We start from the raw sequence: 57,671 nt of genomic DNA on the forward strand, positions 1-57,671 counted from the left end.
GCATGGCAGGTGCTACTATTTGGGGCTGCAGGGCGGCAAGAGCAAATTTTAAAACACCAAACGTTCCTATGGAACGATAACGCTAATTAAACAATTAGCTACCGATGAATCGTCCCTAACGGGACGGCAGGCAAGCATTAGTTTTTAAAAAAAAAATACCGCTGCTGCATGTCATTAAGTTAATTCATCTGCGCAGTTAATATATTTAACCACAGATAAAAAAGGATGCACACAGATATAAAATCCGTGTTTAAAAATCGTTATCATAATGACACTACGCAATGACGCTTCTGGCAATTGTTGGTATTGTGAAAAAAACGTCCCATAGGAACCTATGCCCGGTAGAAAAAAATGTAATGTTTTTTCTATGAACCGTCCCTAACGGGACGGCAGGCAAGTATTAGTTTTAAAAAACACTGTGGCATGTCATTAAGTTAAGTCCTCGGCGCAGGTAACATCATTTAGCCACAGATAAAAAGGATGCACACAGATATAAAATCCGTGTTTATCTATGGTTAAAAATCGTTATCATAATGACACTAGGCAATGACGCTTCTGGCAATTGTTGGTATTGTGAAAAAAACGTCCCATAGTAACCTATGCCCGGTAGAAAAAAATGTAATGTTTTTTTCTATGAAACGTCCCTACGGGACGGCAGGCAAGTATTAGTTTTAAAAAACACTGTGGCATGTCATTAAGTTAAGTCCTCGGCGCAGGTAACATCATTTAACCACAGATAAAAAGGATGCACACAGATATAAAATCCGTGTTTATCTATGGTTAAAAATCGTTATCATAATGACACTACGCAATGACGCTTCTGGCAATTGTTGGTATTGTGAAAAAAACGTCCCATAGGGACCTATGCCCGGTAGAAAAAAATGTAATGTTTTTTTCTATGAACCGTCCCTAACGGGACGGCAGGCAAGTATTAGTTTTAAAAAACACTGTGGCAGGTCATTAAGTTAAGCCTCCGGCGCAGGTAACATCATTTAACCACAGATAAAAAGGATGCACACAGATATAAAATCCGTGTTTATCTATGGTTAAAAATCGTTATCATAATGACACTAGGCAATGACGCGGCGGGCAATTGTTGGTATTGTGAAAAAAAACGTCCCGTAGGGACGAATGCCAGGTAGAAAAAAAATGTAATGTTTTTTCGTTCCATAGGAACGTTTGGTGAATAATCCGTTCAAATTCAGTATTGTTTTGCCCACCTAAACCCGATTGAAATGAAAAGCTTCCGCTTCTTCAGCGGGACTTGTAATGGAAAGCGGGAGGTGGCATGGATTGGAAAGCGGGTTTTGCTTTCCAAACCTGATTTAAACATGTTTTAATCGCTTTAACAGTAATCTCTTAACAGCTCAAAACTTATCCACATATTAGTTTAAATGCCAAAATTTCCGTATTTTTGATACTTATTGTTTTTAATTAAAATATGAGCGAAGAACAGGATTTAAAGTCAAATTATTCGGCAGATAATATACAGGTTTTAGAAGGTTTAGAAGCGGTGCGTAAGCGCCCTTCAATGTATATAGGTGATACTGGTGTTAAAGGTTTACACCATTTGGTTTACGAGGTTGTGGATAACTCTATTGATGAGGCTTTGGCCGGTCATGCAGATACTATCGACGTCCGCATTTTGGAAGGTAACTCCATCAGGGTTGAAGATAATGGTCGTGGTATTCCAACCGGGATCAATACAAAAGAAAATAAATCGGCTTTAGAAATCGTAATGACGGTTTTACACGCCGGTGGTAAATTTGATAAAGATACTTACAAGGTTTCGGGTGGTTTACACGGTGTGGGGGTAAGTTGCGTTAACGCCTTATCTACCGATTTAAAAGCAGAAGTACACCGCGAAGGTAAGATCTGGATGCAGGAGTATAAAATTGGTGTTCCACAGTATGATGTTAAAGAAGTTGGAACTACCGATAAACGTGGTACAATTGTAACATTCACTCCGGATGAAACTATTTTTACCCAAACTACTGAATACAAATACGATACTTTAGCCAGTCGTTTACGCGAGTTATCTTTCTTAAATAAAGGAATTAAATTAACCTTAACCGATGAACGTGAGAAACTGGATGATGGTTCTTATTTTTCGGAAACTTTCCTTTCGGAAGGTGGTTTAAAAGAGTTTGTAGCCTTTTTAGATGATACCCGTACCTCTATTCTGGCAGAGCCGATTTATATTGAAGGTATTAAAAATGGTGTTCCGGTTGAGCTGGCTTTCCAGTATAACGATAGTTATTCTGAAAATGTGCACTCTTATGTAAACAACATCAATACCCACGAGGGTGGTACACACATTGCCGGTTTCCGTAGGGGTTTAACCCGTACTTTAAAAAACTATGCCGATAAGGAAGGTTTATTAAAGAACGTAAAAATGGAAATTACCGGTGATGACTTCAGGGAAGGTTTAACCGCAGTAGTTTCGGTAAAAGTACAGGAACCACAATTTGAAGGACAAACCAAAACCAAATTGGGTAACAGTGAGGTAATGGGATCTGTTGATATTGCAGTAGGAGAGGCTTTAGGTAATTACTTAGAAGAGAATCCTAAAGAAGCTAAAATGATTATCAATAAGGTAATCTTAGCGGCTACAGCGCGTGCAGCGGCCCGTAAAGCCCGCGAAATGGTACAGCGTAAAAGTGTAATGGGTGGTTCAGGTTTGCCTGGTAAACTTGCCGATTGCTCAGACAGTGATCCAGAAAGATGCGAAATTTACCTGGTAGAGGGTGACTCGGCGGGTGGTACTGCTAAACAAGGTCGCGATAGAAACATTCAGGCCATTTTACCATTAAAAGGTAAAATCCTGAACGTAGAGAAAGCGATGGAGCATAAGATCTACGAAAACGACGAGATCAAAAATATGTTTACGGCGATTGGTGTAAGTATTGGTACACCAGAGGATAACAAAGCATTAAACATGACTAAACTGCGTTACCACAAGATTGTAATCATGACGGATGCGGATATCGACGGTTCACACATTACTACGTTGATCTTAACTTTCTTCTACCGTTACATGAGGGCATTAATCGAAGCAGGTTATGTTTATATTGCTTCGCCGCCACTTTATCAGGTTAAAAAAGGTAAAGAATTCGAATATTGCTGGAATGATGTACAACGCGATGCTGCTGTACAACGTTTAAAAGGTGCAGGTAAAGAAGATAGTGTACATATTCAGCGTTATAAAGGTTTGGGTGAGATGAACGCAGAACAATTGTGGGAAACTACCTTAAATCCGGCAACGCGTACTTTATTACAGGCCACTATCGAAAGTGCTGCAGAGTGTGATCATACTTTCTCTATGTTAATGGGCGATGAAGTTGCTCCTCGTAGAGAATTTATCGAGCGTAATGCAAAATATGCGAAGATTGATGCTTAACCCATAAATCCCTTTAAAGGGAATTAAATATATAAACCCTCTTCAAGTTAAAATCTTGGAGAGGGTTTTTTGTTGCCTGGAATTTAATTTTATTGTATAAAAATTATATACATAGATTTCTTATGTATGTAGTTTTGCTATATATTTGTTTCATGGCGATCAATAACGAATTGTTTAAAGGTACTTTACAAACTATTATTTTGAATCTGTTATCTGAAAATGAAAGGATGTACGGGTATGAAATTACGCAAAAGGTGAAATCGATAACTCAAGGCGAATTATTGCTGAAAGAAGGTGCTTTATATCCTGCTTTGCATAAACTTGAGGCTGATGGATTGTTGGATACTGCTACAGAAGTTGTCGGTAACCGTCTTCGTAAATACTATTCTCTATCTAAAAGTGGAGAAAAAGAAGTGGTAAATAAACTACAGGAAGCAAAAGATTTTATTGCTCATTTACAAGTATTATTAAACTTAAAACCTTCTTTCTAGATGAATCTCAATCAGGAACAATTGCGTCAAATTAAAGACCTCATAGCGCAGAGCGGTTTTAAAGAGGTTGATGTGCAGATGGAAATTTTGGATCATGTTGCCTCATCAGTAGAAGATAAAATGGAAGAAAACCCATTGCTTACTATTGATGATGCGATAAGTGCAACGCATCAATCGTTTGGCATAATGGGATTCAGTGCTTTTGCAGATGGAATAGCCAATTCAATTCGCGTAAAATACAGCCGTTTGTTCTGGAGGTTTTTTTTCTCGGCTTTCGGATATAAATATTTGTTACTGCTTTGCTTCTCAATATTTGGTATTTACAAAATGCAGTACCTACTTACAGCAAATATTTTTTATATATTTTTAGTTATTGGTCTGTTCTGTGTATTTGGAATTATGGTATTTTCTAATATTAAACCTGCTGTTTATAAGATGTTTGTCTCTTTTAAAACCGGAACTTCTTTCCTGCCTTTTTTAGGATATATTTTACTTTTAACCAATTTTTCCATGAACGATATACCAGCCGAATACACCATTTTTTCTATTAATGTACAGCAATTAACGGTGTCACTTTCTATCATTTTATTTATGCTCTATTTTAATGCTGCGATTAGAACAGCTAAGGCGAGTATTAAGGATACTAAGTGGTTAATTGAAAAATATAGACTTTTATATAATTAATTGTAAAAGCAAAGGCCATTCATTTTTTGAATGGCCTTTGTCTTATTTATACACTATGAACCATCGATTCTTTTTATCCAAAAAGAAAGCTAATGGTATTTAACTAACCACCTCAAATTAATGAGATTTATCTTAAGAAGGGTTATTACAAAATGTAATACGACCCAACTGGAGCCAGTTCTGTTTGAGGTTTGTCCTCATATATTTTATTATCATCTAACATCTGGCAAAGATCGCGTTCAATAGTTCTGCAGATGGTTGTAGTTGGGGTATCCGTAGGTTTATTCTCAAAGGGATCCTGAAGATGAACGGCCATTTTTTCTACCAATAAAAAGAATGCTGCAATAGCAACCACTAAAGGAACTTCCATGTAACCAAAGTATTCGATCAATCCGAAAGGCAACAATACGATGAATAAATGGATCGACATATTGATATACTTGCTATACGTAACGGGGAAAACGGTGTTTTTAATTCTTTCCGATCCACCCATGTGGTTACATAAACCTGTTATCGTTTTGTCTATTTCTATCTGCTGGTATTTATTGATCCAACCTTCCTGTAATGCCTTTTTTAAATCCATGGCATGTAACTCCAATATGGTTGTGGTTACATTTTTACGTTTCTTAACGAAGGCGACTTCTTCTGCGGAAAGGTATTCTTCCAAACCTTTTCGTGCATTAAAACCGCGCAACGATTGACTTAAAGCATAACACCAGGCAATCTGTCGTTTAATAAACCTGGCTTTAAACTCCTCAATTTCGTCTAATCCATAAGGGTTCTCAGTGAACGACAATATCTGGCGGGAGAGGGTTCTCGAATCGTTAACTATGGCGCCCCAAAGAATCCTCGCCTCCCACCATCTATCGTATGCCTGGTTAGACCGAAATGCCAATAGAAGTGAAATAATTGTTCCTAGTAAAGCTGGTACAGCAACAGGAATGGAAATTCGGGTAACGTGAAAATTCTCGTACAATACCACAATACCTATAGAGTAACCAATAACAAACAGGAGTTCTTTTTTGATCTTTCCGAATATATAGGTGAGCGGAATATTATTTCGTAATAGCATAATATAAAGTTTGAAGGTGATAATTAAGAATTTACTTCTTGCAACTGTGTTTCGTGTATTTTTGTGTCAATTAAGTTTTCGCTGGCATGAACTGTCAATGCGTTTAATTGAATTACTGCGCAACCTGCACGTTCCGTTAATATTTTAGGGTCGATGCTATATTTGTTGATTGGCGTAAAATTGTATTCTTTTAAATAAGCAATGCATTCTACATCAAAAGCTTCGATAAAGTTTTTGAAAGCCGCTACTGTACTTCCATAAAAATATTCGATTCCAATCGTATTGATCTGAGTAGGATACTTTGCTTTGGCTTGATTTATTTGCTGATAAAATTCGTCGCTCACATTTTCATAATCGCGGCTGCGGCGACTCAACATTAACATATCAGTGATCGAATCTGATAGTTTAAAGGCATGTACAAAAATGATGTTCAAACTTTCATTTTTTTGATGTTGAACCAGTGCATCAATAATTTTAATGCTATCTAATTTAAAGTCGGTTGGAACTAATACTGTTTTCATCGCTATATCTTGTTTAAATGAATTGAAATATTATTTATACAAGTTTAGCGCGATGTTATTATAGCGAAATAAGAGCGAGATTAGAACGAGATTAGAACGTACTCTTTTTTGGAGTTAACAGTTTGTTGGTTTATTCGTCAATAGTTCATTTGTGCAATAGAGACGCACGTGATTTTTATGATGATTGCTCTATTGATAAATTGTTCAATTGTGAGGGAGTGTGTACTTAAATACTGCCGTGCGGCTAAAAACTTAATGTTCTTAATTTCTTAAGTTTACAAATGACAAATGAACTAATGAACCATTAAAATGAACTAACTTTTAGTTGGTAATAAAACCTTTATTTCCGAACCAATTCCTACTTGTGATTTAATGCCGATACTGCCTCTGTGCAAACGGATGATATTGAGTGAAAGTGGTAAGCCAACGCCATAACCTTTAAAATCGGAAGTGTTCGATGCCCGGTAGAAAGGTTCAAATATGTGTTGAATATCGGTTTGTGGAATACCGATACCCCGATCGGTTACAGCGATAGAAAGCATATTCGCATTACTTTCTATACTAATGCTCACCAGATTCTCATTAGAATATTTGCAGGCATTACTTACAATATTGCTGATGGCCAGCTTCATCAGGTTCTTATTTACCCTAAGTGAAAGCAGTTCCTCATCGTCTGGAAGTTTGCTGAAATCAATCTCTATTTTACTGTTGGGATGTACCTGGTTTACTGAATCTTTAATTTCCCATAACAGTTCGTCCATTCTTACTTCTTCCCAGGGCTGGTTTTTTCCGTTGAAACCCGATTGCGCCAGACCTAATAAACTGGTTAAGATATGTTCCAGCCTTTCTGCCTCATCTTTAATTTTTGATAATGCTTTTTCCTGTTTAGCCGTATCATCGATAGTTTTCATGGCCAGTTCTACCTCTCCACTAATAATGGTTAAAGGTGTTCTCAGCTCGTGTGAGGCATTACTGATAAAATTATTCTGCGTTTCAAAAGCTGTTTCCAAACGGTTAAGCATATTATTGAAGGTTTGGGCCAATTGCGACATTTCATCATTTCCTTTTTTAACATCTAACCTTAAGTGTAAATTTTCGGCCTTTATTTTTTTTACACTTTTAATGATGTTTCGAAGCGGCATTAACATGTAATTGGAAAATTTCCATCCCACCACAAATGATAATATTACAGAAAGAAAAAAGCCAATAATTAAAATTCTTTGCAGGTCTTTTAACTCGCGGAAGCCAACAGGATCATTTGCAGAAACAATAACCATATATCCTCCGTTCGAATTTTTAAAGAATTTACCAGCATAGAAGTGATTTTCGGTGCGGTAGCGGGCTACATAACCGGCTTTTATCTGATTATAAAAACTTGCGGGTAATTCGCGGTCCAGTTTATTGGTTGGTTTGCCTGCTTCAATGATATACTCTTTTTCAGATGGCAAACGCTCCAGGTACCTATTGCGCATTTTCGCATAAACCTTATTGTTGTCATCTTCATATAGTTTAATCTGAGCGGCAATGTTAACCCTGGCTTCCAGGCGTTTATAAAAATCTTCGAAGGCGAAGTCGTTAGAGAAATACCAAACAAAACCACTTAATAGGGAGATAATAATTGCCGATAGAATGGCAAAGAGTAAAGTGATTTTTTTTGCTATCTCCATTTATTTTTCCCTTAATATATAACCTAAGCCTACAGCAGTATGGATAAGCTTTTGATCGGCGTTTTTATCTATTTTTTTGCGAAGATAATTAACATAAACATCAACCACATTGGTGCCAAGGTTAAAATCGATATCCCAAACGTTTTCTAAAATGTCTATCCTGGATAAAATTTTAGATTTGTTTTTGGCCATGTACTCAATTAGCCGGTACTCGGTTGCTGTAAGTACAATTTCCTGTTGGTTTCGTTTTACCGTTTTTGCGCTTAAATTAATCTGGAGGTCTCCTACAGAAATAATCTGATCTTGTGAAGCCGAGCCATGATATCGCCTCAATAGCATTCTGATCCGTGCAAAAAGTTCAGCAAATTTAAATGGCTTTATTAAATAATCATCTGCACCATTATCCAGTCCGTTTACCACATTTTCGGTAGTACCCAAGGCCGTGAGCATAATAATGGGTGTATTTGGTTTTTGTTCTTTGATGATTTTGCAAAGTTCCAGGCCATTTATTCCAGGTAGCATGATATCAAGAATAATCAGGTCGAACTGATTTTCTAAAGCCATCTGTTTCCCGATTAAACCATCAGGAGAAATACTTACGGTAAATCCCTCATCAGTTAAACCTCTCGAAATTACAGATACAACGCTCGGTTCATCTTCTACTAGTAATAAATTCATTTGTTAGCAAGTAATCTAAAAAATAGCGAATTACAAAATCTTAATAGGTAGTTAGTTGGTTTTTAATGTTTTTTAACGCAAAGCCGACATAATTGTTTGAATGGTATCACTGAAAGAGCAAAAAAGCCTCTCTTCGAGAGGCCATGGATATTGTTTCTCTTTTTTTTAACCACAAAGATCACAGAGAATAGGCACAGAGGGCACAAAGTTTTTATGGTTTATTCGTGAAGCCTAATGGAGAGGTCTATCAAGAGAGATTTTGCTTAGCAGAGCACTCCGTGGTTCTCAACTGCGTTAACATTGATAAACTCCAATAGAATGGTCGTCATCTCGACTGAAGTGTAACGTAATGGAGAGATCTAACAAGACAGATTTTGCTTCGTAGAGACTTCGGGTCTCGACTGCGTTGCGCTCTGCTCGAAATGAAGCCCACCTGGGAGCCACACTGTATTTTCTACACTTTACCCCCTGACTTCGGACGTCCGTCTTTCTGACTACTGAAAATGGAAGTTTAATTAAATCTCTTTCTCTGACTTTTCTTTCAGAGATTTTAACCCATTTTCAAAATCTTTACCGATCATTTGATCCATAAATAAGCCAAACCATTTATTGATTATTCCTTTGCTTTCTCCGCTCATTGTCCAGGTTACTTTATTTCCGTTTCCGGCTTTCTCTATATCGAAGCGGGTATCTGCAATACTCTCCATAGGTTTGATAAATTTTAATTCCATATCAACCATTTTATTAATTTCTACTTTATTAATCAGCATTTGTCCGGTGCCGCTTTTTTCTCCATTCCATTGATAAAGATGACCTGGCTGAGCCGTAGTTCCGGTAATGGTGATCTTAGCTTGTGGATCCATTTTCGACCATGCATTCCACTTATAGAATTCATTATAATCGGCAATGTTTTTATAAATAACACTGTCTGGTGCAAGAATCGTGATCGTCCGATTAACGGAGTAATTTTTTGGTAGAAAAAAACTGCCTCCAATAATGATTATTGCCAAAACGACAATAATGCCAACAAAGATTTTCAGGAATTTCATAATTGATTTAAGTTTGGTTACTTAAATTTATAAAGAAACCAGGCTAAATCAAAACAAAATTTTCTTATACGATTTTGATTTTCGACTGCGGAGAATTGATTTTAAAGTGCATCAAATCAGCAATAGATTGGGCTTTTTGTTTAATCAGCTCTGCATTGGGACCTTCAAACAAATCTTCGACGTTCTGGAAAAAGAGATTTTTCCATGTCTCAAATTGCTCATGCTGTAGTGGCGTTCGTTCGTTCAATGCAAAATGGCTAAGCATGGGATTACCTTTATAAATGGCCTTTCCGAAGAGAATGCTTTCCCAGAAATCGTACATTTTTGGAAGGTGGTGCGACCAATCTACCTTAGCGATGTCAGTGAATATTGGTCCGATCTGTTTGTTAAGCGCAACATTTTGATAAAACGTATCCACTAAAGCGATAATATCTGCTCTATTATCAATGTCTTTTTTCATTATATAGTGATTTTAAACTTAAAAAACCCAGCACAATCAGTAACAGGAATTTTATGGTGTCGATAATGATGTATAAAATATGGTGATAACTTTTGATTGGAGCATTGCCTGCCAAAACCAGTTTTGCCCTTTCATCAAGCAATGGTAAGAGCCAAAAAGTGTCTGCCATTAAAAGGATGGTAACCACGAAAAGTAAAATACTGCGGCTGTTTTTTAAAGGTACGGGCAAGGAGCAACCTAAAATGATGATAGCCAATATGATCTCAACTTTATTAAGGGCCTGGAAAACCAATTGACCGATACCTAAACCAAGTGGGATTGTAATGCCTGGAGCCTGAAATTTTAAAGGCGCTTCCAAAAAACTAATTCCGGCGAGGAGTCCCGCCCAGAAAATAATGCAGAAAATTCCAATTAACTTTTTCATTTGATTGCAAATATCAGTTAAAGTAACACTCCAAAAATGACTAGCGTCACAAAAGTGGGATTTTTACCTGTAAAGCCGCAATTGAAGTTTATTGTAATCTATAACCGCTTTGTACTGCATTAAAATATCGCCACCAATAATGCCCATAATAGGAGGGTGACCGAACTGTTGATAGGTGTCGCTAACTGATTGCAAGTCAAAAGCAACCGTTTCGTAGGCTTTGATTTTTAATGTGCCGATTTTTACCTCGGGTATAGTGGCCTGGATGGTTGTTGTGGTGGTGAAAAGGGTAGCCGCGTTTATCTCGTCTGATACCTGAAGCGTTTCTGATAAGTGTTGTTCAATTAAAGATTTATCGAAAACACTCCGCGATGCACCAGTATCCAGAACAGCAAGGTGTTTTTCTTTAAAAACAATAATTTCCACCAAAAGGTGGAAGCCGTCATCTTGTAAATTGATCAGTTTTAAGGGGATAGAGATGGCTTTCATAGCAAATATTATCTGCCTAAAATAGGCTAATTACCCGAAAACCGTGTCAGAAGTTGGTTATTTGTTTTTGATGAGTTTTTTAACAAACTCCATTTCAATGTCGTAACCGTTTAAATATTCTTCAATTTTAGGCTGAACTTCGTAATCTGGCATTACACCATGACCGAAGGGAATGCCGTTTTGTTTTTCTTCAACAACAAATTTAATGAGCGGAATACGGCCTGTTAATTTGGAGTTGGGCAAAGTATAATGGATAAAATAGCCACTGGTATTACCGTAATAGCCACCGCCTGTTTCTTCACCTATAAAATGTGCTTTAGTGTAGTTTTTCGCCAATGCAGCAAACTCCGAACCACCCGAAAAAGATAAACCACCGATAAGGATGTATACATCGCCCTTAAAATGATTTACCTGTGGAGTATCACTTTTGTATTTTCCAGGTATGTCCAGATAACGTCCATCATTGCTGCGGTAAAATTCGCCCCTCAACTCTTTCTCGAAATCATCCCTAGAACTTTTATTGCGATATTCAGTGTAATCGAGAAACGAATAGGTAAAGGATGGAATTTCTGCATATTTGTATTTAGGATATTCTTTATCGATCAGGTACGACATCAGGTGATCTTCCATGCCTTGTGCACCACCTTCGTTTTTCCTGATATCGATAACAAGATGCTGTATTTTATGAGCTGCAATGTCTTGGAAACCCTTTGCCAGAAATTCCTTAAAACCCTTTCTCCCGTCTTTATAACTACTGGTCGAAAATGTATTCACTACCAGTGTTGCTGTGCTGTTCACTGTATCGATTTTTAATGTGGCAGGCTCTTTATAGCTGTAATTGGGGATAGATTTTGTTTCTTTTGATGCAAATTTTCCATACTGTTTAAAACTCAATGCTGGTACCTGGCTATAGCTAATCTTTTCGCTGGTTTTCGGGTTGATCAGTTCGAGATTAAATGCATTGGGCTGTTGTTCGAAAAAACGCAGGTAATATTTAGAGAAGGCCGTTTCTATCCAGCGGTATTTGCTTGTGGTATTGTAACCATCAGCTGGTTCTATGGTTAGAAATTGTTGCATGATAGTTTCAATGCTATTCCCATTAATTTTGGAAATCAGCATTCCTTTGGTTTTATAATTATCCAGATCATTCAGGATATAAACCCTTTTGTCTAGAATCTTTACTAAAAAAGGGAAGTACCTGCCGTTTTGCCTGATGTAATTATTCGTTTCCTCAGCAGGCTGAATCGCGCTATGTCCTTCTTTGGTATAGGTAACCACGGGAGCAACAAGCTGATAAAAATCCAAAGCGGTCATTTTATCCCTTATCTTGCTCTTTTGTACATTGCAGAGGCTGTCGAATTGGGTATAGGTATTGTACCACAGGCCAACATGTGTTTCAATAAAAGCATTTTTCAGGATATTAAAATCTTGCTCGAGGGCTTTGTAACTTAACTGTTTTAACTTTTTGGGCGGACTTTGCACTAAAACGGAATAATTGCCTTCCTTTGCATTGGTTGTTTCTGCTAGGGGTTTAACCGTGAGCGTAAAATTAGCTGTACTATCGGGCGAGAAAACGATTTTTTCGCTTCCGAACCTGCCATTTGGCGAATCTACATCCTGTATAGTTTTTCCGTTATAATCTTTCAAACGGATGGTAACATCAATCCCTTTTTGTTCAACAGTTATCAAATAATAAAAGTCTTTCTTTAGCAGGAAGCTGAATGAGGTTTCTTCGCCTTGCTTTAACGTTAAATCGGCTGTTACTTTGTCTATTTTAAGCGGAATCAGGTTTTTGCCAACCTGCGCATTTGCGGAAAGACTAAAAAATAAAAAAACAAGGATGGCGATGCTATCTTTTTTCATTTGTGTTTGATTGTGATAGCAAAAATAAAGTTTAAATGCCTGAAGCTGTTGTACGATATTGCAATTGCTGGTTTAAGCCCTTTTATATTCGGAAGGTGTTACACCAGTAAAGCGTTTGAAGTGCCGTGATAGGTGAGCCACATCATAAAAGCCCGTTTGGATGGCGACATCCATCAAATCTGTTTCTTTAGTGATGAGTTTTTTACATTTTTCTATCCGCTGTAGCAGGATGTAATTGTTGGGAGTTAAACCTGTTTCGTGTTTAAATAAGCGCAGGAATTTATATTTATCCAATCCAAAACGTTTTGCAGTATCTGTTAAAGAAAATTTTTCCATCAGGTTTTCGCTGATAAAACTTTGAAACAGCGCTGTTTTTTTATACTCGAAATGCAAGTTTATAGCATAACGCGCAACCAGTTTCTCTAAAACACGAAGCAGTTCCTTTTCGAGGTTAACTTCAGGGTTGTTAAAATGGTTGGATAAGTAATAAAAACTGCTGAAAACCTCCTGATCGTAGATGATCTTATCTTCAAAAAAAACATCCCGGCCTTTGTTTAAGGTTTTGAGTACATCGGGCGAAACGTAGAAAGTGAAGAAAGAATTGCCCAGTTTATTATCGCAGGGAGTTGCATGTACTTCGTGGGGATTGGTGATCGACAGTGTACCAATAGGTGCTTGTAAAAATTTATCGTTAAGTTTTGTATAGAAGGTCTGATTTAAAATCAGTGCAATATTAAAGGTATCGTGTGTGTGGAAAGGGAAATCGATGGTGTGCTTTTTGGCGTTTAACAATTCCAGACCATCTAAAATGGGTATTTTATGGTAGGTGCTGATGTTGTGGGTATCAGCCAGTATGTTATCTGCACCTTTGATATTCAATTTTTAAATAGTTTAAAATGAAAGACTTAAGATGGAATCGTCATCTCGACTGAAACGCAGTGGAATGGAGAGATCTATCTAGACGGATTTCTCTAGTTAGATTTCCCGACTTCGTTGTACTTCGCTCGAAATGACGATTTTATAATGTTAAACCAATTTCATTGCGGCCAGTACACTATTCATATTTCTTACTGCATCGGCACTTTTATTAAATGCGGCCTGCTCGTCTTCTGTTAGTTTAAAATCAATAATTTTTTCCCATCCGCTACGGCCGATAATTACCGGTACACCTAAGCAGATATCTTGTTGTCCATATTCTCCTTCAAGCGAAACGCAACAGGTAAACAGTTTTTTCTCATCACGTAAAATGGCTTCAACCAATGCGGCACCTGCAGCACCTGGTGCATACCATGCAGAAGTTCCGATTAAACCCGTTAAAGTAGCACCGCCGACCATAGTATCTGCAGCAACCTGATCGAGCGTAGCTTTATCCAACAAATTGCTTACCGGTAAACTTTGGTAAGTAGCTAAACGGGTTAGCGGAATCATAGTAGTATCGCCGTGACCGCCAATTACAAAACCCTGTAAATCGTTCGGGTTGCAATTTAAAGCCTGTGATAAATAGAACTTGAAACGTGAGCTATCTAAAGTTCCACCCATACCAATGATGCGGTTTTTCGGTAAACCCAATGATTTTAAAGCCAGATAAGTCATGGTATCCATCGGATTACTGATCACGATAAAGATCGCCTCCGGAGAGAATTTTAAAATATTTTCGGCAACGCCTTTAACAATACCTGCATTAATGCCAATCAGTTCTTCTCTGGTCATCCCTGGTTTACGTGGCAAACCCGAAGTAATAACCACCACATCAGAACCAGCAGTTTTACTGTAATCGCCTGTTACGCCGGTAATTTTGGTATCGAAGCCCAAAAGGGTTGCAGTCTGCATCATGTCGATTGCTTTACCTTCGGCAAAACCTTCTTTAATATCCAATAATACAAGTTCGTTCGCTAATTCTTTGCGGGCAATATTATCTGCACAAGTGGCACCAACTGCGCCTGCACCAACAACCGTTACTTTCATATATTTATATTTTTAATGGTTTGCAATCGTTAAATCTCTATCGAAGGTAGAAATAAATATAAGGTTTAAAAACGCTTTTCAAAACTTTATAATTTAATCGCGGTTTACTTGGTAAATACAAAACAGCGATTTTTTGTTCTAATAAATTATGGAAAACAAACCCATTTCTGATATCGATTACAAAGCCTTTGAAGGTAAATGGTATTCTTTATATTCTATTCCAACTTTATTAGATAAACATTGGAAACAGACTACCGAAACTTATATATTAGCAGATAACGATCATTTTGATGTATATACCACTTACCATAAAGATGGAAAGCCTGAAGAAAAATCGATCACTTCAAAACTATTTTTTGACGACAAAAAAGCTGATGGTGATATGAAAGCCCAGTTTTTATGGCCTTTTAAAATCGGTTACTGGATTATAGAGCTGGCTGATGATTATAGTTATGTAGTGGTTGGGCATCCCGATGAAAAATACCTCTTTATCATGGCCCGTGAACCTAAAATGGAAGCTGATTTACTGGTGCATATTATAGAACGATGCAGGCAGAAAGGATATGAGGTGAGTGAGTTGGTGAGCCAGGAGCACTTTTAAACAGTTTTCAGTTGGTGGTTTCAGTTTCCCATTACTAAAATGTTTGTCATTCTGAGCACAGCGAAGAATCTTATCATGATTTTAATTTCTAAAGATTATCAATTCGGTATGGAAAGCAGTTACCGCAGTATTTAGGTTAATTCAGTCCCGCCCCCGCTTCTGCCGATTGAAAAAATCGGCATCCCGCTACGGTCGGGTTTAGGTGGCAACCATTGTGCTACTATCTGTTGTAAATAACCCTAAGGTAAAGGATACGAGGTGAATGAGTTGGTGAGCCAGAAGTATTTTAAACAGTTTTCAGTTGGCGGTTTTCAGTTGCGCATTATTAAAATATTTGTCATTCTGAGCACAGCGAAGAATCTTATCATGATTTTAAGTTCTTAAGATTTATCAATTCGGTATGGAAAGCAATTGCAGCAGCATTTAGGTTAATTCAGTCCCGCTTCTGCCGATTGAAAAAATCGGCATCTCGCTACGGTCGGGTTTAGGTGGCGCCGACTGTGCTACTATCTGTTGTAAATAAACCCGATTGCAATGGTAGCTGCCGACTTCACGCCGGCACTACAAACGGAGCGGGGCTGGAAACCGCCATGAAAAACCGAACCACTCATTTCCGAAAAATAAGAGGATAAAACAGGTCAAAATGATGATGAGTTCGGTACTAATGCTTTGAAAAGCCCTATCTTTAATTGGATGGTTTTGTAATTTTCTTGATCTCATCAAGCGTATATACTTTATAAACAAAACCAAATCGCCTGGTGTTCTCTTCAACTGTTGTATCGAAACCTGCTTTCTTACGTCTTTGGTTTACGTTTTTAGCGTCTTTGATAGGGATAACATATTGGAAAAACTCCTTTTTACCTGTTTTGGAGTTAACAATCTGCTGAGAATAAACCTGTGTGCCATAAATTTGTTCCTTTCCTTCATTGCTTAGTTTTCTATCTAACATCATTGCTGCATATTTAAAAGGCAGTTCTCCACTTTTTCCCGCTTTTTCAATTAATGGGTAATATTTTGGAATAATATCAGGATTATGCTGTATTACATAAAACACTGCAGTATTTGCTGGCTCGCCAACAAGTGTTTTTCCTGGATAGCCATACTTTGCAACAATGGCTTCAACTTTTTTAAGATGAATGGAATCTATTTCCTTCATTATCATCCATTGACTTTTTTGAAGTGCCTCTTTCGAAGAATTAAATAATGCTGCAATAGTGTCTTTTCTTTTTTCAGAGGTTTCTGTGTCTCCAAATTCTCTAATCCCTTGATCGAGTTGTAAAATAGAATCGAGTTGCTTTTTTAATTCTATATTAATCTGCTTTTGTGCAGATGCCATTGAGATGGTTCCAAAGATGAAGATAGAAAGTAAAATGAATTTCATGGCGTATGTTGGCAATTTTGACTTTTAGTATATTCCTAAAATAATAGTTTTTTGATTGATATCTTTCTTGTTAAGCAAGTTTAACTTAATTTAACAAGCTGCTAGTATATCTTCCTCCCTGGAGAAGTTAGAACTAGATTAATTAACCGCGCACTTAGATGCACTCAGGTGACTTAGGTGGTCAATATTATTTAGAAAAGACGGGTTCGGTGCTTTTAGGTTATGAAAGTCCCGCTATCCGCTTCAAAGCCTTGGCTCGTTCCTCACCTGCGGGTTTTATGCTGCTATCGGGTTTATTAAACGAAAGTCAGTTGTTTTTAACATCCAGACCTCTCAGGGTTTTTAGAACTTAATTAACGGCTCCACTTAGATGCATTCAGGTGACTTAGGTTGGTCAATATTATTTAGAAAAGACGGGTTCGGTGCTTTTAGGTTATGAAAGTCCCGCTATCCGCTTCAAAGCCTTGGCTCGTTCCTCACCTGCGGGTTTTATGCTGCTATCGGGTTTATTAAACAAAAGTCAGTTGTTTTTAACATCGAGGCCTCTCAGGGTTTTCAAAACCTGAGAGGTTTATTGCCTAATCCTCGTTTGCAAACGAAAATTATTTTAAGTTCTGTGTACATACTTTTGCATTGCAATAACGGAATATGTTTTCTTCTTTTCCACCATATTTTGTTGATAAAACGATGACAGCATCAACCCTCAAATTCCCTATTTTTGAAGAACCGTTATTATTCTACAACGGTTAATTCTTTGCCGCACAATATGTACTTAATTTTTGATACTGAAACCACGGGTTTGCCCCGCAATTATAATGCACCCATTACCGATACGGATAACTGGCCGCGTTGTATACAAATTGCCTGGCAATTGCACGATGAGATGGGGAGATTGGTTGAACATCAGGATTATCTGGTTAAACCAGAGGGATTTAACATTCCGTATGATGCTGAACGAATCCACGGTATTTCGACCGAACTGGCCGCAGAGCAGGGTATCAGTTTTGACGAAATGCTGGCCAAGTTTAACGAAGTTTTAAACAAAGCCAAATTTGTTGTAGGCCAGAATGTTGGCTTTGATGTGAACATTATGGGTTGCGAATTTCACCGTTTTGGTGTAGCCAACCGCCTGGCCGAAATGCCTGTTTTAGATACCTGTACAGAAGTTACCGCGCAGCTTTTACAATTGCCTGGAGGTAGGGGTGGTAAATTTAAACTGCCAACTTTAACTGAGCTGCACGCTTATTTGTTTGGTGCTCCTTTTAACGAAGCCCACAATGCTACTGCCGATGTGGAGGCAACCACGCGTTGTTTCCTGGAACTGGTAAAAAGAGAGGTTTTCAAAAAAGAAGAACTGCTTGTTGATGTTGAATATTTCCCGCGTTTCAGGGAAGTAAATCCTGGCACTATTGAAGGTGTTGGTTTAAAACACATCAACCTAAAAGCCGCATCTGATGAAATCCGCAAACGCCAGCAAAAAACGGAAGGCAGCGGAATTTCTAAACAAACGCTGGCAGGAAATAAACAGGAACTTGCGGCAGCCACTTTTGTGCATTTGCATAACCATACCCAGTTTTCGGTATTGCAGAGTACCATCAGTATCCCCGATCTGGTAAAAGCGGCGGCAGCGCAAAAAATGCCTGCGGTAGCCATGACCGATCATGCGAATATGATGGGGGCTTTTCACTTTGTTAACAATGTTTTAAACCATAACAAAGCTGCCGAAGCTAAAAATGCAGCTGCTATTGAAGCGGGCGAGCGCCCAACTGAAGTAGTAATGACGCCTATCGTCGGGGTGGAATTTTTTGTTTGTAATAACCATTTAGACCGTACAGCAAAAGACAACGGTTACCAGATGGTACTGTTGGCGAAGAATAAAAAAGGCTATCATAATTTAGCTAAAATGTCGTCTATTGCCTATACCAAAGGTTTTTATTATGTTCCACGTATCGATAGGCAGGTAATTGAACAGTACAAAGAAGATATTATAGTCCTTTCCGGAAACCTTTCCGGAGAGATTTCGAATAAAATATTAAACCTCGGCGAAAATCAGGCAGAAGAAGCTTTACTTTGGTGGAAAGCTCAATTTGGTGATGATTTTTACGTAGAGGTAATGCGCCACAACCAGGAAGATGAAGATCGTGTAAACGAAACTTTGATTGCCCTGGCCAATAAACATGCGGTTAAACTGGTGGCAACCAATAATACCTATTACATTAATAAAAAGGATGCCAACGCGCACGACATTTTACTTTGTGTAAAAGATGGTGAAAAGCAGGCTACGCCGATTGGTCGAGGTCGCGGTTACCGTTATGGATTGCCAAACCAGGAATACTATTTCAAATCGGGCGATGAAATGAAGGCACTTTTTGCCGACCTGCCCGAGGCAATCATGAATATCCAGGAAATTCTTGATAAAATTGAAATTTACAAACTTGCCCGCGAAGTACTCTTACCGAAATTCGATATTCCTGAAGAATTTCTGGTTGCCGAGGATGAAGCCGATGGTGGAAAACGCGGAGAGAATAAATTTTTACGCCACCTCACTTACGAGGGAGCCAAAAAACGTTATGGTACGTTAACTCCCGAGGTTACCGAACGTTTAGACTTTGAATTACAAACCATTGAGAAAACAGGTTATCCGGGTTATTTCCTGATCGTACAGGATTTTATTGCCGAAGCCCGGCGAAGAGACGTTTCTGTAGGTCCGGGGCGTGGTTCTGCTGCCGGTTCGGTGGTTGCCTACTGCCTGTGGATTACCAATATCGATCCGATTAAGTATGATCTCCTTTTTGAGCGTTTCTTAAATCCCGATCGTGTATCCATGCCCGATATCGATATCGATTTTGATGACGAGGGCCGTGGCCGCGTAATGGAGTACGTAATCAATAAATATGGTTCCAGCCAGGTGGCGCAGATTATTACCTACGGAACCATGGCGGCAAAATCTTCTATCCGGGATACTGCCCGTGTATTGGATCTGCCACTTTTCGAGGCCGATAAAATTGCCAAGCTGATTCCGAACATGAAGCTTGCCAAAATCTTTACCCTCGATGAAAAGAGTTTAAAAGATGCTTTGCGCCCCGATGAATATGAAAGGGTGGTGGAGTTGAAAAACCTCGGCGCGTTAAAAGATTTAAGTGCCGAAACCATACAACAGGCACAGATTTTAGAAGGATCGTTAAGAAATACCGGTATCCATGCCTGCGGGGTAATTATTACACCAAGCGATATTACCAATTTCGTTCCTGTATCAGTTGCCAAAGATTCTGATTTATATGTTACCCAATTTGATAACTCCGTTGTAGAAAGCGCGGGTTTATTGAAGATGGACTTTTTGGGCTTAAAAACCCTTACGTTGATAAAGGATACTGTAAAACTGGTTAAAAAACGTTTTGGTATTGATCTTGATCCGGATAATTTCCCTATTGATGATGTGTTAACCTACGAGCTTTTCCAGCGTGGCGAAACCATCGGTATCTTCCAGTACGAGAGTCCGGGAATGCAGAAGTACATGAAAGAGCTTAAGCCAACAGTTTTCGACGATTTAATTGCCATGAACGCATTATATCGCCCGGGACCGATGGAGTATATTCCAAGTTTCGTTCGCCGTAAAAATGGTGAGGAAGAAATCAAATACGATTTAGATGCCTGCGAAGAATACCTGAAAGAAACTTATGGTATTACCGTTTACCAGGAACAGGTAATGCTTTTATCGCAGAAACTGGCCGGATTTACCAAAGGTGAGGCCGACGTACTGCGTAAGGCGATGGGTAAGAAACAGAAAGACGTTCTGGATAAAATGAAGCCTAAATTTGTGAAGCAAGCGGCCGAAAAAGGTCATGATGCCGCAACTTTAGAAAAAATATGGAAAGATTGGGAAGCTTTTGCATCCTACGCTTTCAACAAATCGCACTCCACCTGTTATGCATGGATTGCCTATCAAACGGCCTACTTAAAAGCACATTATCCTGCTGAATATATGGCTGCGGTACTATCCAATAACATGAGTGATATTAAACAGGTGGCTTTCTTTATGGAAGAATGTCGCCAGATGAGTGTTACCGTATTAGGGCCTGATGTGAATGAATCTGATCTTAAATTTTCGGTTAATGCCAAAGGCGAAGTTCGTTTTGGAATGTCGGCAGTAAAAGGTGTGGGCGAAAAAGCGGTAGAAAGTATTATCGAAGAAAGACTGGCAAATGGGCCTTACAGTACTGTTTACGATTTTGCTAAGCGCTCTAATACCCGCATTGTAAATAAAAAGGCTTACGAGAGTTTTGTATACAGCGGGGCTTTCGATGCATTTGGCGGACACCGGGCGCAGTATTTCTATATTGGCCCTAATGATAAAATGAATGGCATTGAAAAGATTATTAAATATGCCAACGATTTTCAGAACAATGAAAGCACTTCGCAGGCTTCACTTTTCGGTGGATCAAAAGCCGATCTGATTTTAGAGCCAAGTTTGCCTGTTTCTCCGGAGTGGGCTTTAATGGACAGGTTGAAGTATGAAAAAGATGCGATCGGGATTTTCCTTTCCGGTCACCCGTTGGATAACTATAAACTCGAACTCGATAAATTCTGTACCCATGGGGTTAGGCAGCTTAGTATCATTAACAAGGTACGCATGGGCGATAACAATGAAGAGGTTCTGGCCGAATTCGAAAAACTTAAAAACCGTGAGCTTTGCGTAGGTGGCTTAGTGGTAGTGGCATCGCAACGTATTACCAAAACCGGTAAACCATTCGGAACTTTTGTTTTCGAAGATTATGATGATGCCAGCGAAATGGCTTTGTTTGGTGAAGATTTTCTAAAATTTAAATCGTTTTTAACCGAAGGGTATTTCTTGCAGATTAGGGGAAGGGTAGGTGAACGTTTCGGAAAAGCAGGCGATTGGGAGTTTAAAATTACTGCAATCAACCTGATGTCCGAACTGCGGGATAAATTAGCGAAGAGTTTAACGATCCAGGTGCCTATTGAGCGGGTTAACGATCAGTTAATGCGAGAAATTGAGGCGATATTAGCAGACAATAAGGCAAACTCCGAGCAGCAGAACTGCCAACTTAACTTCGCTGTTTTTGATAGCGAAAAGCAGATTATGCTCGATTTACCTTCGAAAAATTTAAAAATAAACCCCAATAACAAGTTCTTAGAACAATTGATGGGAATGAATGTTGTAAATTACAAGCTTAATTAAGCATAGGGCATGGAGTTTAAAGCATAGATATTTTTACTTTTGGCTTTTTACGCTATGCCCTAAGCGCTCCGCACTCTGCTTGTACCTCAAAATAATGTCAAATTGACATTACAGATGTTATGGCATTACAATTGAATACATATATTTGAACATAAAAAAAATAATTATGGCATTAGAAATCACAGATGCAAACTTCGAGGAGCTTGTATTAAAATCAGATAAACCCGTATTAGTAGATTTTTGGGCAGAATGGTGTGGCCCTTGTCGCATGGTTGGTCCGGTAGTAGAAGAAATCGCAAAAGAATATGATGGTAAAGCAGTAGTTGGAAAAGTAAACGTTGATAACAATCCTCAAATCTCAATGCAGTTTGGTATCCGTAACATCCCTGCTTTATTATACTTTAAAGATGGTCAGGTTGTAGACAAACAAGTTGGTGCTGTTCCAAAATCAGTATTGGCTGAGAAATTAAACAAGCAATTGGCTTAGTTAAGCTTAAAGCAAAAAATCAAAGCCCAATGGCTTGTAACATATTTAAAACCCAAGTTCATTTGATGGATTTGGGTTTTTTCGTTTAGAACTAAATTATCATAATCTTAAAACATTTTACTGTTGAGCTCTTCTTTTCTCATCAAAACGGACGTCCTTGTTATTTCCGGAAACCTTTGATCTCCCAAATGAGTAGGTAATGCCAAGACTAAAGGTTTTATAATCATAGTCTGTTTTTACGGTTTGCACAAAATCGACAAAGCGAATTTCATATTTGTTAACCGTGCCAATAAAGAAAGCCGGGCTAATGATCAGATTGTTATTAAATAACTTTATCCTGACCCCAGTTCTTAAACTACGCTGACCGTAGGTGTAAACATTTCTTTCAGTTGAAGGAAGATTTTGGCTGTAATTCAAATAAAAACTTAACAAGTTAGTTGCCTTGAAACTATTATTGATACTGAATGAGGCAGAAGTTCCATTTGAAGTGCTGATTGCTTCTATTTTAGATTTTGGTGATGCATATGAAAAAGATGCGGAAATGCTATTGTCCCACCATTTAAATAATGACCGGTTAAAAGATACGTAGGCCCCAAGATTATCCTGAGTCAAAAAGTTTCCTCTGCTGGTTACCACTGTTGGGCCATTAACAGTAGTGAGGTTCGAAATTATATCGCTGATATGTTGTGTAAATACAGTAAAAGAAAACATGCCTTTATACAGGTAGTTAACTTCAATATTATTACTATATGAAGGTAAGAGCAATGCATTTCCGGTAGAATAAGTATAAATGTTTGTGTAATAGGCAAATGGATTTAAGGAGTTTAAACTCGGTCGGTTTATCCTCCTGGAATAATTTAACGAAAAAGTATGGACCTCATTAGCTTTGTAAACGATATAAGCCGTAGGAAATAAAGCACCATAATTACCTTTGTTTCTCTGGTCTAAAGTAGGTGAATATCCATCCATTATCGTATACTCATAGCGCAACCCTGCTTTAGCTGTCCACTTTTTTGATAGTTCAGATTCCATGCTGAAATAGGCGGCCAGATTATTTTCGGCGTAATTGAATTTGTTACTACGTGTTTTATCCAACAGGAAATCATCCTTTATATAATTATAGTATTCAATATTAGCATTGTTGTTAAAATTGGCGAGCTTAATACCAGTTTCTACTTTGGTCCATTTGTAAGGCAATGTTAAATCTGATTGGAATGACCAGATATTGTATTTTGAAAAGTTATTATTCTGAACACTGGCATAAGTACTTTCAGATTCAGAGACAAAATCATTTTTCATTTCAGGTGTGTTTGTGAAAAAATTAACAGAACTATTCAATTTCTTTCCAGCCGAATCAAGCTTTAAATCATGGTATAGATTGAAGGTTTGTGTAAATAACGGCCTTGAAAATTTTCCTGTAGTATTTAAAACCGAGTCAAGAGTGTTACCTGTAATGAAGCTATAATTATTACTAAAACTTGTATTCGATTTATTGTCTGAAATATTATATATCAGCCCGATGTTGTTGTTTTTATTTAGTTCATAATCAATGCTTAAGCCTGTTTGTAAGCCAGGGGAGTTTCCCAAGCGTTGCTCATTGCTTAGAATCTCGCTGGGACGCCCAGTTATATCGACAGATTCTTTAATAATACCGCGAAAGTTTGATTGGTTAAATGTAAAAGAGCTGTTAACTTTTTTTGACCGAAAGAAAAGTGCCAGGTTGTTGTTGTATGATGCATAGGTACTTTGAGAGTATGTTGAACTTACTGATCCGCGCCAGCCTAAAGACTCGTTTTTCTTTAAAACGATATTAATCAAACCTCCATTCCCTTGGGCCTCATATTTTGCTGGCGGGGTAGTTATGATTTCAATTTTTTCTATATTTTCAGACCTCAGGGTTTTTAGATAGTTTACCAGGTCAGTTCCTCCTAAATTGATGATTTTTTCATTAACCATAACGCCCATACTCCCTTTGCCAACCATAGATATACTATTTTCGGAGACAATTAAAAGAGGTGCAACCTGTAAGGCTTCAAAGAGAGAAGCACCGGTAGCCATGATTGTATTGTTTAGATTAAACATTAATCGGTCAACCTTTCGTTCAAGTAGAGGTTTTTTAGCCTCAACAGTTACTTCTTGCAGTTCTTTATCTTTTTTACCAAGAATGATATCTGTTAATTTAACAGAAGAACCATCAAACTTAATATCTTTTAATAATTGAGTATGATAACTTAAACACGAAATCTTGATTTTAAATATGCCATTACTTAAGTTATTAAGTTCAAAATAACCTCCTTTGTTAGTTACCCCATATTTTACAACAGTCGAATCTGTAATGTTTAAAAGTGTTACAGTTGCATTTTCAATTTCAGTACCCCCGGTTTCTTTCACCTTGCCGGAAATTGTTTGTGCTGTACTATGATACATTATGACGAAAAACATAAGAGAAATTAGTATGCTTCTTTTATAAAATAGCTTCATATAAATAATTTGATTTTACGGATAGGACACTATCAATCCGAAAACGTTGCACTACAAAAAATCAGGTATGAAGCTGTCTCATAAATATAGAATTGTCATCCTGAGTTTGTCGAAGGACCTGTTTTAAATATCATACAAGGCGTTTCGACAGGTTCAACGTGACAAATTCGATCGAATTACAATTTATGATACAGCCTCTTTATATTAATACTTCATTTAGTAATTTTTAAACAGGCTCGAATTATAAAGGAGAATTCATAAATTGAACTCGTTTTAGTAGTTGTAAGAGAAAGGTTCTGGATCTTTAACAGTAATATTACTATCCCAGACTTCTTGTTATAAACATAATTTTGTTTCTTTAATAAAAAACTAACAATCATGTCTATTCACTTATTTAATAATAAAACTTTAGGGATTTTAGTGGCAGGTTTTGCCCTAAACTGTGCAAATATTGCCTGTGTATCGGCACAGAATCCTGTTGAAACCAATGAGCCTTCAGCTGATTACAAGCCAGCTTTTGCCGGGCAGACCAGAATTGCAGGTATAAAAACCAAAACTCCTTTGGATATTTCCATCATCAATGAAAAGTTGGAAAATCCATGGGCAATTTCGGTACTTCCCAATGGTGGCTTCCTGATTACCCAAAAACAGGGTACCATGGTGATTCTTACCCCGGATGGAAAATTGAGTAAAAAAGTTACCGGTTTACCAAAGGTTGATCCATCCGGTCAGGGTGGTTTACTGGATGTAACCTTAGATCCAAACTTTGCAAAAAATAGAATGATTTATTGGGCCTATTCGGAGCCACAGGATAAAGGCGTTTTATTGGCCATTGCCAAAGGTAAACTGGCTGCAAACGAAACCTCGATCGAAAACCAGACCATTATTTACCGCGCTACACCAGCTTATACCGGTAAACTTCAGTACGGATCGAGAATTGTTTTTGATAAAAACGGAAATTTATTTGTAAGTACGGGCGAACGTTCCGGTAACGATATCAGGATACAGGCACAATATTTAAATTCTTCATTAGGTAAAATTTTGCACCTTACCCCAGAGGGGAAAGCGGTTGCAAATGGCCCGTTTGCAGGTAAAGCTGATGCCCGACCTGAAATTTATGCCTATGGACTCCGTAATCCGGATGGTTTAGCAATTAATCCGTCAACTGGAGATTTATGGGAGGCAGAGTTTGGACCAAAAGGTGGTGATGAGGTAAACATCATTAAGCCGGGTAAAAATTATGGCTGGCCAATTATTACCTACGGAACAGAATACAGCGGTAAAAAAGTTGGAGACGGTATTCAGCAGAAAGAAGGAATGGAACAACCTATTTATTACTGGAATCCAAGTATTTCACCTGGTTGTATTGCATTTTACAACAGCAATAGCATAGCTGAGTGGAAAGGCAATTTATTTGTAGGCGGTTTGGGCGGTTCGCACATTATCCGTTTGGTAATTAAAGATGATAAAATTGTTGGCGAAGAGCGCTTGTTAGAAGGTAAAGGCGAGCGTTTCCGCGATATGGTAGAAGGAAAGGACGGAGCGCTTTATTCGGTAACCGATAACGGACATTTATATAGGATAGCGAAGAAATAAAATCATTAATAAACTGTTTGATCCCGAATTCATTTATTGAGCTCGGGATTTTTTGTTTTAAATCATTTATTTTTTTTGGAAATGAGCATTCAGTTTTTCATCGGGGGTTTTCAGTCCCGCTTTCCGTTTGTAGTGCCTGCGTGAAGCCGGCAGCTACCACTTCAATCGGGTTTAGGGGGAGGGGGCAGGAGTAACTTACGAAGTTTCTAATGGCAGGGTGCAGGGAACTTTATAAATCTTTAGGTCAAACCTCGCAGGTTTTTAAAACCTTCGAGGTTTATAAGTAGGCGCAAACACCCGATTTACCAAAAAGTTTTACTGGAGGCAAAACTTTTTCCTGCTGTAAACCATCAACTTACAATAAAGCCTTAGCTATTCCACAAAAAACCTTTGGAAGGGAAAATATTTTTCCTACTTTTGCATCCCGCTTCGGAGGAAGGGGTTTTGGTTAAAGGATGGCACAGGGATACGGAGAGCAGGATTTATTTTAAAATAAATGTTGCGGATGAGAAAAAGATTGCTACCTTTGCAGCCCGGTTCGGAAGAACGGAAAGCCAGTTAAACCTGGCATATTGAAAAGCAAACGAGGAAAGAATAAGGCTTGAAAAAATAAAATTTATTTTATTTGGAAGTCCGGAAAAGTTCCTTACCTTTGCACTCCCAACCGAAAGGAAGGGTAAAAAAATCGGAACGGCGGATGTCGGGAAGATAGGAAAAAAGATTGAAACAGACGTAAGCACGTTTAAGACTAACAAGACTTGAACGGACTGAAGTTTGAAGATATATAAATGACCGGCCGTGAGGTTTACAGGTCAATAAGTTCTTAAAAGAGATGTCAATGTAGCGTAGCGAGGTAATGGAGTACTGGTCAAAGTACATGATTACGTAGCTTTATTTTAAAGGTGGTGTCTAACAGACAACATAACAAAAAGAAGACTATTTTTAACAATAGTTAAAACTGGTCAGCATCTTACAACACATTTTACAATGGAGAGTTTGATCCTGGCTCAGGATGAACGCTAGCGGCAGGCCTAATACATGCAAGTCGAACGAGATTATCCAGCTTGCTGGATTTGAAAGTGGCGCACGGGTGCGTAACGCGTATGCAACCTACCTTAATCTGGGGGATAGCCCGGAGAAATCCGGATTAACACCGCATAAAAACACAGGATAGCATTATCCAATGTTCAAATATTTATAGGATTGGGATGGGCATGCGTGTCATTAGCTAGTTGGCGGGGTAACGGCCCACCAAGGCGACGATGACTAGGGGATCTGAGAGGATGGCCCCCCACACTGGTACTGAGACACGGACCAGACTCCTACGGGAGGCAGCAGTAAGGAATATTGGTCAATGGAGGCAACTCTGAACCAGCCATGCCGCGTGCAGGAAGACTGCCCTATGGGTTGTAAACTGCTTTTATCCGGGAATAAACCTCTTTACGTGTAAAGAGCTGAATGTACCGGAAGAATAAGGATCGGCTAACTCCGTGCCAGCAGCCGCGGTAATACGGAGGATCCAAGCGTTATCCGGATTTATTGGGTTTAAAGGGTGCGTAGGCGGCCTGTTAAGTCAGGGGTGAAAGACGGTAGCTCAACTATCGCAGTGCCCTTGATACTGATGGGCTTGAATGGACTAGAGGTAGGCGGAATGAGACAAGTAGCGGTGAAATGCATAGATATGTCTCAGAACACCGATTGCGAAGGCAGCTTACTATGGTCTTATTGACGCTGAGGCACGAAAGCGTGGGGATCAAACAGGATTAGATACCCTGGTAGTCCACGCCCTAAACGATGAACACTCGCTGTTGGCGATACACAGTCAGCGGCTAAGCGAAAGCGTTAAGTGTTCCACCTGGGGAGTACGGTCGCAAGATTGAAACTCAAAGGAATTGACGGGGGCCCGCACAAGCGGAGGAGCATGTGGTTTAATTCGATGATACGCGAGGAACCTTACCCGGGCTTGAAAGTTAGTGAATGGTTTAGAGATAGGCCAGTCCGCAAGGACACGAAACTAGGTGCTGCATGGCTGTCGTCAGCTCGTGCCGTGAGGTGTTGGGTTAAGTCCCGCAACGAGCGCAACCCCTATGTTTAGTTGCCAGCACGTTATGGTGGGGACTCTAAACAGACTGCCTGTGCAAACAGAGAGGAAGGAGGGGACGACGTCAAGTCATCATGGCCCTTACGTCCGGGGCTACACACGTGCTACAATGGATGGTACAGAGGGCAGCTACATAGCAATATGGTGCGAATCTCACAAAGCCATTCACAGTTCGGATTGGGGTCTGCAACTCGACCCCATGAAGTTGGATTCGCTAGTAATCGCGTATCAGCAATGACGCGGTGAATACGTTCCCGGGCCTTGTACACACCGCCCGTCAAGCCATGGAAGTTGGGGGTACCTAAAGTATGTAACCGCAAGGAGCGTCCTAGGGTAAAACCGATAACTGGGGCTAAGTCGTAACAAGGTAGCCGTACCGGAAGGTGCGGCTGGAATACCTCCTTTCTGGAGTAGACTCACCTACTCGCCACGCAACATGATATTTCTAAATAAGGTATAAGGTTAAAGGAAAAAGACTAAAGCTGGAAGGCGTGTCTTGATACTAGATACCGGATACTTTATACTAAAAAGAGAAAAAAGAAACACCCAGAAGAAAACGGTGGGCTACTATAAGGTAAGCTTAACGGAGACAAGAAGGGTAAGCCAAAAGGGAAGCAGTAGCGGTAAGATACTATATACTGCGACTAAATAAGCCTACCTTAACCAAACAGTCCCGTAGCTCAGCCTGGTTAGAGCACTACACTGATAATGTAGGGGTCTCCAGTTCAAATCTGGACGGGACTACCATTGAAGTTTACAATTGGCGGTTTGGAGTTAACAGTTACCATACTGGAAACTAAGGACTGAAAACTGGAAACCAATACTCTGGGGGATTAGCTCAGCTGGCTAGAGCGCCTGCCTTGCACGCAGGAGGTCAACGGTTCGACTCCGTTATTCTCCACATTTGGGCATTAAAGCTTAAAGACCAAAGCAGGAAAGCTTTCAAAAAACAGAAATACACACCTTATTATCGGGATAGGTAATATACATTGACATAAAGGTTAAGAAAAGAAGAAACGCCACGGGGCACATACGGTGAAAAAAGTATGAAACGGTTCGAGACCGCAGTTTTTACTAGCAAGACGAAGCTAAAGGCTTAGGAGCAGGCAATGAAACCTGTGACTTTATACCCTTTACCTGGTCTTAGTAAAGTTCTTTGACATATTGGAAGAAGTTAAAAAAGAAGAGCAAACAACAATAGGCGACTGTTGTGTTTGTGCTCACCAATCGGAGTAGCAATACGAAGATAGGTATGAGACATCATAACAAGAGCAAAAAAAGCATACCATATGGCGCAAAAGGCATATGAGTAGAAGAAAGTAATAAAGAGTACACGGGGGATGCCTTGGCTCTCAGAGGCGATGAAGGACGTGATAAGCTGCGATAAGCTTCGGGTATTTGCAAATAGGAATTGATCCGAAGATTTCCGAATGGGGCAACCCGGCTAGTTGAAGACTAGTCACATATAATGAGCAAACCTGCCGAACTGAAACATCTAAGTAAGCAGAGGAAGAGAAAATAACAATGATTTCCTAAGTAGTGGCGAGCGAAAGGGAAAGAGCCCAAACCTACTTTGTTACGGCAAAGTGGGGGTTGTAGGACTGCAACGTGGCATTAGCAAACAGAAGTGGAATGGGATGGGAAGCCCAGCGATACACGGTGATAGCCCGGTACACGTATAGAATGCTAGCTTAGCAGTATCCTGAGTACCGCGAGGTCGGAGACGCCTTGTGGGAATCTGCCGGCACCATCCGGTAAGGCTAAATACTCCTGAGAGACCGATAGTGAACCAGTACCGTGAGGGAAAGGTGAAAAGAACCCCGAACAGGGGAGTGAAATAGAACCTGAAACCGTGTACTTACAAGCGGTCGGAGCGTCCAGGTGGCGTGACGGCGTGCCTTTTGCATAATGAGCCTACGAGTTACTCTTCTCTGGCAAGGTTAAGTGCTTCAGGCACGGATCCGAAGCGAAAGCGAGTCTGAATAGGGCGTATAGTCAGAGGAGGTAGACGCGAAACCTTGTGATCTACCCATGGACAGGTTGAAGGTGCGGTAACACGTACTGGAGGACCGAACCGATAAACGTTGAAAAGTTTCCGGATGATCTGTGGGTAGGGGTGAAAGGCTAATCAAACTGGGAAATAGCTCGTACTCCCCGAAATGTTTTTAGGAACAGCGTCGACGTTGAGTTATATAGAGGTAGAGCTACTGATTGGGTGCGGGGGAGTCAAATCCTACCAAATCCAGACAAACTCCGAATGCTATATAATATAGTCGGCAGTGAGGCGCGGGGTGCTAAGGTCACGCGCCGAGAGGGAAAGAACCCAGACCATCAGCTAAGGTCCCCAAGTTACAGTTAAGTTGAACTAACGAGGTCCGATTGCACAGACAGCTAGGATGTTGGCTTGGAAGCAGCCATTCATTTAAAGAGTGCGTAACAGCTCACTAGTCGAGCGATCGGGCATGGATAATAAACGGGCATTAAATTGTACACCGAAGCTATGGGATTGAAATATATCGGTAGGGGAGCATTCTATCGGCAGCGAAGGTACCTGGTAATGGGTGCTGGAGCTTATAGAAAAGCAAATGTAGGCATAAGTAACGATAAGGCGGGCGAGAAACCCGCCCACCGAAAGGATAAGGTTTCCTGATCAACGCTAATCGGATCAGGGTTAGTCGGGACCTAAGGAGAACCCGAAGGGGAAATTCGATGGACAACTGGTTAATATTCCAGTACTTTTTATAACTGCGATGTGGGGACGGAGTAGTGACACTGCCGCGATCTGACGGAATAGATCGTTAAAGGCTGTAGGTATAGGACCGGTAGGCAAATCCGCCGGTCTTGCTGAAAGTCGATAGTACCAAGAGGCTTCGGCTGATTGGATAGCGCAGGTAATCAGACTTCCAAGAAAAACCGCTAAGCTCCAGGTTATAAAAACCCGTACCGCAAACCGACACAGGTATCCGGGAAGAGGATTCTAAGGTGCTCGAGTGAATCATGGCTAAGGAACTCGGCAAAATGGCCCTGTAACTTCGGGAGAAGGGGCGCTGGCAGCAATGTCAGCCGCAGTGAAAAGGCCCAGGCGACTGTTTAACAAAAACACATGGCTTTGCAAAATCGAAAGATGAAGTATAAGGCCTGACACCTGCCCGGTGCTGGAAGGTTAAGAGGGGATGTCATCGTAAGAGAAGCATTGAATCGAAGCCCCAGTAAACGGCGGCCGTAACTATAACGGTCCTAAGGTAGCGAAATTCCTTGTCGGGTAAGTTCCGACCTGCACGAATGGTGTAACGATCTGGGCGCTGTCTCAGCCATGAGCTCGGTGAAATTGTGGTCCCGGTGAAGACGCCGGGTACCCGCAACGGGACGGAAAGACCCCATGCACCTTCACTACAATTTAACATTGACATTGGATACAGGATGTGTAGGATAGGTGGGAGGCTTTGAAGCGGCGTCGCTAGGCGTCGTGGAGCCAACGTTGAAATACCACCCTTTCTGTATTCGGTGTCTAATCCCTTTATGAGGGAGACATTGTTTGATGGGTAGTTTGACTGGGGTGGTCGCCTCCAAAAAGGTAACGGAGGCTTTCAAAGGTAAGCTCAGTACGCTTGGTAACCGTACGCGGAGTGCAATAGCATAAGCTTGCTTGACTGTGAGACAGACAAGTCGATCAGGGTCGAAAGACGGATATAGTGATCCGGTGGTTCTGCATGGAAGGGCCATCGCTCAAAGGATAAAAGGTACGCTGGGGATAACAGGCTGATCTCCCCCAAGAGCTCATATCGACGGGGAGGTTTGGCACCTCGATGTCGGCTCGTCACATCCTGGGGCTGGAGAAGGTCCCAAGGGTTCGGCTGTTCGCCGATTAAAGTGGCACGCGAGCTGGGTTCAGAACGTCGCGAGACAGTTCGGTCCCTATCTGTTGTGGGCGTAGGAATTTTGAGTGGGGCTGACCTTAGTACGAGAGGACCGGGTTGGACTAGCCTCTAGTGAATCTGTTGTTCCGCCAGGGGCATTGCAGAGTAGCTACGCTGGGAATAGATAAGCGCTGAAAGCATCTAAGTGCGAAACTAGCCACGAGATGAGAATTCCATATAGGACCGTAGCAGACTACTACGTTGATAGGCTATAGATGTAAAGCTGGCGACAGCACAGTCGAGTAGTACTAATCATCCGAAGCTTTCAAAGCAAACAGACTGTTGTTTGTTCTTCATAATAACTTCTTTCAATACTGTTTAAGGTTTAAGGCGAAAGGCTTAAGGTTCAGGGTTTGCCCTCCACCTTAATACCCCCTACCTTCTACCTCAATAAAATATTCAGGTGCCTATATCGGTGGTGTCCACCTCTTCCCATTCCGAACAGAGAAGTTAAGCCCACCAGAGCCGATGGTACTGCGGTAACACGTGGGAGAGTAGGTCGGTGCCAGATCTTAAAAAGAAACCCCTCAACGATAAGTTGAAGGGGTTTCTTCGTTTAATGGGTTTTTAGAAGTATATTATTTAAAACTGTTAAAGCGTTAAAAAGGATCAGGCAAAGGTTCTGTTTCTTAATGTCCATAATCCCTTAATGTTAAAGGGAGCATAAAATTTTCTCACCATTAAGGAGTTAAGAAAAATTAAGGGTTGTTCCCGCAGATCACGCTGATCTCCGCAGAGACAATTCCATCATCCATTTTCCATCTTACACGTTTTTCCTTCTTCTTTCCATGGTTAATAGCCCTGATGGGAATGGGCACGGAGCCAATTCTTCATTGGCGGAGTAAAATGAACAGCAGGACGGAACCCAACCTAATGGTTACTGCCATTGCGCTCCAAATAAACTCAAAACAAGCCATTTTATAATCGCGGCAGTTTAGGTTGCTTTTTCACCATTAAGCAGTTAGAAATTTAAGGATCTTAGCAGAAGCTATTCCATCATGCGTTTTACATTATAATTTTAATAATTAAGATCTTTCTTATTTTACGTTTTAACAATTACAAATTATTTAGTTTTTTTCGAACAGTTTTGATTTATTACTGTTATAAAACCGTGTAAATAAATATTACTTGCCTTTAACAGAACATGATTGAGATAATTCACATGTATAGATTAAAGATTTGGTGTGTGATCGTCTAAATCTAAAAAGGAATTGATATTTTGCAGCATTAATAAATTAGATATGGCTTCGGGTTTTTTTGCAATTTTAGATGATATAAGTGCCTTAATGGATGATGTTGCTGTAACAGCAAAGGTAGCGGCCAAGAAGACGGCTGGTATTTTAGGAGATGATTTGGCCGTAAATGCAGAAAAATCGACAGGTTTTCTTTCTTCCAGGGAGTTGCCGGTACTATGGGCAATCACCAAGGGCTCTTTGGTAAATAAACTCATTATTGTTCCAATTGCCTTGCTGCTCAATGTTTTTTTTCCGGTTGCAATTAAAGTAATTCTGATATTGGGTGGCTTATATTTGGCGTATGAAGGGGTAGAAAAAGTTGTTGAATATTTTTTCCATCGGAATAAGCCTTCACATCTTGAAGCTAAAGAAGTGATTCAAGAAGGTGACGCGGCAGAAAAGGCTAAAATTAGGTCAGCTATTACAACCGATTTTATACTGTCGATAGAAATTGTCATTATAGCATTAGGCAGTGTTTTGGAAGAAAAGCTTGCCATTCAGATTATGACCGTTTCGGTGGTGGCATTATTAGCCACAATTGGTGTTTACGGAATCGTTGCACTTATTGTCAGAATGGATGATGCTGGATACCGTTTAGTGAAAGCCTCTGGCGATAAAGGTATTTTTTCTGCAATTGGAAAAATACTGGTTAAATCGCTGCCCGTTATCATTAAGATTTTAAGTATTGTAGGAACTGTTGCACTGATATTGGTATCAGGAGGAATCTTTGCACATAATATTGATTTTCTACATCATATTTTTCCTTCTTTTCCATCGATAATTAGAGAATTCGCTTTTGGATTAATAGTTGGACTGGCTTCGGTTCTTGTTGTAATTGTAGTTAAAAAGCTTTTGGTTATTATCAGACATAAGTAGGGAAAAGTTAATCCATTTTACAGCTATTCGTTAAATATTTGAAAATTAGCTTTACTACGGTTAAACAGGCATATAGCTACTATTTTTTTCAAATCTTGGAAAGTTTTCCCGGCGAAACTATTTATTGGTCTTTTTCAGTAAAGTTGTTTTTGCTACTATAATAAGTATGCTCTCGCTTTTCATTACAAGTCCTCGTTTCGCTGTGGGCTTTTTTATAGAATACTGGTTTATTTACCACGGATAGCAGCACAGTCGGTACCATCTAAACCCGACCGTAGCGAGATGCAGATTTTTTCAATCAGCAGAAGAGGTGGGACTGCACTAGTCTATATGTACAGCAATTGCTTTTCAAAATAATTTGATAAATATTGGATCTATTGCATATTGATAAAACTGTTCAATGTGCCACAAAACCAGAGAATTAGTCTTGAAACGATGGGTTTTGCATTAGGATTGTAAGAGTTCAGTACCGATCCTTCATCGGTACCGGAGCGCAGCGCAGCCCTGCAAAGCCCGCCCCTTGGGGAACGCCCATATCAATTAACAGTTTGCAATTTTCGGTTTGCAGTTGGTTGTTGTTTTGCCTTTGAAACGTTGGAAGTCTTGGCTAATTTTTCATTTTTTTAATAAATCTTTTATTAGCTTTACGATATGCAGGCTGTAAACTACGAGAACGAAACAAGCTATGGTAATTTAGAATTGCTGGCGCAGCAAGTGGTAGAAGGTTTTATTACGGGATTGCATAAAAGTCCGTTTCATGGCTTTTCGGTTGAGTTTGCGGAACACCGCCAGTATAATAATGGCGATAATGTTAAAAGTATCGACTGGAAATTGTACGCTAAAACCGATAAACTTTACAGCAAACGTTTCGAAGAAGAAACCAACCTGCGTTGTCAGTTTGTGATTGATGTTTCCTCGTCTATGTACTTTCCAGAGCCGAAAAATAATAAACTGATTTTCTCGATACAGGCTACGGCATCTTTAATGTACCTGCTAAAGAAACAACGCGATGCTTTCGGACTAAGTTTATTCACTGATGAGATATTGTTAAACTCTCTGGCAAAATCGACTACGGTACATCAGAAATATTTATTTACCCAATTAGAAGAACTGCTGCAGAAACCAAAGGTAAATGCACAGACCAATTTAAGCGAGGCACTGCACCAGGTGGCTGAACTAATCCACAAACGTTCCCTGGTAATTGTCTTCAGTGATCTCTTCAATACCCATACTAGTGCAGATAACACCGATCAGTTTTTTGATGCGCTGCAACACCTTAAGTTTAACAAACACGAGGTTGTGGTTTTTAATGTGGTTGATAAAACAAAAGAGGTGGATTTTAATTTTGGAAACCGCCCATACCAGTTTATTGATATGGAAACAGGAGAAACCATTAAAGTACATACTAATCAGGTAAAAGAGAATTATACAACTGCGGTTTCTTCTTATCGACAGCAGGTTGCGCTAAAATGTGCTCAATATAAAATCGACTTAATTGATGCCGATATGAACCAGGGTTTTTTCCCAATCCTTCAGTCTTATTTAATCAAACGGCAAAAATTAGGTTGAAATTTTCTTACAAACAACGCAGTTTTAGCGATGTTTATTAAGTGATTTAAATTTAAACTCAATAATATGTTAGAAAAAGGCGCTATAGCACCAGATTTCGAATTGAATGCTACTCCCGATCAGAAAATAAAACTTAAAGATTTTAAAGGCAAAAATGTAATCCTGGCTTTTTATCCTGCGGATTGGAGCCCGGTATGCAGCGACCAAATGGCACTTTATAACGAAATGCTAAAATATTTTAACAAGTATGATGCGCAGATTTTTGGCGTTTCTGTAGACAGTGTTTGGTGCCACCTTGCTTTCGAAGAAAATAGAAAACTACATTTTCCACTACTGGCTGATTTTGAACCAAAAGGTGCGGTGTCTAAAGCTTATGGTGTATATGATGATGAAGTTGGCGAAAGTAAACGGGCACTGTTTGTGATTGATAAAGAAGGAAAAATTGCCTGGAGTTATTTATCACCAGTAGCCGTTAACCCTGGTGCCGATGGTATTTTGGATGCATTGGAAGAACTAAGTAAGAAATAAAGCGATGAGTGTATTAAAACCCGAAATAAATAGTCAGGATCATATTCAAGGTGATGATTCGGCAAGTATTGCCATTGTTGAGTTTGGTGATTACCAATGTCCATACTGTGGAGATGCTTATCCCATAATGAAGGAAATTGAAGAAACTTTTGGTCATCAGATCAGATTTGTTTTCCGCCATTTTCCTTTGGCCAATGCGCATGAGTTTGCTTTTCCGGCTGCTATTGCTGCAGAGGCTGCAGCATTACAAGGTAAGTTTTGGGAAATGCACGATGCCCTTTATGAAAACCAGTATCGCCTGGATGGTGAACTGTTCGATGAACTGGCCGAAACGATTGGTTTAGATTTAGAGCAGTTTCAGAAAGATAGTGCTTCAGAAGAGATTAAACGAAAAATAGAAGATGATTTTGACAGTGGTGTCCGCAGTGGTGTAAACGGAACACCTTCATTTTATGTAAACGGGACCAAGTTTGATGGAGGTGCAACCGATTTGTACCAAATGCTTAAGGAAAGTACGGAGTGATTTTAGAGAAGTCAAGTTTTTAAAACTTGACTTCTCTTTTTACAGAAAATCAACCTCTTTATTTTTAGAAAAATAGCTTGGAACGCTTGATTTTGATCTGGTAAAACCAAAATTTAACAGGTATAACATTAAAATTAGTAGGCAGCTTAATTTGTTTTCATAAAGATTAGATAGAGGAATTTACTTAGGCTCGATTAATATTTACTTGTATTAACTAACTTTTGAACTCCTGTTTTTGACCCAATCGTCATGCTGAACTTGTCTTAAAAGTATGAAGAGTGTTTCTAATTGTCTTGTAGCTACTACGTGGTCAGCATCTTTCCTGCTAGATAGACCCTGAAATAAATTACCTGAGGTGAGCTCGTTTAAGGCTCGGTTTACCGCGTAGCTTTCCGCTGCGCTATAGGTCAGGGTGGTGGTTATTATTAAATATCTATAGGAACCTTCAAAATATTTCACTAATTCGAACTGATGTTATTGGCTAATTTAATAAAAAAACCTCATGTATTTTGCAATACATGAGGTATCAGATAAGGGTAACCGGAAAACTAAAAAACTAATTATGAGTTTTTAGAATTTAACAAAAATGAAATCGCTTCGTATTTTGTTATATCAAAGGTGCACTTCATTTATGAAGTTTTAGTGAAGAAACTTTTATAACTTTACTTATGTTACAATTGTGATATAAAGTCTTTGCAAGGTCAGATTGGTTCTTTTCTGCTTTAGTCTAAAACAATATATCAGCTTCCGCTATTTATTAGCTATATAAAATCCATCATTAAAAAATACTTTCATGGGTAAAAATGTTGCAGAACAACTGGTTGAAATGCTGGTTGAGGTTGGTGTAAAAAGAGTTTATGCCGTTACCGGAGACAGTTTAAATTATTTTAACGATGCTGTAAGAAGAAATGGCAAAATAAAGTGGATCCACGTACGCAATGAAGAGGTTGGGGCTTTTGCAGCGGCGGCCGAAGCTGAACTTGACGGGATTGCTTGTTGTGCGGGTAGCTGTGGTCCGGGCCACGTGCATTTGATTAATGGTCTTTACGATGCACACCGATCACATGTTCCGGTAATTGCCATTGCCTCAACCATACCAACAGGGGAATTTGGAATGGACTTTTTTCAGGAAACAAATACCATAAAATTATTTGATGATTGTAGTTACTACAACCAGGTAGCTACCACTGCCGAGCAAGTACCAAGAATGTTTCAAACGGCTATTCAGCATGCCGTTCATAAAAAAGGTGTTGCCGTTTTTGGTTTACCTGGCGATGTGGCACAACTGGATGCGGTGGAAAGCGTAACTGCTATGCAATTGTTCAACAATAAGCCAGTGATCCGTCCTTCCGACCAGGAGTTGAAAGATTTATCAGACCTGCTTAATGGTGAAAAGAAAATTATGCTTTACTGTGGCATAGGTGCTGCCGAAGCACATGATGAAGTGGTAGAATTAGCAGGTAAATTAAAGGCGCCTGTGGGGTTTTCTTTCAGGGGTAAAATGGGCATCCAATATAATAACCCTTACGAAGTTGGCATGACAGGCCTTTTAGGACAGCCATCTGGCTATCATGCCATGCACGAGGCTGATGTAGTGCTTCTACTGGGAACTGATTTTCCTTATGTAAATTTTATGCCTGTAAAGAACAAAATTGTACAAATTGATGAAAAACCCGAGCGTTTGGGCAGGAGGGCTAAACTTACCATGGGTTTATGTGGGAGCATCAGCGATTCGATAAAAGCATTGTTGCCGCTTCTTACCGAAAAGACAGATGAAGTTTTCTTAAAATCTCAATTAGAATTTTACCAGAAAGTTAAGGAAGCACAGCAGGTTTATGTTAAAGATCAGGGTGAGGAAAATAAAATCCAACCTGAATTTGTAGCTGAAACCATAAACCGTTTAGCAGCCAATGATGCCATTTTTACGGTAGATACGGGAATGTGTTGCGTTTGGGGAGCACGTTTTATCGATGGAACTGGCAAACGTAAAATGCTGGGATCTTTTAACCATGGTTCTATGGCCAATGCCATGCCAATGGCTATCGGAGCGGCATCGGCACATCCAGGACAACAAGTAATTGCGCTTTGCGGTGATGGTGGCTTATCAATGCTCCTGGGCGATCTGGCAACCATTAAACAATATAACCTGCCTGTAAAATTAATTGTTTTTAACAACAGGGCACTGGGAATGGTGAAGTTGGAAATGGAAGTTGATGGCTTGCCCGATAATGAAACAGATATGATTAATCCTGATTTTGCATTGGTTGCGCAGGCCATGGGCTTTAAAGGAATAACCGTAGCCAGGCCTGAAGAAGTGGAAACAGCAATCAGTCATGCACTGAATGAAGATGGACCAGTTTTGTTAAATGTGATGACCAATCCAAATGCTTTAGCCATGCCACCAAAAATAGAATGGGCACAGATTAAAGGTATGACAGAATCGATGGCGAAATTAATGCTAGGTGGTAAAATGAGTGAAGTTTTGGATACGATAAAATCGAATTATAAACATTTAGGGGAAGTGTTGTAGTTTAGAAAAGTTTCGTCATTCCCAACCCTATAGCTATCAGGTTGATTGGGAATCTTAATGCATGTTAATGTTTCATAAGCATTAAGATGCCCGCCTGCGCGGGAATGACGAGTTAAATAAAAAAACGTCATCTACTGAAGCGCAGCGTAATGGAGAGATCTATCTAAACAGATCTCTCCATTACGCTGCATTCCGCTCGAGATGACGTAATTACTATAAATTCCCTCTCAATTCCTGCTCACGCTCTAACGATTCAAATAGTGCTTTAAAATTACCGGCACCAAAACTCTGCGCACCTTTACGCTGAATAATCTCAAAGAAAAGGGTAGGGCGGTCTTCAACAGGTTTGGTGAAAATCTGCAATAAATATCCTTCTTCATCGCAATCGACCAAAATGCCCAGGCTTTCCAATAAGGCTATTTCTTCGTCAATTTTGCCTACACGCTGAGGCATCATATCATAATAAGCTTCTGGTGGAGCACTTAAAAATTCAACGCCACGTGATTTAAGTTCTTTAACTGTTTTAACAATATCTTTTGTTGCTACGGCAATATGCTGCACGCCTTCACCCTCATAATATTCCAGATACTCTTCAATTTGCGATTTCTTTTTGCCTTCTGCCGGCTCGTTAATCGGGAATTTCGAAAAGCCGTTTCCATTACTCATCACTTTACTCATCAAAGCCGAATATTCGGTATTGATTTGCTTATCGTCAAAAGATAGAATATTTACGAATCCCATTACATCTTCATACCATTGTACGGCTTCATTCATGCGGTTCCAACCCACATTACCCACACAATGATCAATATATAAAAGACCGGCATCTGCAGGTTGATAATCGCTTTCCCATACCCGGTAACCTGGCATAAAAGTTCCGGTATAGTTTTTACGCTCAACAAACATGTGTACCGTTTCGCCGTAAGTGTAAATACCGCTCATTTTAACTTCGCCATTTTCATCAGTTAAGGTTTTAGGCTCCATGTATGGTTTAGCGCCACGTTTTGTGGTTTCTTCGAAAGCACTATAGGCATCGTCTACCCAAAGCGCCAATACTTTTACGCCGTCGCCATGTTTTTTTACATGCTCTGATATTGGATGATCAGATTTTAATGCTGTGGTTAAGATCAGCCTGATTTTACCCTGTTGCAATACATACGACGAACGATCACGTACGCCAGTTTCCGGTCCGGCATAAGCCAGGCTTTGAAACCCAAATGCCGTTTTGTAGTAGTGAGCCGCTTGTTTAGCGTTGCCTACATAAAATTCGATATAATCTGTTCCGTTAATAGGCAAAAAATCTGGTGCTTTCGATATTTTTTCTGCGAATGTTTGTGTTTCCATTTGTTTGTTGTTATTTAAGTCCGAGGTCGGAGGTCCGAAGTCAGATGTGATATTGTTAAATATGTTGTTGTTAAAATGTTTTAAGGTTGAATGTGGTAAATTTTAAATGATGGAGAATTACTCGCCATCTATTTCATCTGCACTTTATCTTCGGACCTCGGTCTCCAGACTTCCGACTAATTTTATTCTATGTTAATCTGCCAGCTTTTGTGGTAATTTTCGTCTTCAATATCCACCGCGTCCTGTGTCAGCATTAAAGGCTTAAAAGGATCGATCATTACTGCCAGCTCATCTGTTTTTTCTTTTCCAATCGATTTTTCTACAGTACCTGGATGTGGTCCATGTGGAATACCGCCTGGGTGTAAGGTAATCTGACCTTTAACCACACTTTTGCGGCTCATAAAATCACCATCAACATAATAAAGCACCTCGTCGCTATCTACATTGCTATGGTTATAAGGTGCAGGAATAGAATCGGGATGGTAATCGTATTTGCGGGGAACAAAAGAGCAAACCACAAAATTGTGTCCTTCGAAAGTTTGATGAACCGGAGGGGGTTGGTGCAGGCGGCCTGTTATCGGCTCAAAATCGTGGATAGAGAAAGCATAGGGATAATGATAACCGTCCCAGCCTACATAATCAAAAGGATGTGTACCATAGGTATATGGGTAAATTAATCCCTGTTTTTTAATCAGCACTTTGAAATCGCCGTATTCATCAAAGGTTTGGAGGTTTTCGGGTAGTCTTAAATCACGCTCACAATACGGCGCATGTTCCATTAACTGTCCAAACTGGTTTAAATATCTTTTTGGCGGTCTTAATGGACTAAAACTTTCTACAATAAACAACCTGTTTTGTTCGGTATCAAATTCCATCTGATAGATGGTCCCCCTTGGAATGATCAGGTAATCGCCATAAGCAAACTTAATTTCTCCGAATCCAGTTTTCAGCTTGCCAGAACCTTCATGTACGAAGATCATCTCATCGGCCTGACTATTTTTGTAGAAATAGTCTGTCATAGATTTTCTTGGTGCAGCCAGAACGATATGCAAATCGCTGTTTACCAGAACGGCTTTTCTGCTTTCTAGAAAATCATCTTCAGGTTTAATATTGAAACCAATTAAACTGGTATGTTTCAGGTGTTTTTCGCGTGCAATTTTTGGCTCAACACTATAAGGCTCGCCCAAATGTTTTACCATGGTTGGCGGGTGACAATGATAAACCAACGAATATAAACTGGAAAAACCTTCGGTTGATACCAATTCTTCGGCATAAAGATTTCCATCAGGTTTACGAAAAACCGTGTGACGTTTAGCTGGAATCTGCCCCAATTTATGATAAATAGGCATAATGATATGATGTTATGGTTAGAAAAGAAAAAATCCTAATGAATTAACAATTAAAACGGCTACGCGTTTCAATTAAAAAGAAGGGTGAATGAAATTACAGTGAATACTGAGCCATGATCAGCTTGGATAGCATCTTATAGCGACGGGCTGCAATAGCGTCGTTTACCAGATTAATATGTAATGCTTTTAAGATCATGGTTTTAATGGTACTAAGGTAAGTATTTTATTTAAAAGTTAAAATTTAATGCGATATATATACACATCAGAGAGAGCCACACCGTTGGTTATCGCCAGAGGTTAGCATTTTGTATTGGCTGCTAGTGCACCAATAGGGATACTGCGTAGGTTATTGATTGATTACGCTCTAACAAACATTGCAACCAAAGATTTTCCATTAAATTAAATCTAACCTTCAGAAACATATCTTTTTAAAATAATAACGCTTAAGTTTTATTTTGAATAGCCTAATTGCTTAGCTTTACCGCGTATTTAACCAAATCATATATGAAACTAGTATCCTATAAAACCGAAGACAGGGAGCATCTTGGTGTGTTTGTAAATGGGCATATCTATAATTTAAATAGCTGCGATAAGCTTATTCCTGACAACATGAACGAATTTTTGCAGGGAGGAGAGGTATTAATGGAAAGGGCAAAACGCATTGATGATCAGATTAAAGAAGGAAGCCTGGAGGCCAAAGAAGAAATTTTTTATGAGATTTTGGCGCCCGTTCCACATCCAACCAGCTGTCGTGATGGTTACGCTTTCAGGCAACATGTTGCTGCTGCACGTAGAAACAGAAAGGTAGATATGATCCCTCAATTTGATGAGTATCCAATCTTTTATTTCACCAATCACAATGCTATTCAGGGTACAGGAGAAATAGAATGCATGCCAGATCATTTTGATAAACTGGATTTCGAATTGGAGCTTGCTATTGTTATCGGTAAAAAAGGAAGAAATATTAAAGCCGCTGAAGCTGATGAATACATTGCAGGTTATATGGTAATGAACGATATGAGCGCCCGTACGTTGCAGATGGAAGAGATGCTGTTGAATTTAGGCCCTGCTAAAGGAAAAGATTTTTCTACCGTAATTGGCCCATGGCTGGTAACACCTGATGAATTATTGCAGTATAAGGTTGCTCCTAAGGAAGGGCACGTAGGTAATGCTTACGATCTTAAAATGACTTGCAGAGTAAACGGTATTGAAGTTTCGAAAGGAAATACTGCTGATATGGACTGGACTTTTGCCGAAATTATAGAACGTTGTGCTTACGGTGTAGATATCCTTCCTGGTGATGTAATTGGCTCAGGAACAGTGGGTACTGGTTGTTTTTTAGAGTTAAATGGTACTGGTTTACTTAACGATCCAAATTATAAAGTACAATGGTTACAGCCAGGTGATGTTGTGGAGATGGAAATAACAGGCTTGGGTGCACTCACCAATACGATTACGAAGGCTGATACGGATTTTTCGATTTTAGCCTTAAAGAAAAATTAAAATAAAGTCGTCTCGATCCGATAGTTTCGGATTTAGTTCAAATCTTATATAAAAGTCGTCATTTCGAGCGGAGTGCAACGAAGTCGAGAAATCTATTATAGATCTCTCCATTACGCTACGCTTCAGTCGAGATGACGACATTTTTCGAGTTATAACTTCTTTTAAACTATTGCGTTCAACATTTAACTCAATAAAACCTTGCTGACCCTAAATACCTCCGATTTAACCCCTGTAGAGCTACAAAACTACCTACAGTACGCTATCGCTCCGCGACCGATCTGTTTTGCCTCAACTATTGATGCCGAAGGAAATATAAATTTAAGCCCCTTCAGTTTCTTTAATATGTTTAGTACCAATCCACCCATCTGTATTTTTTCCCCGTCGAGAAGGGTGCGCGATAATACGACCAAACACACTTTAGAGAATGTTCATCAAGTAAAAGAGTGCGTGATCAATATTGTAAACTACGATATGGTGCAGCAGATGAGCCTGGCCAGTACCGAATATGCCAAAGGCGTAAACGAGTTTGAGAAAGCAGGATTTACCATGTTGAAGTCAGATCTGGTTCGGCCGCCAAGAGTTGCCGAGGCTCCGGTACAGTTCGAATGTGTAGTGAATGAAGTAATTTCGTTAGGCGATAAACATGGTGCAGGAAACCTGATTCTGGCTGAAATAAAAGTAATCCACATCAATGAAGAAATTTTAGATGAAAACGGCAGGATAGATCAACATAAAATCGATCTGGTAGCCCGTTTGGGTGGCGATTGGTATTGCAGAGTTACAAAAGATAATTTGTTTAAAGTGGCAAAACCTTTGACTAAATTAGGTATCGGGGTTGATCGTTTACCGCAATCAGTCCGCTTTTCGAAAGTGTTAACCGGAAACGATTTAGGTATGCTCGGTAATGTTGAGCAAATACCCACTGATGAGGAAATTGATCTGATCAGTACAAATCCCGAAGTAAAAGAAGTCCTCGATGCTACCATTGGCGACAGTACCAACCGCGAAAGAGAACTGCACGAACTGGCTAAAAAGTTTCTTTTTAATGGAGACGTAGAACTTGCTTTAAAGGTTGTTTTGCTTTAAATTTATTGTCGTAATCTTTTAGTTATGCACACAATTGTTCAGGTAGACCAATATATTATCAATTCGGCAGCGTTTGCTATTCCGATTTTAGATCATTTAAGAAACGTAGTGCATAAAGCCGATGCTCGTATTGAAGAGAAAATTAAATGGGGGATGCCTTTTTTCGATTATAAAGGTACGGTTTGTCACATGGCGTCTTTTAAACATCACTGTGCCTTTGGTTTTTGGAAAGGCTCGTTAATGCAAGATGAATATGGTATTTTTAAAGAACATTCGGAAGCCATGGGTTTATTGGGTAAAATAACCTCTTTTGATGACCTGCCACCTGATGAAATTCTGATTGCCTATATTCAACAGGCTATTCAATTAAATGAAGATAATGTAAAACTGCTATCAAAAACAAAATCAACCGAGAAGAAAGAACTGGTTATACCTGAATATTTTATGGAAGCTTTACAAGAAGCCCCGGAAGCTTTAGCGGTATTCCAGAATTTCAGTCCATCCAATAAAAAAGATTATGTATTGTGGCTTGAGGAAGCTAAAACGGAAGCAACCAGAATAAAAAGATTGGAAACCACTTTAGAATGGCTTGCTGAAGGCAAAACAAGAATGTGGAAGTATAAAAAGTAATTAAAGAATACTCACAATTTTCATGAAACGGGCTTTATAATGACCGTCAAGATCGGTAATGGTTACCTGGTGTGCTTTACCCGAAGAGGCATGAATAAATTTGATCCCGTTTTCATCAATAGAATAAACAATACCAACATGACCGATTCTTCTTATTCTTGAATTACTGCCTGTAAAAATCAATACATCGCCTACTTTTGCATTTTCTAAACTGGTTTCTTTACCAGCATAGCTAAACTCTCTTGAAGAACGCGGAACTTTAAAGCCAAAATTGCTAAATACATAACTTACAAAACCAGAACAGTCGAAACCAACTTTCGGGTTACTTGTAGCATAACGATAGGGGATACCTAACATACTTTTGGCAAAATCGATAAGGGTTGTGGAGCTTGTGGAAGAATTATTTTCCGTAACTGTTGCGTTTTTTGGAAGGCTTGCAACTAATTTCTTTACCAGTTCCTGGTATTGCGCAGGTAAGATTGTTTGGGCTTTTCCTGCCGTGGCAGACAAAATGAAAAACAAAATCGGGATTATTATTTTCTTCATATGTTGGAGCCAAAGATATAAAAAATATCTAAAGTCGATTAAAATGTTGAAAATGAGTTAAAACAAAAAAGTCCGGGTTAGCTTACCCGGACTAATTAAATATTTGCTTCGATTAAATACTTGGGAACATGGTTTGTGCTTTGTCGCCAATTAACGGAAGCGGTTTTTGTTCACCATTATTCGCACTTATAGCTCCTATGATGATCAAAATAAGGTAGGCAATGTAAACTACATAACTTAAATAACCAATTAGGGCAGTTGGCACAATCATAATCAATATCGTTACTGCTACATTAAGTACAATCATGCCCAAATGAAGCAATAATGACTGTCTTAAATGATAGCTTGACAGCGCTGTTTTGTTATCTTTGTACATGGCGAAGTACGATATCAGCCAACCGATTAAAAAGATGTAGCTAACAACAGCAGCATTTTTTCCATTGTCGACTGTTTTAAAGGGAGAATTTGTTTCCATAGATTTTTTTTAGTTTTTCAATTACTGCCGTAAATTACTAAAAATTATCATACTATGGTGTAGTAACTGCTACCGGTAAAATTTTTCCATTAAAAAATTTATGTCCGGTTTTTGCAAAATCAGCCACATATTTCCCCATTTCAAAAGCCATAACCGGGCTTTGGTAGCCAGGGAAAGCTGCTTCCAGCATTTCTGTCTGTGCAGATCCTAATGCAAGGCAATTAATTTTAATTCCTGTTTCAGCTAATTCAAAAGCCAAACATTCTGTTAACGTGTGCAAGGCAGCTTTACTTGCCGAATAGGCAGAAAGCCCGGGGAATTTAACACTCCCTTGAAAACCACCCATACTACCAATGTTTACAATGTGGCTTCCGCTTTGCATTAAAGGTAAAAGGTTCTGGATCATCCTAAAATGTGAGATTACGTTGCTCTGTAACATTTCGCCTAAATCAACTTCGGTGGTTTCTAAAAAAGGTTTATTAATTAAAGCACCCGCATTGTTGATCAGGATATCGATTGTACCCAAACGTTCTTTTAAAAAAGGAATCAGCGCGGCATAATCATCATTTACAATGTCAAATTCTACCGGTAAAAGGGTACAATCTGGATTAATGCCTTTAGCAATTTCTAAGAGTTTGCGCAGCTTATCTGCCGAACGGGCAATGGCAACAATCGTGTTTTCTTTATATAAGCTAAATTCTAAAGCCGTTTCGAAACCGATTCCGCTGCTGGCACCTGTAATTATAATGTTCATTAAAAGGAATTAAAATTGTTGTAAAGTTAAAAGGTTCTTAATTATAGTCCTCGTTTGTAACGAGGATTATCGAGAATGGCGATTTTATCGCCAATTATTGTATCTTATTTTGTAAACGAAAAAATATAACAAACTAAATAAAATCATTCCTTAAAATTTTTTGGTGAAATGCACTATTTAAGTTTCGTTGTAATTTGCCGAAATGTTTGCGTAAACTTTTTTTAGCAACTTCTGCAGATGCTTTTTGTATTGCTTCAATAACTTTTTCTTTAGCAATGGGGTGCTTAATTTCAATTATCATATTCTAATTTAATAAAAAACTGCTTGTTGAATAGTAGTAGTCACATTACAAATGTGATTCTCTTCCATCCTCGTTACAAACGAGGACGATAATCAATCTTCCACAAGGAGCTGACTAACCGGATTTTTAATCACATGTAAGCCATCATTAATCAGTTTGGTATGATCTAACTCTTTACCCGCTTTAATTTCAAGATAAACCTGAATTTCCTTTTCCAGCTGATGATAAATCTTTTTATGGTAAATAATCTCCAGAATTTCCAAGGCACAAAGCCAATCCTGACGGTGGTTTGTTTTTAGTTGTAAGAAAATTTCGCCAAGCTGGTCCAGGTTTTCGCCACTTTCCCTGATCTCCCTAACCGTTTGGTATAAGCCGTGTAGTTTTAAGGTTTTATCGTCATAATTAATGTGATGCGTTTTCTCCTTGCTAATTAAAGTAATCTCCTCGTAAGCGTCTTTATCGGCAGCTCCATTAAAAACTGAAACAATGGTTTCGCCTATGGCCATATCATAAATACCCCATTCTGGCTTAAACAAGATGTTTCCATTACGCTCTGTAACCGTGCAATTATTAAAGGCAATTAACAGGAGCTTAAGGTTTTCTACAATAATATCCTTAACAGTACCAGTTACGCTAATGCCACTTTCGAATATAAGTTCAGCTTTTTCGCCTGTAATTATTCCTAAAGTTTGCAATTCTAAAGCGCTATAATCTTCCAGTGCTTTTTCTGCTCCTTTTAAACGGCCAACCGGGGAAGAAAAACCATCAGCATGGTAATCTTTACCATGGCCAGCCAATTGTTTACCATTAAATGCCAATGACGATGAGCCAGTTGTTTTAATAAATGTTGCCTCATCTTTTGTGCCGACACCTATATCAGTAAATAAACCACTTACCTGTAAGCCTGAACTATAAACAGCTGTGGCTACGTTTTTACAGGCAATTGCTTTCATAATACTTTCTGTTCCACCTTTTCTAAAAGCCATGGTATTGGCAAATTCTTCCAGCACATCAATCAGGTTTTGGAAAGTTTCGGTTACAAAGAGTTGTGGCTGCGGTTTGGTAATATCATAAGCGTAATTAATTGTATCGATGTTGTACCAAAGTTTCGCTACATCATTTTGCATGCAGGTTGCGCTTTCACCGATGGAAGAAAGCAAACCCGCGCCATAAATTTTGGGGTTTTCTAAAGTACCAATCAAACCATATTCAACTGTCCACCAGTGTAAGCGACCAAGTAAAGCCATTTCAGAGGGCTCGCCCATATTTTCACTAGTGTAGCGCAATTCTTTTTCTGCCTTGGCAATGGCAAATTCATCAGCATTTACAGCTTCTTTCAAAATCGATAACTTCCTGATGGCTTCGTAAAGTTCAAAATCTTTCGCCGAAAACATGGCTTTTGCACCAATCGAACCAAAATAGCTTAAATAATTATTGTAATCGGTATCGGCAATAATAGGTGCATGGCCAGCGCTTTCGTGTATAATATCTGGTGCCGGTGTATATTCGATGTGATTAATCTGGCGGATATCTGCAGCAATTACCAGTACCCGATAGGCCTGGTATTCCATAAAAGCCGCTGGCGGAATAAAGCCATCAACAGTTACCGCTCCCCATCCAATTTTACCCAGGTTATCGTTCATGGTTTGCAAATCTGGAATGTATTCGATACTTAAACCTGCCCGCTGTAAGCCTTTTATATAAGGGTAATAAGCAACATTTTTAAGATAACTGTAATTCTGGCGCATTACATAACGCCATACCGCTTGATCAATTGGTGTGTATTTTTCGTAATTCTGGTCAACAATAAATTGTTTTAAATGATTGGGCAATTTTGCTACCTGCGCATTATTAAAATCATTAAAATGGCTCATGGTTATTATGAAATAAGTTGGTCGGCAGCTAAGTTAGGATGTTGTTTTTATCTTATCAAGAAAGCGGCTGCATAAATTAACAGGTTAACGTAATAAAGGATTCGGGTGGTTAAAATGATGGATTAATAATTAGGAAAGGTGCTGTAGCATTTCATTGGGAGGCTCCGGTCGGGCTGTTCGCTATATCTTTTGCTGCCCTTTAGCTCCGCTCAGGCTGACAGCAAAAGGATACCGCTTCCATCCCGTTTATTCACAAGGGCTTGTGCTGATGAAGCTGGTTTTTCCTGCACTTTGCTAAAAAACGAAAATAGGAGCAATGCCGTGGCCACCTAAACCCGACTGGTGCGTAAAGCCCGGAGCGAGGTACGAGTGAGGACTTGAAGCGAAGGCGGGACTGAAGAAACCCAAATGCTTGTGGAACTGCTTTCCAAAAAGAAACAAGATTAATAATTTGGAAAGGTGCTGTAGCATTTCATCGGTGAGGTTCTGTCGGGCTGTCCGCTATATCCCCGATGAAGGATCGGGGGATGCCGCTTCCATCCCGTTTATTCATAGGGGCTCGTGCTGATGAAGCTGGTTTTTCCTGCACTTTGCTAAAAAACGAAAATAGGAGCAATGCCGTGGCCACCTAAACCCGACTGTTGCATAAAGCCCCGAGCGAGGTACGAGCGAGGACTTGAAGCGAAGGCGGGACTGAAGAAACCCAAATGCTTGTGGAACTGCTTTCCAAAAAGAAACAAGATTAATAATTTGGAAAGGTGCTGTACCATTTTATCGGGAGGCTCCGGCCGGGCTGTTCGCTATATCTTTTGCTGCCTTCGACTCCGCTCAGGCTGACTGCAAAAGGATATCGCTTCCATCCCGTTTAAATATAAAGGCTTATGCTAATGAAACGCAGGTTAAGTATCATGTGCCATAATTATCGGTGTTAATCTGTGTCTCCGTGGCAAACAATTACTGTCTTTGATTAATCCTTTTCCCCTTTTTTATCCCCAATTTTTTTTACACTAAATGTAAAGTAATGTTGGTAGAGGTAGCTGAAAAGCGCCATTAAGACTGAAACCAGTATTCTCGAAAGCATTGCCAAAGTTGGGTAATCTCTCAAAAGTTCCAGCAAAAACTTCAATAAAACATAGTTTGCCAGTATGTTTATAAACTGGAGGTTTAAAAACCTGAAAAGCTGAACCCTTCCCTTTAATTCACTATGTGTAAATATAACATATTTGTTAAGTAAAAAACTGGTTGGAATAGCAATGATATAATCTATTAATAACGAGGCCGTTTCCCTTTGTAGCACAATTACCCCAAAGTTTACCTCCTCAGTTTTAAAGATGAAAAAGTAAGCAAAATAATAACTTAAAATTCCCAATAACAAGGTGCTGCCACCAGTGGCCATGTACCGGAAATTATGTATGGAAATAAATTTTTTAAATGGAGGATGAAAAAAATCTATGACGGCTAAAATGGCGTTACGCATTACTTAAAATTGTTCGTTGTTATTTTTGGGCGCAATTTACAATTAAATTTTTATTGCCGCCGTAATTAGATCATTTAAGCTTTTTATTGATTATTGGTATAATATGCCGGTTGCGCAACAAAATCAATCACCGCACACCAGGTGTAGGATGGATGTGGCTGGATGCTCACCCCAACAGTGTTCAGTTTGTACTTTTGATCGAGCAAATTAAATCGGTGACCAAGCGAAGGCACACCACAATCTAACAATAAATGGCAGACAATATCCAAACTGTTCGAATAACCAAAGTCAATATTTTCACTCATTGCTTTATTGGGGAAATATTTCGATAAACGTTTCGAAAATTTATCGCCATTGCTGCTTTCGTGGGTATCGAGGTTATTTCTGTTCAGGTCCTGGGCATGGCTACGGCTTAAAGCGGTCAGTTTATCATCAGGATAAAATACCTGCAGATTTTTTATGCCCCTCAAATGCTTTAATAGAGAGGTATAATAGCTATTATTGCGGGTAATCCGCAATTCGTTATAGTTTCTATATTGCTTTACTTTAGCGTTATAGTTGTTAATGTAATCTTCTAAAAATGTGTAATAAAACTTTTCGCCATCGATGCGGATCAGGTTCATATACATCACCACATTTTTCTCTTCGTTGGTTAAATAAGAAGCATTTGCTGCGGTATTTGCCCTGCGGAATTCCGCATCTGTCCATTTTTGAGCATTTGCAGATGTAACAAAAATTAAAAATAAAAGGGTAGGTAGAAGTATTTTACGCATCTGATGGTTTTCATGGATAACGCCATTTGATGCAGATTATTTTCTGGTTGGGGATTTAGGCGGTGTTTAGCGCACAGCTTTTTGCGGTTAGCGTTGATAAGCTACAACAAAAAATAACCACAAAGGCACCAAGACACAAAGAAAAATAACCTTCGTGTCTTGGTGCCTTTATGGTAAAAAAGCCAATGGATTATAAGAACATCCCGCCAGAAGCTTCAATGCGCTGTGCATTAATCCATCTTGCATCTTCGGTACATAAAAATGCTACTACACCGCCAATATCGTCTGGTAAGCCTACACGACCCAAGGCTGTGTTCGAAGCAATTCCGGCATTAAGTTGACCGTTATCGCGTACCACGCCACCGCCAAAATCGGTTTCTATAGCACCGGGAGCAATAATGTTCGATCTGATTCCTCTTGCACCCAATTCTTTAGCCTGGTATTTTGTTAAGGTTTCCATGGCACCTTTCATTGAAGCGTAGGCCGCATAACCTGGGGTTGCAAAACGTGCCAGCCCGGATGATACATTAATGATTCCGCTACCATCATTTAATAACGGTAAGGCCTTTTGGGTTAAAAAGAAAGCTCCTTTATAATGGATATTTACCAAGGCATCAAATTGTTCCTCAGTAGTATCAGCAAATGATGCGTGGATCCCAATCCCGGCATTATTGATCAGGAAATCGAATTTTTCTGCATTAAAAACAGATTTTAATACGCTTTTAACTTCTGTAAAAAAGGCATCAAAAGTTTTAGAATCGCCAACATTTAACTGTATTGCTGCTGCTGGTACACCGAGCGCTTTTATTTCATTTACTGTTTCTTCTGCTTCCTCTTTTTTGGATTGATAGGTAACAATTACACCAATTCCTTTTGCGGCAATTTTTAATGCTGCGTTTTTTCCCAGTCCGCGGCTACCACCTGTTACCAGGGCAATTTTATTTTGTGTTTCCATTTTCTTTTTATTTGTTAAACAAAATTAAATGGGAATTGGCTGTAAAAATGGTGACAGCTTAAGTAAAAATGGTGACAGCTTAAGTTTTATGTGGTGACAATTTCCTTATTGGTCGCTAAAGACTCGAAATAAGTCTCCCGATATTGTTTTGGTGTTTGGCCAGCGAAGTGTTTAAAAAACTTGGTAAAGTTAGATGGATCGTAAGTTAGTGTCCTTGCAATTTCGGCAATAGGCATACTTACATTCTGTAACATTGATTTCGAAATTTCCATTAAACGCTCTTCGAAAAAGAAACATGGCGAATGTCCGGTAGCGGCTTTAATGGTATTGCTTAGGTGTGTAGGATGAACGTGTATAAGCTCGGCAAAATCTCTTACTTCAAACATTTCTGTAGCACGGCCAGATACGATGTCGTCAAGGTGTTTATCTAATTCTTTTAAATAATCTGCCGCAATTTCATGTCGACGGGCAAAAAACTTCTGTGGAATTTTCATATAAATGATTTTGATCGGTAAACAAATATACCATTCGGTTAAATGAATATGAAATCATGTAATTGACATCTGGCTTTTTGTGACTGAATGATTACTGGCTAAAAAATCTGTCAGAACAAAAGCCGTTGATCGCTAAATCAACGGCTTTATATTTATATTCTTCAAAAATGCTTTTACAATTTACTAAAAGGTAAATCAAAAGTTCCGTCTGTAATATTTACTGTGGTGTTTATGGTAGTATTCTGGTTGCCACCACTGAAGAAAAATGTTCCTTTCAACTTATTTCCCGTTTCGCTTGTAATAACCAATGTGCCTGCATCTGCATAAAATGAACCGGTTTGGCTTTGGTCTTTCATATAAACGCCGGTTCCGTCCTTTGCTATATCGTAAGTGCCTGCACCATTGTATCCGGCTATCGAAATAATCAGGCGTTTATCACCATTTACGGTTGTAATGGTTAATAATTTGCCTAAAGGAGAATTTATAGATGCCGCTTCGCCAGTAAAGCCAATCGCAGTACCATCTACTTTTGCATTTAAATTGTTTGTACTGTTATTCGATTCAGGGATTTTTGCTGGTACTAAACTAATGTTAAACTGGCCTTCGCTAATGGTTTTAGTGGCTGAAGTTACATAATTATGTCCTTTAAATTCGAAAGTACCTTTAATGTATTGATCAGTTAAATAGCTTGTAATCTTAATTGTACCATTGGAGGCACTAAGATAAGCGTCTTGGAGTCCTAGATTATTTGGAAGATAGGTAGCTACATTACTATCGGATAAAGTATATGTACCCACTCCCTTAAAATCACTGATCACTAAACTAAAACCACTGGTTAATTTATTACCCAAAATCTGGACAGTTGTTTTTCCACCGATCGCATAAGTTTGAGCAGTGGCTATTGTACATTGCAATAAAATACCATCAACTTTTCCGCTCATGGATGATGAATCCCATTCAGGATGATAATCAATTTCTTTTTTACAGGATGAGATAATGAGGAGGCATACCAATGCCAATATGGATAATTTAAAAGGTACTTTCATGAGCGCTAATTTGTTATGGTCAATAAATTTATGCGAAGATAATGAATTTAGGTAAGCGCTAATGAAAGGCATGCAGTTTTTTAACGTATTTTCTGATCCTAAAGTAATACCAAAACGATTATCGGCTTTAGAATCTATTAAATGATCTATCTCATAATTTCCGGCAGCTATCTTAGCGGTTGATTCGCTTAGCGGTTGATTCGGTAAAAGTTTATTGTAGTGTCCGCCTAAATCCATACTTTATACATAAAAAAGTCGCAGGGGTAAAACCTGCGACTTGATAAAACAGTCGTCATCTCGACTGAAGCATCGCGGAATGGAGAGATCTATCTCGAGGCAGATCTCTCGGCTTCGTTGCTCTCCGCTCGAGATGACGGATTTATACTTTTATGCCAACAATGCCTTCCAACTGGTAGCCTTACCTATGATTTTTCCTAAATCGGCAATGGCTACACGTTCCTGCTCCATGCTATCCCTGTGGCGAATCGTAACCGTATTGTCTTCTAAGCTTTGGTGGTCAACCGTGATACAGAAAGGTGTACCTACTGCATCCTGACGGCGGTAACGTTTACCAATCGCATCTTTCTCTTCGTAAATACAGTTGAAATCGAATTTCAGTTCATCTATAATTTCGCGTGCTTTTTCCGGTAAACCATCTTTTTTGGTCAATGGGAAAATGGCTACTTTGTATGGAGCCAAAGCAGGGTGTAAACGCAATAAAGTACGGCTATCCTGTTTATCTTCGGTGCTTAAATCCTGCTCTTCAAAAGCATTAATCATGGTTAACAGGAACATGCGGTCTAAACCAATCGAGGTTTCGATTACATAAGGAATGTAATTACCATAAGGTTTACCTTCTTCATTTAAATCGTTATCAAAATACTGCATTTTCTTGCCAGAAAACTCCTGGTGCTGTTTTAAATCGAAATCAGTACGGCTGTGGATCCCTTCAACTTCTTTAAACCCGAACGGGAATTCGAACTCAATGTCAGTTGCTGCATTGGCATAGTGTGCCAGTTTCACGTGGTCATGGTAACGGTATTTTTCAGGAGCGGTACCTAAAGCTTTATGCCATTTTAAACGTGCTTCTTTCCAATATTCGAACCATTTTGTGTCTTCACCCGGGCGAACAAAAAATTGCATTTCCATCTGTTCAAATTCGCGCATACGCATAATAAACTGACGGGCAATTACCTCATTTCTAAAAGCTTTACCAATCTGCGCAATACCGAAAGGAATTTTCATCCTTCCTGATTTTTGAACGTTGAGGAAGTTAACAAAAATACCCTGAGCGGTCTCCGGACGAAGATAAACTTCATCACTGCCCTCAGCCATGGCTCCAAACTGTGTGCTAAACATCAGGTTAAACTGACGTACATCTGTCCAGTTTGACGTTTTAGAAATCGGGCAGATTACTTTATAATCAACAATTAAATCTTTTAGCTGTGCTAAGTTTTCAGATTTAAGTGCAAGGTTCATTTCTACTTCAAGCGCTAAACCTTTTTTTACAAATCTCCAGCTTGCTTCATCAACAAATGGATATTTTGAATTATCTAAAATGGTCGCCTCATCTTTAAAACTTGGAATCCAGGCAGCTTGTCCTTCATCACTTAAACCCAATATCTCTTGTTGAAACTCCTCAAATCTGACTTTGTTTTCTGCGCTGAAACTGGCTAATTCCGAATATAATTCGTCAATTTTATTCTCTAGTAACTGGTCGGCGCGGTAACGTTTGTTTGAATCCTTGTTGTCAATCATCGGATCGTTAAAACCATCCACGTGTCCGCTGGCCTTCCAAACCTTAGGGTGCATAAAAATTGCAGAATCAATCCCCACAATGTTTTCGTGCATCTGCACCATAGCTTTCCACCAATAGGTTTTAATGTTGTTTTTTAATTCCGCACCTAATTGGCCATAATCGTAAACAGCACTTAAGCCATCATATATTTCGCTGCTCTGAAATACAAAACCGTATTCTTTAGCGTGTGATATTACATTTTTAAATTGTTCGTCGTTATTCTTTTGAGCCATAATGCAGCAAAGATAATAAAAAGGCGGAGGGTTTAAAGATATAAGGCTGAAGGTTTTTGATGAAGCTAAAACGGACTATAAATTTGAGAATGTTGGAGTTTAACTCAAGTGTCCTTAGGTGGCTCAGGTGGTCAGACAAGGCGAAAGCCCCTTTGGCTAGTCAGCTTATATGCTCTTAAATTTCTTATATGGTTCAAAATAACAAGAAAGCAATAGTTTGCTTATTGGTTCAAGCGTTTCTGCTTTTCGCTTTACTTAGTTACACTCGTGCTCGCTGCAATCACGTTTATGTGCCAAACGTAGCGCGATTAATGTTCTAAACGAGTTTAAATGATATAAATTGATTAACATTAACATTCCATTTTACCGCTTCCATCTTCCATTTTTTCCTACTTTTGAAGCATGAAATTCCATCATTTGCTATTTTTGGTTATTGTTGCAGTTTTTACCTCATGCAAACCAGAAGAAAAAACACACCACTATATTAAATTTAATACACCTTCGGAATTATATCAATTCTTAAAATGGTCGCCAGAAAACCGTTTTCCATTAATCAGTGCCCATCGCGGAGGCCCAATGCCTGGTTTTCCTGAAAACTGTATCGAAACATTCGATAATGCCACTACTTATAATCCGGTAATAATTGAATTTGATATTGCTTACAGTAAAGATTCCGTCATGGTGATCATGCACGATGATCAGCTCGATCGGACTTCTACAGGGAAAGGGCCAATTGGCAATTATACCTACGAGGAGTTGAAAGCATTTAGCCTGAAAGATGATGAAGGCAGAGAAACAAAATTTAAAATCCCCACTTTGGATAGCGTACTGAGCTGGAGCAAGGGAAAAGTTTTGTTAACCATCGATTTGAAAAAAGGCGTTTCTTATGCAAAAGTGATTGAAAAGGTAAGGCAATATAAAGTAGAAAGTAATTCAATTATCATCACTTATACTGCCGATCAGGCGAAAGAAGTGCATCAGTTGGCGCCTGATTTAATGATTTCTGCATCTGTTCAAAAGAAAGCCGAATTGAAACGCTTAAATAATATTGGTATTCCCAATAACCGGATTGTAGCTTTTGTTGGTGTTTCTGCTCCAGATAAAGAATTATATGAATACTTACATAATAAAGGTATTACCACTATTTTAGGCACTATGGGGAATATTGATAAAAGTGCCATTGCCAGTCCGGTAAAAAATGTTTATTATCATTTGGTTAACAACGGTGCAGATATTTTATCGGGT

At 39.2% G+C, this 57,671-nt stretch carries 43 protein-coding genes, 2 tRNA genes and 3 rRNA genes (1 of these 48 running past the window's edge); 22 read left to right on the plus strand and 26 right to left on the minus strand.

What is annotated here, in order from left to right; all coding sequences use genetic code 11:
• Positions 1-1,441: 1,441 nt before the first annotated feature.
• From gyrB to ACUN24_RS11380, 3 genes are all read left to right on the plus strand, one after another.
• A complete protein-coding gene (gene gyrB / locus ACUN24_RS11370; protein ID WP_121282553.1) occupies positions 1,442-3,400 on the plus strand; it encodes a DNA topoisomerase (ATP-hydrolyzing) subunit B in 1,959 nt (652 codons plus the stop codon).
• Positions 3,401-3,552: 152 nt separating this feature from the next.
• A complete protein-coding gene (locus ACUN24_RS11375; protein WP_193419926.1) occupies positions 3,553-3,891 on the plus strand; it encodes a PadR family transcriptional regulator in 339 nt (112 codons plus the stop codon).
• Positions 3,892-4,575, plus strand: coding sequence for a hypothetical protein (locus ACUN24_RS11380; RefSeq protein ID WP_445562583.1), 684 nt, complete (start codon positions 3,892-3,894; stop codon positions 4,573-4,575).
• Between the two features lie 145 nt (positions 4,576-4,720).
• Here ACUN24_RS11380 and ACUN24_RS11385 read toward each other — a convergent pair whose 3' ends face one another.
• From ACUN24_RS11385 to mdh, 11 genes are all read right to left on the minus strand, one after another.
• The gene (locus tag ACUN24_RS11385) at positions 4,721-5,647 is read right to left on the minus strand and encodes a bestrophin family protein (RefSeq protein ID WP_193419928.1); all 927 of its coding nucleotides are present in this window, start codon (positions 5,645-5,647) and stop codon (positions 4,721-4,723) included.
• Positions 5,648-5,670: 23 nt separating this feature from the next.
• Positions 5,671-6,168 carry a hypothetical protein gene (locus ACUN24_RS11390; RefSeq protein WP_445562584.1) on the minus strand — a complete coding sequence of 166 codons (498 nt, stop codon included), beginning with the start codon at positions 6,166-6,168 and terminating at the stop codon, positions 5,671-5,673.
• Positions 6,169-6,482: 314 nt separating this feature from the next.
• Positions 6,483-7,835, minus strand: coding sequence for a sensor histidine kinase (locus ACUN24_RS11395; protein ID WP_445562585.1), 1,353 nt, complete (start codon positions 7,833-7,835; stop codon positions 6,483-6,485).
• A complete protein-coding gene (locus ACUN24_RS11400) occupies positions 7,836-8,513 on the minus strand; it encodes a response regulator transcription factor (protein ID WP_445562586.1) in 678 nt (225 codons plus the stop codon).
• 515 nt (positions 8,514-9,028) lie between these two features.
• Positions 9,029-9,562, minus strand: coding sequence for an SRPBCC family protein (locus ACUN24_RS11405; RefSeq protein ID WP_445562587.1), 534 nt, complete (start codon positions 9,560-9,562; stop codon positions 9,029-9,031).
• A gap of 64 nt (positions 9,563-9,626) precedes the next feature.
• Positions 9,627-10,022, minus strand: coding sequence for a group III truncated hemoglobin (locus ACUN24_RS11410; RefSeq protein WP_445562588.1), 396 nt, complete (start codon positions 10,020-10,022; stop codon positions 9,627-9,629).
• The gene (locus tag ACUN24_RS11415; protein WP_445562589.1) at positions 10,006-10,446 is read right to left on the minus strand and encodes a hypothetical protein; all 441 of its coding nucleotides are present in this window, start codon (positions 10,444-10,446) and stop codon (positions 10,006-10,008) included. Before ACUN24_RS11415 ends, ACUN24_RS11410 begins: the two co-directional genes overlap by 17 nt.
• 63 nt (positions 10,447-10,509) lie before the next feature.
• Complete coding sequence (locus ACUN24_RS11420) at positions 10,510-10,935, minus strand: aspartyl protease family protein (RefSeq protein ID WP_445562590.1); 426 nt, start codon at positions 10,933-10,935, stop codon at positions 10,510-10,512.
• Positions 10,936-10,992: 57 nt separating this feature from the next.
• Positions 10,993-12,798 (minus strand): S41 family peptidase, encoded by a 1,806-nt coding sequence (locus tag ACUN24_RS11425; protein ID WP_445562591.1) that lies wholly within the window; start codon positions 12,796-12,798, stop codon positions 10,993-10,995.
• A gap of 72 nt (positions 12,799-12,870) precedes the next feature.
• Complete coding sequence (locus tag ACUN24_RS11430) at positions 12,871-13,677, minus strand: helix-turn-helix domain-containing protein (protein WP_445562592.1); 807 nt, start codon at positions 13,675-13,677, stop codon at positions 12,871-12,873.
• A 147-nt stretch (positions 13,678-13,824) separates the two neighbouring features.
• On the minus strand, positions 13,825-14,763 hold the full coding sequence (gene mdh, locus ACUN24_RS11435; RefSeq protein ID WP_445562593.1) for a malate dehydrogenase: 939 nt from the start codon (positions 14,761-14,763) through the stop codon (positions 13,825-13,827).
• A gap of 148 nt (positions 14,764-14,911) precedes the next feature.
• Between mdh and ACUN24_RS11440 the strand changes: the two genes are divergently transcribed.
• Positions 14,912-15,364: a lipocalin family protein gene (locus tag ACUN24_RS11440; protein ID WP_445562594.1), complete on the plus strand. Its 453-nt coding sequence runs from the start codon at positions 14,912-14,914 to the stop codon at positions 15,362-15,364.
• A gap of 685 nt (positions 15,365-16,049) precedes the next feature.
• Here ACUN24_RS11440 and ACUN24_RS11445 read toward each other — a convergent pair.
• A complete protein-coding gene (locus ACUN24_RS11445; RefSeq protein ID WP_445562595.1) occupies positions 16,050-16,745 on the minus strand; it encodes a DUF6624 domain-containing protein in 696 nt (231 codons plus the stop codon).
• 766 nt (positions 16,746-17,511) lie between these two features.
• On the opposite strand from ACUN24_RS11445, the gene dnaE reads away from it, so the two are divergent.
• Together dnaE and trxA are read left to right on the plus strand one after the other, a co-directional pair.
• Positions 17,512-21,945 (plus strand): DNA polymerase III subunit alpha, encoded by a 4,434-nt coding sequence (gene dnaE, locus ACUN24_RS11450; protein ID WP_445565135.1) that lies wholly within the window; start codon positions 17,512-17,514, stop codon positions 21,943-21,945.
• Positions 21,946-22,111: 166 nt separating this feature from the next.
• Positions 22,112-22,432, plus strand: a complete 321-nt coding sequence (trxA, locus tag ACUN24_RS11455; protein ID WP_029275428.1) for a thioredoxin — start codon at positions 22,112-22,114, stop codon at positions 22,430-22,432.
• Positions 22,433-22,549: 117 nt separating this feature from the next.
• Here the strand turns inward: trxA and ACUN24_RS11460 are convergent, their stop codons facing one another.
• Positions 22,550-24,859 (minus strand): TonB-dependent receptor domain-containing protein, encoded by a 2,310-nt coding sequence (locus tag ACUN24_RS11460; protein WP_445562596.1) that lies wholly within the window; start codon positions 24,857-24,859, stop codon positions 22,550-22,552.
• Between the two features lie 432 nt (positions 24,860-25,291).
• Between ACUN24_RS11460 and ACUN24_RS11465 the strand changes: the two genes are divergently transcribed.
• From ACUN24_RS11465 to ACUN24_RS11520, 12 genes are all read left to right on the plus strand, one after another.
• A complete protein-coding gene (locus tag ACUN24_RS11465) occupies positions 25,292-26,509 on the plus strand; it encodes a PQQ-dependent sugar dehydrogenase (RefSeq protein WP_445562597.1) in 1,218 nt (405 codons plus the stop codon).
• 390 nt (positions 26,510-26,899) lie between these two features.
• Positions 26,900-27,085: a hypothetical protein gene (locus ACUN24_RS11470; protein WP_445562598.1), complete on the plus strand. Its 186-nt coding sequence runs from the start codon at positions 26,900-26,902 to the stop codon at positions 27,083-27,085.
• Positions 27,086-27,493: 408 nt separating this feature from the next.
• Positions 27,494-29,015: ribosomal RNA gene (locus ACUN24_RS11475) — 16S ribosomal RNA — on the plus strand.
• Between the two features lie 264 nt (positions 29,016-29,279).
• Positions 29,280-29,357: transfer RNA gene (locus ACUN24_RS11480), tRNA-Ile, on the plus strand.
• Positions 29,358-29,437: 80 nt separating this feature from the next.
• Positions 29,438-29,511: transfer RNA gene (locus ACUN24_RS11485), tRNA-Ala, on the plus strand.
• 412 nt (positions 29,512-29,923) lie between these two features.
• Positions 29,924-32,798, plus strand: a 23S ribosomal RNA gene (locus tag ACUN24_RS11490).
• Positions 32,799-32,926: 128 nt separating this feature from the next.
• Positions 32,927-33,038, plus strand: a 5S ribosomal RNA gene (gene rrf / locus ACUN24_RS11495).
• Together the 16S, 23S and 5S rRNA genes with 2 tRNA genes alongside form the textbook arrangement of a ribosomal RNA operon.
• A gap of 730 nt (positions 33,039-33,768) precedes the next feature.
• A complete protein-coding gene (locus tag ACUN24_RS11500) occupies positions 33,769-34,638 on the plus strand; it encodes a DUF808 domain-containing protein (protein ID WP_445562599.1) in 870 nt (289 codons plus the stop codon).
• 651 nt (positions 34,639-35,289) lie between these two features.
• On the plus strand, positions 35,290-36,207 hold the full coding sequence (locus ACUN24_RS11505; protein WP_445562600.1) for a DUF58 domain-containing protein: 918 nt from the start codon (positions 35,290-35,292) through the stop codon (positions 36,205-36,207).
• Positions 36,208-36,273: 66 nt separating this feature from the next.
• Complete coding sequence (locus ACUN24_RS11510) at positions 36,274-36,735, plus strand: redoxin domain-containing protein (protein WP_445562601.1); 462 nt, start codon at positions 36,274-36,276, stop codon at positions 36,733-36,735.
• A 4-nt stretch (positions 36,736-36,739) separates the two neighbouring features.
• Positions 36,740-37,258, plus strand: coding sequence for a DsbA family protein (locus ACUN24_RS11515; RefSeq protein ID WP_445562602.1), 519 nt, complete (start codon positions 36,740-36,742; stop codon positions 37,256-37,258).
• A 793-nt stretch (positions 37,259-38,051) separates the two neighbouring features.
• Positions 38,052-39,788, plus strand: coding sequence for a thiamine pyrophosphate-dependent enzyme (locus ACUN24_RS11520; protein ID WP_445562603.1), 1,737 nt, complete (start codon positions 38,052-38,054; stop codon positions 39,786-39,788).
• Between the two features lie 213 nt (positions 39,789-40,001).
• Here the strand turns inward: ACUN24_RS11520 and hppD are convergent, their stop codons facing one another.
• Both hppD and ACUN24_RS11530 read right to left on the minus strand, forming a co-directional pair.
• The gene (hppD, locus tag ACUN24_RS11525; RefSeq protein ID WP_445562604.1) at positions 40,002-41,132 is read right to left on the minus strand and encodes a 4-hydroxyphenylpyruvate dioxygenase; all 1,131 of its coding nucleotides are present in this window, start codon (positions 41,130-41,132) and stop codon (positions 40,002-40,004) included.
• 182 nt (positions 41,133-41,314) lie between these two features.
• A complete protein-coding gene (locus ACUN24_RS11530) occupies positions 41,315-42,481 on the minus strand; it encodes a homogentisate 1,2-dioxygenase (RefSeq protein WP_445562605.1) in 1,167 nt (388 codons plus the stop codon).
• A 504-nt stretch (positions 42,482-42,985) separates the two neighbouring features.
• On the opposite strand from ACUN24_RS11530, the gene ACUN24_RS11535 reads away from it, so the two are divergent.
• From ACUN24_RS11535 to ACUN24_RS11545, 3 genes are all read left to right on the plus strand, one after another.
• Entirely contained in the window at positions 42,986-43,984 is a 999-nt protein-coding gene (locus tag ACUN24_RS11535; protein WP_445562606.1) for a fumarylacetoacetate hydrolase family protein, read from the plus strand.
• A 198-nt stretch (positions 43,985-44,182) separates the two neighbouring features.
• Positions 44,183-45,070 (plus strand): flavin reductase family protein, encoded by an 888-nt coding sequence (locus ACUN24_RS11540; protein WP_445562607.1) that lies wholly within the window; start codon positions 44,183-44,185, stop codon positions 45,068-45,070.
• 24 nt (positions 45,071-45,094) lie between these two features.
• Positions 45,095-45,700 (plus strand): YdeI/OmpD-associated family protein, encoded by a 606-nt coding sequence (locus ACUN24_RS11545; protein WP_445562608.1) that lies wholly within the window; start codon positions 45,095-45,097, stop codon positions 45,698-45,700.
• Here ACUN24_RS11545 and ACUN24_RS11550 read toward each other — a convergent pair whose 3' ends face one another.
• From ACUN24_RS11550 to ACUN24_RS11600, 11 genes are all read right to left on the minus strand, one after another.
• Complete coding sequence (locus tag ACUN24_RS11550; RefSeq protein WP_445562609.1) at positions 45,701-46,246, minus strand: C40 family peptidase; 546 nt, start codon at positions 46,244-46,246, stop codon at positions 45,701-45,703.
• A 112-nt stretch (positions 46,247-46,358) separates the two neighbouring features.
• Positions 46,359-46,721, minus strand: a complete 363-nt coding sequence (locus ACUN24_RS11555; protein WP_445562610.1) for a DUF4870 domain-containing protein — start codon at positions 46,719-46,721, stop codon at positions 46,359-46,361.
• Between the two features lie 52 nt (positions 46,722-46,773).
• Complete coding sequence (locus ACUN24_RS11560) at positions 46,774-47,475, minus strand: SDR family oxidoreductase (RefSeq protein ID WP_445562611.1); 702 nt, start codon at positions 47,473-47,475, stop codon at positions 46,774-46,776.
• Positions 47,476-47,608: 133 nt separating this feature from the next.
• A complete protein-coding gene (locus ACUN24_RS11565) occupies positions 47,609-47,776 on the minus strand; it encodes a hypothetical protein (RefSeq protein WP_445562612.1) in 168 nt (55 codons plus the stop codon).
• A gap of 92 nt (positions 47,777-47,868) precedes the next feature.
• Positions 47,869-49,650, minus strand: a complete 1,782-nt coding sequence (locus ACUN24_RS11570; RefSeq protein ID WP_445562613.1) for an aromatic amino acid hydroxylase — start codon at positions 49,648-49,650, stop codon at positions 47,869-47,871.
• Between the two features lie 967 nt (positions 49,651-50,617).
• Complete coding sequence (locus tag ACUN24_RS11575) at positions 50,618-51,127, minus strand: GtrA family protein (protein WP_445562614.1); 510 nt, start codon at positions 51,125-51,127, stop codon at positions 50,618-50,620.
• Positions 51,128-51,210: 83 nt separating this feature from the next.
• Positions 51,211-51,900, minus strand: coding sequence for a CAP domain-containing protein (locus tag ACUN24_RS11580; RefSeq protein WP_445562615.1), 690 nt, complete (start codon positions 51,898-51,900; stop codon positions 51,211-51,213).
• A 190-nt stretch (positions 51,901-52,090) separates the two neighbouring features.
• Positions 52,091-52,855: an SDR family NAD(P)-dependent oxidoreductase gene (locus ACUN24_RS11585; RefSeq protein ID WP_445562616.1), complete on the minus strand. Its 765-nt coding sequence runs from the start codon at positions 52,853-52,855 to the stop codon at positions 52,091-52,093.
• 86 nt (positions 52,856-52,941) lie between these two features.
• Complete coding sequence (locus ACUN24_RS11590; protein WP_445562617.1) at positions 52,942-53,349, minus strand: helix-turn-helix domain-containing protein; 408 nt, start codon at positions 53,347-53,349, stop codon at positions 52,942-52,944.
• A gap of 173 nt (positions 53,350-53,522) precedes the next feature.
• Positions 53,523-54,632, minus strand: a complete 1,110-nt coding sequence (locus ACUN24_RS11595) for a DUF6252 family protein (RefSeq protein ID WP_445562618.1) — start codon at positions 54,630-54,632, stop codon at positions 53,523-53,525.
• 150 nt (positions 54,633-54,782) lie between these two features.
• Positions 54,783-56,426, minus strand: a complete 1,644-nt coding sequence (locus ACUN24_RS11600; protein ID WP_445562619.1) for a glycine--tRNA ligase — start codon at positions 56,424-56,426, stop codon at positions 54,783-54,785.
• Positions 56,427-56,828: 402 nt separating this feature from the next.
• Between ACUN24_RS11600 and ACUN24_RS11605 the strand changes: the two genes are divergently transcribed.
• On the plus strand, positions 56,829-57,671 hold the 5' portion of the coding sequence (locus tag ACUN24_RS11605; protein WP_445562620.1) for a glycerophosphodiester phosphodiesterase family protein. The gene runs 78 nt beyond the window's last position; the window shows 843 of its 921 coding nt (coding positions 1-843); the start codon lies at positions 56,829-56,831; the stop codon falls past the right edge of the window.

The organism is Pedobacter sp. WC2501, from assembly GCF_052682415.1.

Excerpts from the sequence above, each read along its gene's own strand:
- gyrB (WP_121282553.1), top strand. The coding sequence starts at position 1,442 with ATGAGCGAAGAACAGGATTTAAAGTCAAATTATTCGGCAGATAATATA.
- ACUN24_RS11375 (WP_193419926.1), top strand. The coding sequence starts at position 3,553 with ATGGCGATCAATAACGAATTGTTTAAAGGTACTTTACAAACTATTATT.
- ACUN24_RS11380 (WP_445562583.1), top strand. The coding sequence starts at position 3,892 with ATGAATCTCAATCAGGAACAATTGCGTCAAATTAAAGACCTCATAGCG.
- ACUN24_RS11385 (WP_193419928.1), bottom strand. The coding sequence starts at position 5,647 with ATGCTATTACGAAATAATATTCCGCTCACCTATATATTCGGAAAGATC.
- ACUN24_RS11390 (WP_445562584.1), bottom strand. The coding sequence starts at position 6,168 with ATGAAAACAGTATTAGTTCCAACCGACTTTAAATTAGATAGCATTAAA.
- ACUN24_RS11395 (WP_445562585.1), bottom strand. The coding sequence starts at position 7,835 with ATGGAGATAGCAAAAAAAATCACTTTACTCTTTGCCATTCTATCGGCA.
- ACUN24_RS11400 (WP_445562586.1), bottom strand. The coding sequence starts at position 8,513 with ATGAATTTATTACTAGTAGAAGATGAACCGAGCGTTGTATCTGTAATT.
- ACUN24_RS11405 (WP_445562587.1), bottom strand. The coding sequence starts at position 9,562 with ATGAAATTCCTGAAAATCTTTGTTGGCATTATTGTCGTTTTGGCAATA.
- ACUN24_RS11410 (WP_445562588.1), bottom strand. The coding sequence starts at position 10,022 with ATGAAAAAAGACATTGATAATAGAGCAGATATTATCGCTTTAGTGGAT.
- ACUN24_RS11415 (WP_445562589.1), bottom strand. The coding sequence starts at position 10,446 with ATGAAAAAGTTAATTGGAATTTTCTGCATTATTTTCTGGGCGGGACTC.
- ACUN24_RS11420 (WP_445562590.1), bottom strand. The coding sequence starts at position 10,935 with ATGAAAGCCATCTCTATCCCCTTAAAACTGATCAATTTACAAGATGAC.
- ACUN24_RS11425 (WP_445562591.1), bottom strand. The coding sequence starts at position 12,798 with ATGAAAAAAGATAGCATCGCCATCCTTGTTTTTTTATTTTTTAGTCTT.
- mdh (WP_445562593.1), bottom strand. The coding sequence starts at position 14,763 with ATGAAAGTAACGGTTGTTGGTGCAGGCGCAGTTGGTGCCACTTGTGCA.
- ACUN24_RS11440 (WP_445562594.1), top strand. The coding sequence starts at position 14,912 with ATGGAAAACAAACCCATTTCTGATATCGATTACAAAGCCTTTGAAGGT.
- ACUN24_RS11445 (WP_445562595.1), bottom strand. The coding sequence starts at position 16,745 with ATGAAATTCATTTTACTTTCTATCTTCATCTTTGGAACCATCTCAATG.
- dnaE (WP_445565135.1), top strand. The coding sequence starts at position 17,512 with ATGTACTTAATTTTTGATACTGAAACCACGGGTTTGCCCCGCAATTAT.
- trxA (WP_029275428.1), top strand. The coding sequence starts at position 22,112 with ATGGCATTAGAAATCACAGATGCAAACTTCGAGGAGCTTGTATTAAAA.
- ACUN24_RS11460 (WP_445562596.1), bottom strand. The coding sequence starts at position 24,859 with ATGTATCATAGTACAGCACAAACAATTTCCGGCAAGGTGAAAGAAACC.
- ACUN24_RS11465 (WP_445562597.1), top strand. The coding sequence starts at position 25,292 with ATGTCTATTCACTTATTTAATAATAAAACTTTAGGGATTTTAGTGGCA.
- ACUN24_RS11500 (WP_445562599.1), top strand. The coding sequence starts at position 33,769 with ATGGCTTCGGGTTTTTTTGCAATTTTAGATGATATAAGTGCCTTAATG.
- ACUN24_RS11505 (WP_445562600.1), top strand. The coding sequence starts at position 35,290 with ATGCAGGCTGTAAACTACGAGAACGAAACAAGCTATGGTAATTTAGAA.
- ACUN24_RS11510 (WP_445562601.1), top strand. The coding sequence starts at position 36,274 with ATGTTAGAAAAAGGCGCTATAGCACCAGATTTCGAATTGAATGCTACT.
- ACUN24_RS11515 (WP_445562602.1), top strand. The coding sequence starts at position 36,740 with ATGAGTGTATTAAAACCCGAAATAAATAGTCAGGATCATATTCAAGGT.
- ACUN24_RS11520 (WP_445562603.1), top strand. The coding sequence starts at position 38,052 with ATGGGTAAAAATGTTGCAGAACAACTGGTTGAAATGCTGGTTGAGGTT.
- hppD (WP_445562604.1), bottom strand. The coding sequence starts at position 41,132 with ATGGAAACACAAACATTCGCAGAAAAAATATCGAAAGCACCAGATTTT.
- ACUN24_RS11530 (WP_445562605.1), bottom strand. The coding sequence starts at position 42,481 with ATGCCTATTTATCATAAATTGGGGCAGATTCCAGCTAAACGTCACACG.
- ACUN24_RS11535 (WP_445562606.1), top strand. The coding sequence starts at position 42,986 with ATGAAACTAGTATCCTATAAAACCGAAGACAGGGAGCATCTTGGTGTG.
- ACUN24_RS11545 (WP_445562608.1), top strand. The coding sequence starts at position 45,095 with ATGCACACAATTGTTCAGGTAGACCAATATATTATCAATTCGGCAGCG.
- ACUN24_RS11550 (WP_445562609.1), bottom strand. The coding sequence starts at position 46,246 with ATGAAGAAAATAATAATCCCGATTTTGTTTTTCATTTTGTCTGCCACG.
- ACUN24_RS11555 (WP_445562610.1), bottom strand. The coding sequence starts at position 46,721 with ATGGAAACAAATTCTCCCTTTAAAACAGTCGACAATGGAAAAAATGCT.
- ACUN24_RS11560 (WP_445562611.1), bottom strand. The coding sequence starts at position 47,475 with ATGAACATTATAATTACAGGTGCCAGCAGCGGAATCGGTTTCGAAACG.
- ACUN24_RS11565 (WP_445562612.1), bottom strand. The coding sequence starts at position 47,776 with ATGATAATTGAAATTAAGCACCCCATTGCTAAAGAAAAAGTTATTGAA.
- ACUN24_RS11570 (WP_445562613.1), bottom strand. The coding sequence starts at position 49,650 with ATGAGCCATTTTAATGATTTTAATAATGCGCAGGTAGCAAAATTGCCC.
- ACUN24_RS11575 (WP_445562614.1), bottom strand. The coding sequence starts at position 51,127 with ATGCGTAACGCCATTTTAGCCGTCATAGATTTTTTTCATCCTCCATTT.
- ACUN24_RS11580 (WP_445562615.1), bottom strand. The coding sequence starts at position 51,900 with ATGCGTAAAATACTTCTACCTACCCTTTTATTTTTAATTTTTGTTACA.
- ACUN24_RS11585 (WP_445562616.1), bottom strand. The coding sequence starts at position 52,855 with ATGGAAACACAAAATAAAATTGCCCTGGTAACAGGTGGTAGCCGCGGA.
- ACUN24_RS11590 (WP_445562617.1), bottom strand. The coding sequence starts at position 53,349 with ATGAAAATTCCACAGAAGTTTTTTGCCCGTCGACATGAAATTGCGGCA.
- ACUN24_RS11595 (WP_445562618.1), bottom strand. The coding sequence starts at position 54,632 with ATGGATTTAGGCGGACACTACAATAAACTTTTACCGAATCAACCGCTA.
- ACUN24_RS11600 (WP_445562619.1), bottom strand. The coding sequence starts at position 56,426 with ATGGCTCAAAAGAATAACGACGAACAATTTAAAAATGTAATATCACAC.